Source organism: uncultured Tateyamaria sp. (assembly GCF_947504105.1).
Lineage (GTDB): Bacteria > Pseudomonadota > Alphaproteobacteria > Rhodobacterales > Rhodobacteraceae > Tateyamaria.
Map to the genome: position 1 here is coordinate 1 of NZ_CANNGP010000020.1, position 57671 is coordinate 57671.

48 protein-coding genes, 1 tRNA gene and 2 pseudogenes (1 of these 51 running past the window's edge) are annotated in these 57671 nt (G+C 60.7%); 28 read left to right on the forward strand and 23 right to left on the reverse strand.

Going from position 1 to position 57671, the window contains the following annotated elements:
- The 8 genes from Q1A75_RS13070 to Q1A75_RS13105 form a co-directional block, all read left to right on the forward strand.
- Positions 1–1066, forward strand: a 1066-nt coding sequence (locus Q1A75_RS13070) for an FAD binding domain-containing protein (RefSeq protein ID WP_299640110.1), incomplete at its 5' end; no start/stop codon positions are given.
- A 22-nt stretch (positions 1067–1088) separates the two neighbouring features.
- A complete protein-coding gene (gene xdhB / locus Q1A75_RS13075; RefSeq protein ID WP_299550319.1) occupies positions 1089–3389 on the forward strand; it encodes a xanthine dehydrogenase molybdopterin binding subunit in 2301 nt (766 codons plus the stop codon).
- The gene (gene xdhC, locus Q1A75_RS13080) at positions 3382–4305 is read left to right on the forward strand and encodes a xanthine dehydrogenase accessory protein XdhC (protein ID WP_299550317.1); all 924 of its coding nucleotides are present in this window, start codon (positions 3382–3384) and stop codon (positions 4303–4305) included. Before xdhB ends, xdhC begins: the two co-directional genes overlap by 8 nt.
- Entirely contained in the window at positions 4302–5816 is a 1515-nt protein-coding gene (locus Q1A75_RS13085) for an ABC transporter ATP-binding protein (RefSeq protein WP_299550315.1), read from the forward strand. The genes xdhC and Q1A75_RS13085 overlap by 4 nt, the downstream gene beginning before the upstream one ends.
- A gap of 138 nt (positions 5817–5954) precedes the next feature.
- Positions 5955–7037, forward strand: coding sequence for an ABC transporter permease (locus Q1A75_RS13090; protein WP_299550313.1), 1083 nt, complete (start codon positions 5955–5957; stop codon positions 7035–7037).
- Positions 7037–7342, forward strand: coding sequence for a hypothetical protein (locus Q1A75_RS13095; protein WP_299550311.1), 306 nt, complete (start codon positions 7037–7039; stop codon positions 7340–7342). Before Q1A75_RS13090 ends, Q1A75_RS13095 begins: the two co-directional genes overlap by 1 nt.
- Positions 7333–8253, forward strand: a complete 921-nt coding sequence (locus Q1A75_RS13100; protein WP_299550309.1) for an ABC transporter permease — start codon at positions 7333–7335, stop codon at positions 8251–8253. The genes Q1A75_RS13095 and Q1A75_RS13100 overlap by 10 nt, the downstream gene beginning before the upstream one ends.
- A gap of 30 nt (positions 8254–8283) precedes the next feature.
- A complete protein-coding gene (locus Q1A75_RS13105) occupies positions 8284–9360 on the forward strand; it encodes a BMP family ABC transporter substrate-binding protein (protein ID WP_299550307.1) in 1077 nt (358 codons plus the stop codon).
- 138 nt (positions 9361–9498) lie between these two features.
- Here the strand turns inward: Q1A75_RS13105 and Q1A75_RS13110 are convergent, their stop codons facing one another.
- From Q1A75_RS13110 to Q1A75_RS13125, 4 genes and pseudogenes are all read right to left on the reverse strand, one after another.
- A complete protein-coding gene (locus Q1A75_RS13110; RefSeq protein ID WP_299550305.1) occupies positions 9499–10218 on the reverse strand; it encodes a hypothetical protein in 720 nt (239 codons plus the stop codon).
- Positions 10219–10343: 125 nt separating this feature from the next.
- Positions 10344–10566 (reverse strand): annotated as a pseudogene (locus Q1A75_RS13115) (DUF465 domain-containing protein).
- Positions 10567–10582: 16 nt separating this feature from the next.
- On the reverse strand, positions 10583–11458 hold the full coding sequence (gene ppk2 / locus Q1A75_RS13120; protein WP_299550303.1) for a polyphosphate kinase 2: 876 nt from the start codon (positions 11456–11458) through the stop codon (positions 10583–10585).
- A gap of 72 nt (positions 11459–11530) precedes the next feature.
- A complete protein-coding gene (locus tag Q1A75_RS13125; protein WP_299550301.1) occupies positions 11531–12193 on the reverse strand; it encodes a DUF2461 domain-containing protein in 663 nt (220 codons plus the stop codon).
- Positions 12194–12462: 269 nt separating this feature from the next.
- On the opposite strand from Q1A75_RS13125, the gene Q1A75_RS13130 reads away from it, so the two are divergent.
- From Q1A75_RS13130 to Q1A75_RS13140, 3 genes are read left to right on the forward strand one after another with little or no spacing between them, the layout of a single operon-like run.
- The gene (locus Q1A75_RS13130) at positions 12463–13389 is read left to right on the forward strand and encodes an aldo/keto reductase (protein ID WP_299550299.1); all 927 of its coding nucleotides are present in this window, start codon (positions 12463–12465) and stop codon (positions 13387–13389) included.
- Complete coding sequence (locus Q1A75_RS13135; RefSeq protein ID WP_299550297.1) at positions 13386–14441, forward strand: FAD-binding oxidoreductase; 1056 nt, start codon at positions 13386–13388, stop codon at positions 14439–14441. The genes Q1A75_RS13130 and Q1A75_RS13135 overlap by 4 nt, the downstream gene beginning before the upstream one ends.
- 18 nt (positions 14442–14459) lie before the next feature.
- Positions 14460–15224 (forward strand): GH25 family lysozyme, encoded by a 765-nt coding sequence (locus Q1A75_RS13140; RefSeq protein WP_299550295.1) that lies wholly within the window; start codon positions 14460–14462, stop codon positions 15222–15224.
- Here the strand turns inward: Q1A75_RS13140 and Q1A75_RS13145 are convergent.
- The 7 genes from Q1A75_RS13145 to Q1A75_RS13175 form a co-directional block, all read right to left on the reverse strand.
- Complete coding sequence (locus Q1A75_RS13145) at positions 15221–18262, reverse strand: efflux RND transporter permease subunit (RefSeq protein WP_299550293.1); 3042 nt, start codon at positions 18260–18262, stop codon at positions 15221–15223. The two genes, Q1A75_RS13140 and Q1A75_RS13145, sit on opposite strands and share 4 nt — an antisense overlap.
- A gap of 3 nt (positions 18263–18265) precedes the next feature.
- Positions 18266–19510: an efflux RND transporter periplasmic adaptor subunit gene (locus tag Q1A75_RS13150; protein WP_299550291.1), complete on the reverse strand. Its 1245-nt coding sequence runs from the start codon at positions 19508–19510 to the stop codon at positions 18266–18268.
- Positions 19511–19609: 99 nt separating this feature from the next.
- Complete coding sequence (locus Q1A75_RS13155; protein ID WP_299550289.1) at positions 19610–22111, reverse strand: FAD-dependent oxidoreductase; 2502 nt, start codon at positions 22109–22111, stop codon at positions 19610–19612.
- A 190-nt stretch (positions 22112–22301) separates the two neighbouring features.
- A complete protein-coding gene (locus Q1A75_RS13160) occupies positions 22302–22937 on the reverse strand; it encodes a spondin domain-containing protein (protein WP_299550287.1) in 636 nt (211 codons plus the stop codon).
- A complete protein-coding gene (locus Q1A75_RS13165; RefSeq protein WP_299550285.1) occupies positions 22921–24330 on the reverse strand; it encodes an FAD-linked oxidase C-terminal domain-containing protein in 1410 nt (469 codons plus the stop codon). Before Q1A75_RS13165 ends, Q1A75_RS13160 begins: the two co-directional genes overlap by 17 nt.
- Before the next feature lie 26 nt (positions 24331–24356).
- Positions 24357–26135 carry a gamma-glutamyltransferase gene (gene ggt / locus Q1A75_RS13170; protein WP_299550283.1) on the reverse strand — a complete coding sequence of 593 codons (1779 nt, stop codon included), beginning with the start codon at positions 26133–26135 and terminating at the stop codon, positions 24357–24359.
- A gap of 74 nt (positions 26136–26209) precedes the next feature.
- Complete coding sequence (locus tag Q1A75_RS13175) at positions 26210–27196, reverse strand: D-glycerate dehydrogenase (protein WP_299550281.1); 987 nt, start codon at positions 27194–27196, stop codon at positions 26210–26212.
- A gap of 146 nt (positions 27197–27342) precedes the next feature.
- On the opposite strand from Q1A75_RS13175, the gene Q1A75_RS13180 reads away from it, so the two are divergent.
- Positions 27343–27813: an SH3 domain-containing protein gene (locus tag Q1A75_RS13180; protein WP_299550358.1), complete on the forward strand. Its 471-nt coding sequence runs from the start codon at positions 27343–27345 to the stop codon at positions 27811–27813.
- Here the strand turns inward: Q1A75_RS13180 and Q1A75_RS13185 are convergent.
- Complete coding sequence (locus Q1A75_RS13185; RefSeq protein WP_299550279.1) at positions 27810–28199, reverse strand: Rid family hydrolase; 390 nt, start codon at positions 28197–28199, stop codon at positions 27810–27812. The two genes, Q1A75_RS13180 and Q1A75_RS13185, sit on opposite strands and share 4 nt — an antisense overlap.
- An 80-nt stretch (positions 28200–28279) precedes the next feature.
- Here Q1A75_RS13185 and Q1A75_RS13190 point away from each other — a divergent pair.
- The 6 genes and pseudogenes from Q1A75_RS13190 (at position 28280) to Q1A75_RS13215 (ending at position 33793) form a co-directional block, all read left to right on the forward strand.
- A pseudogene (locus tag Q1A75_RS13190) lies at positions 28280–29272 on the forward strand (NADPH:quinone reductase).
- Complete coding sequence (locus Q1A75_RS13195) at positions 29269–30600, forward strand: mechanosensitive ion channel family protein (protein ID WP_366142203.1); 1332 nt, start codon at positions 29269–29271, stop codon at positions 30598–30600. Before Q1A75_RS13190 ends, Q1A75_RS13195 begins: the two are co-directional and overlap by 4 nt.
- A 63-nt stretch (positions 30601–30663) precedes the next feature.
- Positions 30664–30739, forward strand: a tRNA-Gln gene (locus Q1A75_RS13200).
- Positions 30740–30831: 92 nt separating this feature from the next.
- Positions 30832–31875 (forward strand): pyridoxal-phosphate dependent enzyme, encoded by a 1044-nt coding sequence (locus Q1A75_RS13205; RefSeq protein ID WP_299550277.1) that lies wholly within the window; start codon positions 30832–30834, stop codon positions 31873–31875.
- Positions 31872–33035 carry a Xaa-Pro peptidase family protein gene (locus Q1A75_RS13210; protein WP_299550275.1) on the forward strand — a complete coding sequence of 388 codons (1164 nt, stop codon included), beginning with the start codon at positions 31872–31874 and terminating at the stop codon, positions 33033–33035. Before Q1A75_RS13205 ends, Q1A75_RS13210 begins: the two co-directional genes overlap by 4 nt.
- Positions 33032–33793 carry an Asp/Glu racemase gene (locus Q1A75_RS13215; protein WP_299550273.1) on the forward strand — a complete coding sequence of 254 codons (762 nt, stop codon included), beginning with the start codon at positions 33032–33034 and terminating at the stop codon, positions 33791–33793. The genes Q1A75_RS13210 and Q1A75_RS13215 overlap by 4 nt, the downstream gene beginning before the upstream one ends.
- Here the strand turns inward: Q1A75_RS13215 and Q1A75_RS13220 are convergent.
- Positions 33756–35318: a peroxidase family protein gene (locus tag Q1A75_RS13220; RefSeq protein ID WP_299550271.1), complete on the reverse strand. Its 1563-nt coding sequence runs from the start codon at positions 35316–35318 to the stop codon at positions 33756–33758. The genes Q1A75_RS13215 and Q1A75_RS13220 overlap by 38 nt on opposite strands.
- A gap of 253 nt (positions 35319–35571) precedes the next feature.
- Between Q1A75_RS13220 and Q1A75_RS13225 the strand changes: the two genes are divergently transcribed.
- Entirely contained in the window at positions 35572–36696 is a 1125-nt protein-coding gene (locus Q1A75_RS13225) for an efflux RND transporter periplasmic adaptor subunit (protein WP_299550269.1), read from the forward strand.
- 1 nt (position 36697) lies between these two features.
- Positions 36698–39877: a multidrug efflux RND transporter permease subunit gene (locus Q1A75_RS13230; RefSeq protein ID WP_299550267.1), complete on the forward strand. Its 3180-nt coding sequence runs from the start codon at positions 36698–36700 to the stop codon at positions 39875–39877.
- On the opposite strand, the gene Q1A75_RS13235 is transcribed toward Q1A75_RS13230, so the two are convergent.
- A complete protein-coding gene (locus Q1A75_RS13235; RefSeq protein WP_299550265.1) occupies positions 39874–40815 on the reverse strand; it encodes a GlxA family transcriptional regulator in 942 nt (313 codons plus the stop codon). The genes Q1A75_RS13230 and Q1A75_RS13235 overlap by 4 nt on opposite strands.
- A 76-nt stretch (positions 40816–40891) precedes the next feature.
- On the opposite strand from Q1A75_RS13235, the gene Q1A75_RS13240 reads away from it, so the two are divergent.
- The 3 genes from Q1A75_RS13240 (at position 40892) to Q1A75_RS13250 (ending at position 44927) form a co-directional block, all read left to right on the forward strand.
- Positions 40892–42052 carry an acyl-CoA dehydrogenase family protein gene (locus Q1A75_RS13240; protein WP_299550262.1) on the forward strand — a complete coding sequence of 387 codons (1161 nt, stop codon included), beginning with the start codon at positions 40892–40894 and terminating at the stop codon, positions 42050–42052.
- Between the two features lie 100 nt (positions 42053–42152).
- The gene (locus Q1A75_RS13245) at positions 42153–44144 is read left to right on the forward strand and encodes an acetate--CoA ligase family protein (RefSeq protein WP_299550353.1); all 1992 of its coding nucleotides are present in this window, start codon (positions 42153–42155) and stop codon (positions 44142–44144) included.
- A 3-nt stretch (positions 44145–44147) separates the two neighbouring features.
- Complete coding sequence (locus Q1A75_RS13250; protein WP_299550260.1) at positions 44148–44927, forward strand: carnitinyl-CoA dehydratase; 780 nt, start codon at positions 44148–44150, stop codon at positions 44925–44927.
- Here Q1A75_RS13250 and Q1A75_RS13255 read toward each other — a convergent pair.
- Positions 44924–46234: a cytochrome c peroxidase gene (locus Q1A75_RS13255; RefSeq protein ID WP_299550258.1), complete on the reverse strand. Its 1311-nt coding sequence runs from the start codon at positions 46232–46234 to the stop codon at positions 44924–44926. The two genes, Q1A75_RS13250 and Q1A75_RS13255, sit on opposite strands and share 4 nt — an antisense overlap.
- On the opposite strand from Q1A75_RS13255, the gene Q1A75_RS13260 reads away from it, so the two are divergent.
- Positions 46235–46705 (forward strand): tetratricopeptide repeat protein, encoded by a 471-nt coding sequence (locus tag Q1A75_RS13260; RefSeq protein WP_299550256.1) that lies wholly within the window; start codon positions 46235–46237, stop codon positions 46703–46705.
- A gap of 297 nt (positions 46706–47002) precedes the next feature.
- Here Q1A75_RS13260 and Q1A75_RS13265 read toward each other — a convergent pair whose 3' ends face one another.
- The gene (locus Q1A75_RS13265) at positions 47003–47767 is read right to left on the reverse strand and encodes an isocitrate lyase/phosphoenolpyruvate mutase family protein (RefSeq protein WP_299550254.1); all 765 of its coding nucleotides are present in this window, start codon (positions 47765–47767) and stop codon (positions 47003–47005) included.
- 164 nt (positions 47768–47931) lie between these two features.
- Here Q1A75_RS13265 and Q1A75_RS13270 point away from each other — a divergent pair, with 164 nt between their 5' ends.
- Positions 47932–48576: a YdcF family protein gene (locus tag Q1A75_RS13270; protein ID WP_299550252.1), complete on the forward strand. Its 645-nt coding sequence runs from the start codon at positions 47932–47934 to the stop codon at positions 48574–48576.
- A 91-nt stretch (positions 48577–48667) separates the two neighbouring features.
- Here Q1A75_RS13270 and dctP read toward each other — a convergent pair whose 3' ends face one another.
- The 6 genes from dctP to Q1A75_RS13300 all read right to left on the reverse strand — a co-directional run bounded on the left by dctP (position 48668) and on the right by Q1A75_RS13300 (position 54459).
- Positions 48668–49726, reverse strand: a complete 1059-nt coding sequence (gene dctP, locus Q1A75_RS13275) for a TRAP transporter substrate-binding protein DctP (RefSeq protein WP_299205373.1) — start codon at positions 49724–49726, stop codon at positions 48668–48670.
- Positions 49727–49755: 29 nt separating this feature from the next.
- Entirely contained in the window at positions 49756–51228 is a 1473-nt protein-coding gene (locus Q1A75_RS13280; RefSeq protein ID WP_299550250.1) for a TRAP transporter large permease, read from the reverse strand.
- 1 nt (position 51229) lies between these two features.
- A complete protein-coding gene (locus Q1A75_RS13285) occupies positions 51230–51814 on the reverse strand; it encodes a TRAP transporter small permease subunit (protein ID WP_299550248.1) in 585 nt (194 codons plus the stop codon).
- An 88-nt stretch (positions 51815–51902) separates the two neighbouring features.
- Complete coding sequence (locus Q1A75_RS13290; RefSeq protein ID WP_366142204.1) at positions 51903–52415, reverse strand: flavin reductase family protein; 513 nt, start codon at positions 52413–52415, stop codon at positions 51903–51905.
- The gene (locus Q1A75_RS13295) at positions 52415–53305 is read right to left on the reverse strand and encodes an aldo/keto reductase (RefSeq protein ID WP_299550246.1); all 891 of its coding nucleotides are present in this window, start codon (positions 53303–53305) and stop codon (positions 52415–52417) included. Before Q1A75_RS13295 ends, Q1A75_RS13290 begins: the two co-directional genes overlap by 1 nt.
- Positions 53305–54459, reverse strand: coding sequence for an LLM class flavin-dependent oxidoreductase (locus Q1A75_RS13300; protein ID WP_299550243.1), 1155 nt, complete (start codon positions 54457–54459; stop codon positions 53305–53307). The genes Q1A75_RS13295 and Q1A75_RS13300 overlap by 1 nt, the downstream gene beginning before the upstream one ends.
- Positions 54460–54559: 100 nt before the next feature.
- Here Q1A75_RS13300 and Q1A75_RS13305 point away from each other — a divergent pair, with 100 nt between their 5' ends.
- The 3 genes from Q1A75_RS13305 to Q1A75_RS13315 all read left to right on the forward strand — a co-directional run bounded on the left by Q1A75_RS13305 (position 54560) and on the right by Q1A75_RS13315 (position 57327).
- Positions 54560–55270, forward strand: a complete 711-nt coding sequence (locus tag Q1A75_RS13305) for a GntR family transcriptional regulator (RefSeq protein WP_299550241.1) — start codon at positions 54560–54562, stop codon at positions 55268–55270.
- 11 nt (positions 55271–55281) lie between these two features.
- On the forward strand, positions 55282–56382 hold the full coding sequence (locus tag Q1A75_RS13310; RefSeq protein WP_299592251.1) for a Gfo/Idh/MocA family oxidoreductase: 1101 nt from the start codon (positions 55282–55284) through the stop codon (positions 56380–56382).
- Between the two features lie 87 nt (positions 56383–56469).
- On the forward strand, positions 56470–57327 hold the full coding sequence (locus tag Q1A75_RS13315; RefSeq protein WP_299550237.1) for an SDR family oxidoreductase: 858 nt from the start codon (positions 56470–56472) through the stop codon (positions 57325–57327).
- On the opposite strand, the gene Q1A75_RS13320 is transcribed toward Q1A75_RS13315, so the two are convergent.
- Positions 57320–57671, reverse strand: partial view of a GH1 family beta-glucosidase gene (locus tag Q1A75_RS13320; protein WP_299550235.1) — the 3' end only. Its footprint extends 974 nt past the window's final position; only the last 352 of its 1326 coding nucleotides appear in the window; the start codon falls outside the window, past its right edge; the stop codon is at positions 57320–57322. The two genes, Q1A75_RS13315 and Q1A75_RS13320, sit on opposite strands and share 8 nt — an antisense overlap.

The window sequence follows — 57671 nt, forward strand, 5'->3', positions numbered from 1 at the left end:
CCGCGCAGCAGAGGCGGCTGAAACAGCGTCCGTTCCTGACCATGTAAAGGACATTCCCCTTCTTCTGGCCCAAAATATCCGCGCAGCAGAGGCGGCTGAAACAGCGTCCGTTCCTGACCATGTAAAGGACATTCCCCTTCTTCTGGCCCAAAATACCTCGGGGGAGCCGAAGGCGGGGATCGCCATTGGAACGCCATTGGTCCGAGAGACAATGGCGATGCCCCCAACCACGCTCGAAACCCTCGCCACGTGGTTGGATCAGAACCCCGGCGGCACGCTGATTGCGGGCGCCACGGATGTGGGTCTGTGGGTCACCAAGCAGTTCAGGGATCTTGGACCGGTTGCCTTTCTGAACCGCATTCCGGATCTGTCTGGCGTGACTGTCACCGAGGATGACATACGCATCGGAGCGGCCACGACCCTGACCGATTTGCACAACGCCATTGCCCCCCGTCACCCGGGTTTTGCCGAGTTGATCCGCCGCTATGGGTCCGTGCAGGTGCGCAATGCAGCGACCATCGGCGGCAATGTCGCCAATGGCTCGCCCATCGGAGATGGCTCGCCCGCGCTGATCGCCTTGGACGCGACGCTGCATTTGCGGTCGGTGGACGGGGTGCGGACGCTGCCGATCGAGGATTTCTTCATCGACTATGGCAAGCAAGACCGGGCCGAGAACGAGTTTGTCGAGGCGATCACGATTCCACGGCAAGACGACGCCTTGCGCTGCTACAAGCTATCGAAACGGTTTGATCAGGACATTTCGGCCGTATGCGGCTGTTTCTGGATCGAAGTTGTCAATGACGTCGTAACCGAGGTGCGCCTTGCTTTTGGCGGCATGGCAGGCACGCCTAAGCGGGCCGCGCATGCCGAAACGGCGCTGCGCGGCCAGCCCTGGACCGATGCAATCATGGCCCGCGCCATGCAGGCCATGAGCCGCGATTTCCAACCGCTCAGCGACATGCGCGCCTCTGCCGATTACCGGATGCAGACGGCGCAGAACATGCTGCTGCGCGCGTGGCTGGAGGATCAAGGGCAGGCCACCAATGTGCTGGAGGTGACGTCATGAGCGTTTTGCCGGAGGCGAACATATGACAGTCGCAAAACCTCTGCCCCATGACGCCGCCCATCTGCATGTGACCGGGGCGGCCCGCTATGTGGACGACACGCCGACGCCCGTGGGCACGCTGCATCTGGCCTTTGGCGTGAGCGACGTCGCACACGGCCGGATTGCCGCGATGGACCTTGATGCCGTGCGGTCCGCGCCGGATGTGGTTGCTGTGCTTGTGGCCGAAGACCTGCCTTTTGCCAACGACGTCTCGCCCTCGGCCCATGATGAGCCGCTGCTGTCGGATGGGACGGTACACTACCTCGGCCAGCCATTATTTCTGGTGGTTGCCCGCTCGCATCTGGCCGCCCGTCACGCGGCGCGTCTGGGCAAGGTTGAGATCACCGAAGAAACGCCTGTTCTGTCCATCGACGACGCGCTGAAGGCTGGCACCCGGTTCGAGGATGGCCCGCGCATCTATACCCGTGGCGATGCGACAACCGAATTGGGCGGGGCACAGCACCGCCTTACGGGGTCGTTCGAGATTGGCGGGCAGGAGCACTTTTACCTCGAAGGGCAGGCCGCACTTGCCCTGCCGGGTGAGGACGGGGACATGCATGTTATCTCGTCCACCCAGCACCCAACCGAGATTCAGCACAAGGTGGCCGATGCCATTGGCCGCCCCATGCATGCCGTCCGGGTCGAGACCCGTCGCATGGGAGGCGGCTTTGGCGGTAAGGAGAGTCAGGGCAACGCCTTGGCCGTGGCCTGCGCCGTGGCGGCACGCGTAACCGGCAGCCCTTGCAAGATGCGCTATGACCGCGACGACGACATGATGATCACCGGCAAGCGCCATGATTTCCGCATTGATTACGATGTTGGATTTGATGATGCGGGCCGCATCACGGCCCTGGATGTGCGTCAGTATGTGCGCTGTGGCTGGGCCATGGACCTGTCCCTGCCGGTGGCCGACCGGGCCATGCTGCATGCCGACAATACCTATTTCCTGCCCCACGTGCGGATCGAGAGCCATCGTTTGCGCACCAACACCCAGAGCGCCACGGCCTTTCGCGGGTTTGGCGGGCCACAGGGCATGTTGGGGATGGAGCGGATTGTCGATCATGTGGCGGGCCATCTGGATATTGATCCGCTGGCGGTGCGGGTTGTGAACTTTTACGCCTCCGGCGGTGGTATTTCCGGTCAGAAGAAACAGGCGACGCCCTATGGTCAGGAGGTTGACGATTTCATTGGCGATGCGCTGGTGGCGCAGTTGCGAGAGACATCGGATTATGAGGCCCGCCGGGCGGCTGTGGCGGACTGGAACGCAGCCAACCCGGTGCTGAAGAAGGGTATCGCGCTGACGCCTGTGAAGTTCGGCATCAGCTTTACCCTCACCCATCTGAACCAGGCGGGTGCCTTGGTCCATGTCTATGCCGACGGGTCCATTCACCTGAACCATGGCGGGACCGAGATGGGTCAGGGCCTGTTTCAGAAGGTCGCGCAGGTGGCCGCAAGTCGCTTTAGCGTGCCTTTGGACATGGTCAAGATCACAGCTACCGATACGGCGAAGGTGCCGAACACGTCGGCCACCGCGGCCTCTTCCGGCAGTGATCTGAACGGGATGGCGGTCAAGGCCGCTTGCGACACCATTCGGGATCGGATGTGCGAGCATCTGGCGCAGCTGCATCAATGCCGCCCGGACGAGGTGATCTTTGGTGGGGGGCGGGTGCGGGCCGGGTCGGGAGATTATAGCTTTGCCGAGGTGGCAGTCCTGACCTACGAAGCGCGGATCAGCCTGTCCTCCACCGGGTACTACAAGACGCCCGAGATCAAGTGGGACCGGATCAAGGGGCAGGGCCGCCCGTTTTTCTACTTTGCCTATGGGGCGGCAGTGACCGAAGTGGTGATTGATACGCTGACCGGGGAAAACCGCATTCTGCGTACTGATATCCTGCATGATGCGGGTGCATCGCTGAACCCTGCGCTGGATATCGGGCAGGTCGAAGGGGGGTACGTGCAGGGTGCAGGCTGGCTGACGACAGAAGAGTTGGTCTGGGACGATCAGGGGCGTCTGCGGACCCATGCGCCGTCGACCTACAAAATCCCTGCCTGTTCGGACCGCCCCGATGTGTTCAATGTGGCCCTGTGGGAGGGCGAGAACCGGGCTGACACGATCTACAAGTCCAAGGCCGTGGGAGAGCCGCCCCTGATGCTGGGCATATCCGCCTTTCTGGCGTTGAGCGATGCGGCGGCGGCCTGTGGATCGCACTATCCTGACCTACAGGCCCCGGCCACGGCAGAGACGATTTTGAAGGCGGTGCACACCGCGCGTGGCGATGTTTGATCGGGCTGGGTTGATCGAAGCCTGCAAGGCGCATGACCGGGTTGTGCGGGTGGTGATTGCGTCCGTGCAGGGGTCTGCCCCGCGCGAGGTGGGCGCGGCGATGCTGGTGTGGGACACGGGCCAATCCGGCACGATTGGCGGCGGGGTTCTTGAGTTTGAGCTGGCCGCTGCCGCCCGCACGCTGGCCAAGGATACGCGCAGTCGCCATGCCTTGGGGCCTGATCTCGGTCAATGCTGCGGTGGGGCGGTCGAAGTGCTGAGCGAGGTCTATGATTTGGACCGTGCGCGTGCCCTGCCCGAGGATGCGGTCGCACGCGGGTCTGATCCAATGCCGCTGTCGGTCAAACGCATGTTGAAGGCGGCGCGGAATCAGGGCCAGTTGCCCCCTGCGCAGCTGAAGGACGGGTGGATGATCGAACCGGTGCGCGCGCCAGATCAGGATATCTGGATCTGGGGCGCGGGCCATGTCGGGCGCGCGCTGGTTGATATCCTGCAGCATATGCCCGGATACACCCTGACCTGGGCGGATACAGGGGCCGAGCGGTTTCCGGATGCCGTGCCCGAGTGCGTCACGACCGTGCCTGCCAACGACCTACCCGCCCTTGCCGCCCACGCGCCCCGCGACGCACATCACCTGATCCTGACCTATGCGCATGATATTGATCTGGGCCTGTGCCACGCGGTGCTGACGCGCGGCTTTGCCTCTTGCGGATTGATCGGGTCGGCCACCAAGTGGGCGCGGTTTCGCAAACGGCTTGCCGCATTGGGCCACGGGACGGATGAAATTGCGCGCATCACCTGCCCCATTGGTGATCCATCTTTGGGAAAGGACCCACATTTGATTGCGGTCGGGGTTGCCTATCGGCTAGCACAGTCCACGCAGACCATACCGCAACGACTGGAGACGCGTGCGTGACCCCACTTCTGTCCCTGACCGGCTTGACCAAGGCCTATCCCGGCGTTGTGGCAAATGATGACGTGTCGCTGTCCATCGCCCCCGGGGAAATTCACGCACTACTGGGCGAAAACGGGGCGGGCAAGTCAACGCTGGTCAAGATGATCTATGGGCTGGTCAAACCCGATGCGGGTCAGATGCAGATGACTGGTGGCGATTTTGCCCCCACCGATCCACGCATGGCGCGGGCGGCAGGCGTGGGCATGGTGTTCCAGCATTTTTCACTGTTTGACGCGCTGAGCGTGGCCGAGAACATCGCTCTTGGCATGGAGACACCGCCGCCCATGCGCACGCTGGCGGCCCGTATCCGGGAGGTGTCCGAAACCTACGGCCTGCCCCTCGCCCCGGACCGTGTGGTTGGCGATCTTTCGGCGGGCGAGAGGCAACGGGTCGAGATCATTCGGTGCCTACTGCAGGACCCCAAGCTGTTGATCATGGACGAACCTACGTCCGTCCTGACCCCGCAGGAGGTCGAGATCCTGTTTGAAACCCTGCGCAAGCTGAGCGCGGAGGGCACGGCGATCCTGTATATCTCGCACAAGCTGGAGGAAATCCGCGCCCTGTGTGACGCCGCTACGATCCTGCGCGGCGGCAAAGTGGTGGGCGACTGCGTGCCGCGCGACACGTCGGCCCGCGCGATGGCCGAAATGATGGTGGGCAGCACGCTTGCCACGCCCAAGGCTGCCGCCCATGACGCCGGTGAGGTTTTGTTGTCGGTGACGGGCCTTTCGGTTGCATCGCCGTCTGCCTTTGGCATGTCCCTGCGGGGCATTTCCTTTGATGTGCGGGCGGGAGAGGTGCTGGGCATTGGTGGGGTTGCGGGCAACGGGCAGGACGAACTGCTTGCGGTTCTGTCCGGGGAACTGCCCTGCGGCGTCGGCATGGTGCAGTTCAAGGGCAGCGATCTGGCGAAGAACGGACCGGAGGCGCGGCGCGGTCTGGGCGTGCTGGCCGCCCCTGAAGAACGGCTGGGGCATGCCGCGGCGCCCAACATGTCATTGACCGAGAACGCGATGCTGACCGGGGCCGCCCGCGAAGGGTTGGTGCGGCGCGGGATGCTGAATTGGACCAAGACCCGCGATTTCGCCGAACGTATCATTGCGGGTTTTGACGTGCGCACGCCGGGGCCGGACAATGCGGCGCGGTCGCTGTCGGGTGGGAACCTGCAGAAATTCGTGATCGGCCGCGAGGTATTGCAGCGCCCCGAGGTCCTGGTGGTGAACCAGCCGACATGGGGCGTGGATGCCGCGGCGGCGGCGGCGATCCGGCAGGCCCTGCTGGATTTGGCGGCTGACGGGTCGGCTGTGGTTGCGATTTCGCAGGATCTGGATGAGTTGATGGAAATCTCGGACCGGTTTGCGGCCTTGAACGAGGGGCGGTTGAGTGATCCGCGTCCGACCGCGGGGCTGGATGTGGAGCAGATCGGGTTGATGTTGGGTGGCGCCCACGGGATGGAGGTTGCACATGTGTGAGATCGGCCCTCCGGGGGGGATGTTTTTGAAACAGGGAATGAGGACCACTTTGGAAAGCCTCCAGGGGAGGGGTTCAGGCCCAAATGGGCGGAGCCCCGAGGTGTTTGACCTGCTGCCATATCCCGGAGGACTGCAGGGATGATCCGGATCGAGGCGCGTCCGCAGCCATCTGCTGTGATGGCTTATGCCACGCCGGTGCTCGCCGTGGTGCTGACCATGATCTTTGGTGGGATCTTGTTTGCCGTTTTGGGCAAGGATCCGTTGCAGGCCATTGCGACGATTTTCTGGGAGCCGATCTTTGGCGAGTTCGCGTTCTTTTACCGGCCGCAACTGCTGATCAAAGGCGCGCCCCTGGTTCTGATCGCCATTGGGTTGGCGTTGGGGTTCCGGGCGGGCATCTGGAACATCGGGGCTGAGGGGCAATACATCGCCGGGGCCATTTGCGGTGCGGGGGCCGGGTTGGCCTTTTTCCCGACAGAGAGTGTTTTGATCTTTCCTTTCATGGTGTTGGCCGGGGCCTTGGGCGGTTGGGCCTGGGCGATGATCCCTGCTGTTTTGAAGGTGAAGTTTGGCACCAATGAGATTTTGGTGTCGCTGATGCTGGTCTATGTGGCCGAGCAGTTGTTGGCATCTATGTCGTTGGGATTGCTGAAAAATCCGGAGGGCTTTGGCTTTCCCGGCTCGCGGAATTTGCAGCAGTATCCATCCGCGCATAACGCCGAGATCATTTCGGGCACGGGCATGCATTGGGGTGTGGTTGCCGCGTTGATTGCCGTCATCTTTGCCTATGTTTTGTTGACACGGCATCGGTTGGGATTTGCCATTCGGGTGACGGGTGAGGCACCTAGGGCAGCCAAGTTTGGCGGGGTCAATCCGGGACGGTTGGTGCTGTTCTGTCTGGGCATGTCCGGCCTTTTGGCGGGGCTTGCGGGGATGTTCGAAGTGGCGGGGCCGTCGGGTCAGATCAGCATTGATTTCAATGTGGGCTATGGGTTTACGGCGATCATCGTGGCCTTTCTGGGCCGTTTGAACCCGCTGGGGATTGTGGCCGCGGGATTGCTGATGGCGCTGACATATATTGGCGGCGACATTGCCCAGTCGCAGCTGGGTCTGCCCGCGGCGGCGATCCAGGTGTTTCAGGGGATGCTGTTGTTCTTCCTTTTGGCGCTGGACGTGTTGACGAATTACCGCGTCCGGTTTGGTGCGGCGGAGGTGCTGTGATGAAGGAGTTACTTCTTACGGCCTTTAAGTCTATCGCAGCAGCGTTTGCGGTCCTGGTTGGCCTCGCATTCACGCCGTTGGATTGGGTACCGATGATGCTGTCATTTGCGTTCCTCGGTTGGTCTAGCACGGTCATTCTGTTGCTTATCGCCGGCGCGCCATGTGCGGGCTTTCTCGCGATGCTTGCAACGTCCAAGAAAGGCGCTCGGCTCGAGGGCATCGCTGGCTGGGCCGGGATGTGGGTTGGGGCTTTGACTGGAAGCTGGGTTGGCCTCACGATGTCGGGAAAAGCGCCATGGATCTAAGCGCCATCAACCCCATTCTCCTGATCGCTGCCATGATCGCGGCGGCGACGCCCATTCTGCTGGCGGCCATCGGCGAGCTTGTCGTGGAACGCGCCGGTGTCCTGAACCTTGGGGTCGAGGGGATGATGATCACGGGCGCTGTCTGTGGCTTTATCATTGCCGTGAACACGGGCTCGCCCACCGTGGGCTTCATCGCTGCCGCTGTCGGGGGCGCGGTGCTGTCATTGCTCTTTGCCTTTCTCACGCAGGTGGCGCTGGCGAACCAAGTGGCGTCGGGCCTTGCGCTGACCCTTTTTGGCCTTGGGCTGTCATCGCTCATGGGGCAGAGCTATGTGGGGATCAAACCGCCCCGGGCCGAGGCGACGCCGCTGGGGCCGCTGGCTGACATTCCGGTTATCGGGCCGATCATCTTTGGCCATGACCTGATGGTCTATCTAGGCCTTGGGATCGTTGCCGTCACGTGGGCGGTACTGAAATTCACCCGCATGGGGCTGGTCCTGCGCGCGGTGGGGGAAAACCACGATGCGGCCCATGCGCTGGGGTACAAGGTCAAGCGCATCCGCACGCTGGCCATCCTGTTCGGCGGGGCCTGTGCCGGGCTGGGTGGTGCGTACATTTCGCTGATCCGCGTGCCACAGTGGACCGAGGGGATGACAGCCGGTGTGGGGTGGATTGCCCTCGCCCTGGTTGTGTTTGCCAGCTGGAAGCCGTGGCGCGTGTTGCTGGGTGCTTATCTTTTTGGCGGAATTACCCAGCTCCAGTTGAACCTGCAGGGCGCGGGCGTTGCCATTCCGGTCGAGTATTTGGCAATGTCCCCCTACGTCGTGACGATCATCGTTCTGGTGATTCTGAGCGCAGATAAATCACGCGCCCCCGGCTCACTGGGGCGTACATTCCACGCCTCGGGATAAGGGGCGCACCTAAATGGGGAGAAACCTGAAATGAAACTAACGACACTTCTGGCCAGTGCGGCCATGGTGCTAGGTCTTGCTGGCGGCGCGATTGCGCAGGACAAGACCAAGGTCGGCTTTGTCTATGTCGGGCCCGTGGGCGACGGCGGCTGGACATACGAGCATGATCAGGGCCGCAAGGCGGTCGAGGCCGAGTTTGGCGACCAAGTCGAAACCGTGTTTGTTGAAAACGTGGCCGAGGGCCCCGACAGCGAACGTGTGATGACGCAGATGGCGCTGGATGGCGCTGACCTGATCTTTACCACCTCGTTCGGCTACATGGACCCGACCAACAACGTCGCGGCCAAATTTCCGGACGTTAAGTTCGAACATGCGACAGGTTACAAGCGTCTGCACTCGAACGTGTCGACCTATTCGGCTCGGTTCTACGAAGGGCGCGCCATTCAGGGCCATATCGCGGGCAACATGACCGAGTCGAACATCATCGGCTATATCGGGTCGTTCCCCATCCCCGAAGTGATCCGCGGCATCAACTCGGCCTATATCCACGCCAAGAAAGTGAACCCGGATGTCGAGTTCAAGATCATCTGGGTCTACACGTGGTTTGACCCCGCGAAGGAAGCGGACGCGGCCAAGACCCTGATCGATCAGGGCGCGGACGTGGTTCTGCAGCACACGGACTCGACGGCTCCTCAGGCCGCAGCTCAGGAAGCGGGTGGTGTTGTGACCTTTGGCCAGGCGTCGGACATGGGTCAGTACGCCCCGTTCCCGCGCGTCTCGTCGATTATTGACGACTGGGCGCCCTATTACATCGCGCGCACTCGCGCCGTGATGGATGGCACTTGGGAATCGAAAGACACATGGGACGGTATCGGTGCCGGTATGGTTGGCATCGGCGAGATTTCTGACGCCGTACCAGCCAACGTGAAGGAAGAGGCATTGGCGCTCAAGGCGGCTCTGGCCGACGGATCGTACCACGCATTCACCGGCCCCTTGAACAAGCAGGACGGCTCGCCCTTCCTGGCTGACGGGGAAACGGCGGATGACGGCACCCTTGCCGGCATGAACTTCTATGTCGAAGGCATCGAGGGCGAAATTCCGCAATAAACGCGTGCAATCAGGCGGATCTGTCTGCCGCTTTTTCGCGATCCAAAGCCCCCGACCTGCGGTTGGGGGCTTTTTGTATTGTCAGGAGTGCATATGTCGTGCGCCGGGCAATATCAGTGCCACCTGAACAGGCAGACGCTATTGCGCAAAGATCCGGACCATTTGCGCGTCGAAATGCGCCCATGTCATCGTCGCCTTGTTGCCCGCATACCCGTGATAATGGGATTTGCCGGTGTCATTGGGCAGACCCGCCCAGATCTTGGCCAGGTTGTTCATGAAGGCCACGCGATCCATGTCACCCGCCAAAAAGGGCTGCAAACCGGCATCAGCCAGCAGGATGTCGGCCAACTGATCCTGTACTTCCGGCGTAAACTGCGTGTTCGGATCAATCCCCGCCTGCCGCACAAGACGGCGCAAGGTCGGCGGAATGAACTGGTACCGGCCGATAGCATGGGGCTGACCCGGTGTATCCTTGATCCAGTCATAGATCTGCTGGATCGTCAGCCGTGTCGGCGCAGCGGCGGGCTTGACGCTGGCCCCGTATTGCACGGCATCATACCCCTTTTGGCCGGCCTCAGCCTGCGCGATAAGATTTCGCAACCGCGCCACCCGTCCTTCGACGGGATAGTTCCGCAAGTTGTCGAGTTCCTTGGGATCCGGCGGCGCAAACAGACCAGTGACGGAACGGCCGGCAAAAAGGCTTGGCCCGCTATGACGGATCATCGGCTCTGCACCCATTAGCGGGGTAGCCTTGGTCATGAGACTGGCCCGGCTGACCATCGGCAATGCCTCTGCCCAGGCAAAGGCCGCCTGCCCCACCAATCCAATGACCGCCAAAAGGCCCCACATACGCCGCATCGCAACCTCGTTCTGAAATCATCGCGTGAGGCGTTTTGCAGGGTGATCCCTAAATACAGCGTTTCCGTTCCCCTATCTTCTGAATGAGTTTTAACTCAAATTCGATCTATCGGAGCGACGTACAGTCAGGCAGCCGTCAAGATACCGTACAGCGCGTCCTTGAGCGACATGCGCCGCTTGCGCATGAGACACGGGCGCGACATCCGTCTCGGCACGGTGCACAGCGCGATTGAGGTCATGGTATTCATCGACCAATCGGGCAAAATGCGCATCAGTCTGCCGCAACTCGGAAATGCGATTTGAATGTTCTGGAAAGTCGTCGACCAATTCATGAGGCGTATGTGACATGTGATCCTCCGGGTGCTCAGCTTTTGCGGGATTGCGGGTGCAACGATGCCGTCAGGATATGCTTGGATCCATTTACCGAAGCATCAGCGTGCTGCACAATCAACGGGTCGGGCATCGTGGCAACGGTCTGATCCTTGCCCGGATAATCCAATTTCGACAGGAAGTGCTTCATGCAATTGATGCGCGCACGTTTCTTGTCGTTGGATTTGACAACGGTCCACGGCGCATCGGCGGTGTCGGTGTAGAAAAACATCGCCTCTTTCGCTTCGGTGTAGTCATCCCATTTATCCAGGCTGGCCCGGTCGATCGGCGACAGTTTCCACTGTTTCAGCGGGTCCGTCTCACGCGCCTTGAAGCGGCGGCGCTGTTCGTCCTGCGTGACCGAGAACCAGTATTTGAAGAGCTGGATGCCCGACCGCGACAGCATCCGTTCGAATTCGGGCGTCTGGCGCATGAATTCAAGGTATTCGTTGGCGGCACAGAACGACATCACCCGTACCACCCCCGCACGGTTGTACCACGACCGATCATACAGGACGATCTCGCCCGCGGTGGGCAGATGCTTGACGTAGCGCTGAAAAAACCACTGTCCGCGTTCTTCGTCAGTGGGCTTGTTCAGGGCAACGACGCGGGCAGCACGGGGGTTCAGGTGCTCCATGAACCGTTTGATGGTGCCGCCCTTGCCTGCCGCATCACGCCCTTCGAACAGCAACACAAACTTCTGGCCCGTCTCCTGCACGCACAACTGAACCTTCAGCAACTCGACCTGCAAGGCAGCCTTTTCCGCCTCGTATTCGGCACGCGTCATCTTGTCGGCGTGGGGGCATTGGGTCTGGTCAAAGGCCTGAGCGTGAGAGGGCTTGCGATCAATGATCTCAACAGATTGTGCCAAAAGTCTTCTCCTCGTGCTATTCGGTGAAGACGTAGAAACCCGCACGTACGCGTTGTCATTGATGTGCGTCATTTACAGGTGCGAATCGAAGACCTTCCAGACAGGCATCAAGGTGTTGATCCGCGATACGGTTGCCTTGACCAGACCGGTGTCGCGCCAATCGGCGGGCATCGGCCCCGACATGGCAAGCGCCTTGCGCTTCAACAGATCCCCGTGCGGATGGTCCTGGTCATAGGGTTTCGGTACGCGCTTCAGCGGCTCTGGTCCCCAGTCACTGATCTCAGCACCAGTGTCGGCGGCCGCATCGAGCGCCTCTTGCAAGCTGTCCCCCCAACTGTCCACGAAGGCGCGGTAGCGGGTCAGATGTTCGCCCTGTAGGCCCATTACCCCCATACCAAGGATGAAATAGTCCTTCGACAACCCCCAGAACCACGAGGGGGCCAGCGGGTCCTTGTCCGCGGGGGACCACATGATGTGCAGATGCGTGTTGAGTGGTGTCTTGTCCTTCGAAAAACGGACATCACGGTAGATGCGAAAGACCTTGGGGCTGTGCGGCTTGCCGGTGATGCGGGCGATATCCTCGGCCATCAGGTCCGAAAAGAAACCGGCAGGGCCAGCGATGGCCTCCTTGTAGTGGACCTTGTGTGGCTCGAACCAATCCTTGGTGTTGTTCTTCTCCAGCTTGGCAAAGAAGCTGAGCGCCTCGTCCAGCATCTGTTCAAACCCGTCGGCCATATCCGCCCCCTGTATGTCGTTCCCTTCCGAACCTATCGCACAGCGGGGGCCAGTCCACCGCAAGCTGCTGCCAGGTTGCGTCAGTGGCGTGCATTTGCGCCGTCTTCACGCACCCGACCACACTTGGCCGAGACACACCCATGGCGCTTCGGGGATGTACGCCCGGTGCACTCTGTCTATGCAGTCCATGATGGCGCATCCGCATTCTTCGCACCAAAACACGCGTTAGCCGTTGCGCCCACGGTGCCCTGCATGGCACGACTTGGCACATGATTACCTCTGTCAACGGCACCCCGCTTTCACCCCTGACCTTCGGCACGATGCAATTCGGAGGCAAGGCCGACGCCAGCGAAAGCCGCGCCATGTTCGACGCCGCCCGCGCCGCTGGCATCACCCATTTCGACACTGCCTTTGTCTACACGAGCGGCGCGTCCGAAACGCTGTTGGGTGAGATGGTCCAGGCTGACCGCGATGACCTGATCATCGCGACCAAGGCGGCGTACGAGGGTGGGTCCGGGCGCGACAACATCCTGACCGGCTTTGCCACCTCGCAACAGCGATTGCAGATGGATATGGTCGATATTCTCTACCTGCACCGCTTTGACGATGACACGCCCCTGCAGGAAACCTTTGACGCGCTGGCCACGCTGAAGGCGCAGGGCAATATCCGCCATATCGGCGTGTCCAACTTTGCCGCATGGCAGGTGATGAAGGCGCAGGCGGTCGCCGCACAGTTCGAAGTTCGGATCGACATCATCCAACCCATGCACAGCCTCGTCAAACGCCAGTCCGAGGTCGAGATTTTCCCGATGGCCGTCGATCAGGGCATTGAAATCGCACCCTATTCGCCCCTTGGTGGCGGGCTGTTGACCGGCAAATACGTGGATGGTGGCACCGGGCGGTTGACCGAGGATGACCGTTATGCCGCGCGCTACAACGTGGATTGGATGCGCGAGGCGGCGGCCAATCTGTCTGCGCTGGCAGCTGACCTTGGCACCAATCCTGCAACGCTTGCCGTGGCGTGGGCCATGGCGCATCCGGCGCGGCCCCGGCCCATCATCTCTGCCCGATCGGCAGAGCAGCTGGCACCGTCGCTTGCCGCGCTCGACTTTGACATGACTGCCGACCTCTATGACCAGATCACTGGCTTCAGCGTCACGCCCCCCCCGGCCACGGACCGGATCGAGGAAGCGTGACAGACATCATCGTCATCGGCGGTGGTATCGCCGGGGTGTCTGCGGCGGCGCGTCTTTCGGACGGGGCGCAGGTCACGTTGATCGAGGGCGAAAGCGCCCTCGGCTACCACGCCTCGGGCCGATCTGCAGCACTGTTCGAAGAGAACTATGGGTCGCCTTCGGTGGTGGCACTGAACAAGGCCAGCGCCGCCTATCAGCAACCGTACCTCAGCCCACGTGGTTTCCTATTGCTTGGGCGCGATGGCGAAGATGATCCATTCGATGCAGATGCGCGGACCCTGAAGTGCCCCGAGATTTCGGTGGACGAAGCGCGGACATACATTCCGATCCTGAACGACGCCATCACCCGCGCCGCTTATCATGCCGATGCGTTTGATATCGATACGGACCGGATGATTCAGGATTTCGCGAAGACCGTGCGCGCAAATGGTGGGCGGGTTCTGACGGGTCAGGCGGTGACCGACATCAAGCACGACAGAACCTGGACCGTGCGTTGCGGTGACGAGGTGTTCACCGCTGATGTGCTCGTGAACGCTGCGGGTGCCTGGGCCGACCAGATTGCTGCGATGGCGGGGGTTGCGCCCATTGGCATCATGCCCCTGCGTCGTTCCATGGCACGCCTGCCCGCGCCGGGTGGCCACGACGTGAGCGATTGGCCCATCTTCTTTGGTGTGGGCGAGACGTGGTATGCCAAACCGGATGCGGGGAAGCTTCTGGTCTCTCCGGCAGACGAAGACCTTGTCGCACCGCAGGACGCATGGGCAGACGACATGGTGCTGGCCAAAGGGCTGGACCGGTACAGCCAGCACGTGAGCGAACCTGTCACCCGGGTCGAGACGTCATGGGCCGGTCTGCGCAGCTTTGCCCCCGACCGCACGCTGGTGCTGGGCCGGGACCGCCAAGTCCCTGATTTCATTTGGTGCGCGGGCCAGGGCGGTTATGGGTTTCAGACAGCGCCTGCGGCCAGCCAGCTTGTCGCTGAGCTGGTCCTTGGCCGTCCTCCGCACATTGACGTGGCCACCATCAAATCCTTGTCGCCAGCGCGGTTCTAAGCCGCTAGGTTCAGCCTTATGTTCACACGATTTTTGATTGCCGCCCTCGTCATTTTATCCGCCTGCGCCCCCGGCCCCACCCCCTTTACCGGCCCGATGATCATCGGGGACACCGACCCGGTGCGCTTTGCCGGTCGCCAGCCCAGCACCTTTCCGGTGCGCGGCATGGATGCGGCCCGTTTCCAGACCAGCGTGGATTGGGTCCGGGCCAAGGCCGTGGGGATCGAGTTTGCCTTCCTGAAGGCGACCGAAGGCGGAGACCTGGCCGATCCGATGTTCAAGGATCACTGGCGTGGCGCGGGCCAAGCCGGGATCAGGCGCGGGGCCTACCACTTCTACTATTTCTGCACGACGCCCGAGGTGCAGGCGCAGTTCTTTATCCGCACAGCCCCGCGCACGCGCGGCAGCTTGCCCCCTGTGCTGGACATGGAATGGAACCCGTTTTCGCCCACCTGCCAGCGACGTCCGGACGCGGCCACGGTGCGCAACGAAATGCAGCGTTGGCTGAACATTGTCGAAGCACATTACGGCCAGAAGCCCGTCATCTACACAACGCCGGGCTTCTACGAGGATGCGGAGCTGAACCGTTTGCGGGGCTACGAATTCTGGCTGCGCACCACCGCAAAAACCCCCGCGCAGGCCTTTCCCGGCCAACGCTGGCGGTTCTGGCAATACACCTCTACCGGCACCCTGCCCAATACGCCGGGTGCCATCGACATCAATGCTTTCAACGGCTCAGCCGCCGATTGGCAAAGCTGGCTTGAGCGGCGCACGATCCGCTAGGCGACCTCGTCGCCGCTCACCCGGAAGAAGATGGCATAGAGCGCCGGGACGACGATCAACGTGAGGACCGCTGCAAAGCTGAGCCCGCAGATGATCACGATTGCCAGCGAGGCAAAGAACGGGTCCCACACCAGTGGCACAACGCCCAGCACAGTCGTCAGCACCCCCAGCAAAACGGGTCGCACCCTGCTGACAGCAGAATCCACGATGGCATCCATGCGTGGTTTGCCCTCCGCAATCTGGGTGTCGGTTTCATCAATCAGCACGATGGCCGCCTTGATCAGCAGACCGGTCAAAGACAGGACACCAAGGATCGCCATGAACTCGAGCGGGGTTTGCGTGGCCGCCAGCCCCCAGATCACCCCGATCAGGGCCAGCGGCACCGTCAACCAGATGATCAACGGCTGCCGGATCGCGTTGAACAGTAAAACCACAACAAGGATCATCGCACCAAAGCCCAAAGGCATGGTTGAGGCAAGACCGGCATTCGCCTCTTGCGAGTTGCCGTATTCGCCTTTCCATTCAAGCGTATAGCCGGGCGGAAGCGTGATATCTTCAATTGGCCCCCGAACTTCGTTGAACAAGTCACCCGACAGAACACCCGGCGCGTTGTCGGACTGCGCCGTGACGGCCAATTGCCGGTCGATGCGGCGCAGGTTGCCCGCCTCGAACACCACGTCAAAGCGGTCCACGACCTGATTGATCGGAATGTACCCACCGGCCACCTGACTGAAGACCTGCACATCGCGCAACTCTGCCACATCATCGCGTTCCACGGCCGTCGGGCGCATGACGACATTCAAAAGTTCGTCCCGCTCACGATACACGCCTAAAGTTGCCCCTGTCAGATGGTTTGCAAGGGCCCCTGAAATCTCGCCCTGGGTCAACCCAAGGCGGCGCGCGTTTTCGGTGTTGATGACAGGGCGGATGACCTGCACCTGTTCGCGCCAATCATCCTTGACCGCAATGGCCCCGGCGTCAGACATGATCGCCTTCGCACTGGCGGCCAGTTCACGCAGCACCATAGGATCGGGCCCAAGGAACCGAGCTTCGACCTTGGATCCGCCACCCGGACCAAGGACAAATTTCCAGACTTTCGCATTGGACACAGGATAGTTTTCGTCGATCCAGGCCTGCAGCTCGATGCGCAGGTCCTCGATCTGATCAAAGCTTTCCACGTCCACCAGAATTTGCCCGTAGGCCGAGTTCTGCGTCTCGGCCTCATAAATCAGCATGAAACGTGTGTGACCACGACCAACGACAGTGTTTGTTCCGGTCACGCCCGGCAGTGTTCGCACATGCTCACTGATTTCCAGAATATCCGCCTCGGTCTCGGTGATGTCGGCACCTTGCGGCAGGAAGTAGTCAATCGCGAATTGCGCACGGGTGGAGGTCGGGAAGAAGCCGGGAGGCACCATGCTGAACATCGCAACTGCAGATGCAAAAAGTGCAACCGCAAGGCCGATGGTCAGATATCGAACCGCAAGTGCGCGCTTCAGAATACTCCGATAGCCACGCAGCAACATGTTTTCCCGATCTTCGACGGCCTCACCAGGCTTGAGCAGAAGGGTACAGAAGTAGGGCGTGAGCCAGATGGCAACCAGCCAGGAAAACAGCAACGAAATTGCAATGGTCCAGAACAGGCTGCCCGCATATTCGCCGGTGTTGTCCGGTGAAAATCCGACGGGCGAAAAGGCGAGGATGCCAACAAGTGTCCCCCCCAGCAGCGGCCACTTGGTCTGATTGACGACTGAAATGGAAGCCGAGGCGGCACTCTCGCCCTTTTGCACCCGCACCAGCGTGCCTTCGACCACAACAATGGCGTTATCGACCAGCATCCCCAGCGCGATAATCAGTGCGCCAAGAGAAATGCGCTGCATATCCAGATCATAAAGGTACATCCCGAACAGGGTCCCGGCCACGGTCACCATCAGGATACCACCCATCAGAATGCCCGACCGCAGCCCCATGAAAATCAGCAGCGTGCCCACAACAATGGCCAGCGCCAACACGACGTTCATGACGAAATCGTCGACCGACTCTTTCACCGTCACCGATTGATCGGAAATCGGCAGCACATCAATTCCAATGGGGCGCTGGTCAATCAAAGCATCCATCCGCTCTTTGACTGCCTCGCCCATGTTCACGACATTGCCACCCAGCGTGTTCGAAATCCCGATGCCAATGGCCGGTCGCCCATCACGGTAAAGCAGCATTGTGGCAGGGTCCTCGACCCCACGGCTGATGGTTGCGATGTCAGACAGGCGAAATGATGCCCCGGTCTGAGGGTTGGTGATCAGCAAACTGCCAATGGCCTCGGTTGACGACACCGCGCTTTCGGGTCGGACAATCAAACGGGTTTGTCCGGCCTGAATCGACCCCGCCGGCCGAACGAGGTTCTGCCCTTCGAGGATTTGTGCAATCTGATCCTGCGAAAGCCCAAGCTCGATCAATCGCGCGGAAGAGTATTCGACATAAATGACCTCGTCCTGCACACCGTTCAGAACCACCTTGGACACACCGTCGACCGTCACCAACTCGCGCTGCAGATCCTTGGCGTATTCGTGCAATTCACTGATGGAAAACCCGTCCCCAACCACCGCGAAATAAAGGGCATAGACGTCGCCAAAATCGTCAAAGACCTGACTGGCAAGCGCGTTGGGGGGAAGGTTCTGTTGCGCATCATCAATCTTGGCGCGCATCTGCGCAAACCTCTGGTACAGGACCGGGTAATCAGGCACCGAGGGAATTGTGAACTCAACAGTCACGATGCTGAGACCCGGCGATGATACCGATTTGACTTCGTCCACACCCTGTAACTGCTGCAAGGCGTTTTCGACAACCTCAGTCACTTCTTCCGCTACCTCTTCGGCACTGGCACCGGGATAAGGTGTGATGATCTGCGCCTGCCGGATAATGAATTCAGGATCCTCGAACCGCGGCAGGACGGTGTAGGCGAAGTAACCTGAGATGAGAATAAGCAGCGTCGAGATCGCTGAGATCAGGCGCTTTTCAATGGCAAACCGGGCCAAATCCATGACTTAATCTCCAACCCGAGTGATCGGACGTATGGTCATCCCGTCAAGGATTTGACTGACGCCTGCGGCGACGACACGGTCGCCCGCATTCACCCCATCCGTCACGGCGACATCAGCGCCGCTCGCTTCTCCCAACGTGACAGGTTGCTTGGACACTGCATTCTTGTCGTCCAGCAGCCATACAAACGGCGCCCCGCTTGGATCTGCACCCACGGCAGTTAGCGGAATACGTAGTTCTGGCGCCGACCCTGGTGCCGTTGCCAAAGCACGCCCGACCATCCCTGGAAGTATGACTGAACCATTTGGTTGCACGACGCTGACCCGTCCGCGATAGGTCTGGGTGGCGGCGTCGGCCTGTACAGAGAATTCCACAAGTTCAGCGTCAAAGACCTGGCCCGGTAACGCATCAAATTCAACCTGCGACGTAATCTGATCCTGACCATTTGCGGAAAGTGCGACCACGTCCGGGCCCGGAACATCAAAGGCCAGATGCACCGTATCAATGTTCTGCAACAGCGCAATGCTTTGTCCGGCCTGCACATTCGTGAAGTTATCGATGTCACGACGTGCGATGATACCGGCAAACGGGGCCGTCAGCGTTGCATCATCGAGGTTGTCGCGGGCCACTTGCAATTGGGCCTCGAGCCCGCGCAATGCGGCTTCTGAGGCTTCGATATCCTCGGCGCGCCCACCGGACTGGCCGATCACCAGTTGTTCGCGCTGCGCGCGCAGATCTGCTTCGGCAACGCGCAGGGCGGCCTCGTCCTGTTCAAGCCGAGCGGCAGCAACGACGCCGCGTTCTGCCAACTCTCGGGTACGTACTGCCTGATCAAGAGCCTGGTCGACTTGCGCCTGCGCTGCTTCAACTGCCGCTTCAAGGGCCACGATCTCTTCCGCCCGCGCGCCGGATCGCAAGGCGCTCAGCTGGGCGACCGACTGGTCACGCGTGCTTTCCAACTGCTCAATCTGGCGTTCGAAGTCGCGCGGGTCGATCTGGGCAATCAGGTCACCCAGCGCCACGTCCTGCGCGCCGCGAATGGGAAGCCCAATAACCCTGCCACTCACACGAAAGGACAGTTCCACCTCTTCGGAAGGCAAAACGATCGCCGGGTATCTACGCTGGATCGTGGCTTCCGTTTCCTGAACAGTGGCAACCTTGGCCGGCCGCAGAACGTCCTTTGCACTTAACGAGAAAGCCGATGCAAGTGCGGCACCGATGCCAAACACAAAAACTCTAAGCAGATTCATCGCCGTGCTACGCCTTTTTCCAATACTAAAATCGGACCATTATGCGGCGCAGCAGCCAAGTCAACGAGTCGGCGAGTGAACCTCCTTCAATCGGCGGGTTCACCCATCTTTGCGGATCACCTCGTTCTTGGGATCATAGGGGCTGTCACCGACAATTTCCGCCGACCACAGCGTGTCGAACATCTTAACTTGCAGCTTTGTCCCCGGCACGGCCAGATCCGGCCGGACATACCCCATGCCGATGGACTGGCCGAAGGCGACCGAATACCCGCCCGACGTCAGACGCCCGACACGTGTATCACCATCATAGAGCACCTCGCGCCCCCATGGGTCAGCGTCTTTCGGCCCGTCGATCAGAAGCGTCACGCATGTCGAACGGACACCGATCTTTTCCATCGCAGTCTTGCCGTGGAAATCCTTGGACAGGTCAACGAAGCGGGGCAAATCAGCCTCTATCGGGGTCGCATCGCGGCCCAGTTCGGTCCCGAACGCGCGATAGGATTTTTCCTGTCGCAACCAGTTCTGCGCGCGTGCGCCCACCAGTTTCATCCCGTGCTTCTCGCCCGCCTGGACAAGCTGATCCCACAGGTAGTTCTGCATCTCGATCGGGTGATGCAGTTCCCAGCCCAATTCACCGGTGTACGCCACGCGGATGGCCCGCACCGGACACATACCCAGTTCGATGTCGCGGTAGGACAGCCATGGGAAGCGTTTGTTCGACAGGACCGTCGATGGGTCCGCATCCTTGACCAGTTCGTTCAGCACATCACGCGATTTCGGCCCGGCAATGGCGAATACACCCCATTTCGTGGTCACATCCTCTTCGTTGATGCGTCCGAACTCGGCCTCTTTCTCCATGATCGCCTTGTAGAGGTAATCCTGATCATAGGCGTGCCATGCGCCTGCCGACACGAGGTAATAGTCATCCTCGGCCAGCCGCACGATGGTATATTCCGTGCGTGTCGTGCCCGCAGCGGTCAGGGCATAGGTCAGGTTGATGCGCCCGACCTTGGGCAGCTTGTTGGTGGTGAACCAATCCAGGAACGCGGTTGCGCCCGGCCCGCTGATCCGGTGCTTGGTAAAGGCCGTCGCGTCGACCAGACCAACGCCCTCACGGATCGCCTTGGCCTCGTCATGGGCGTATTGCCACCAACCGCCCCGGCGGAAGGACCGGGCATCGTGGTCAAAACTGTCCGGCGCATCCAGAGGGCCGTAATAGTTGGGCCGCTCGAACCCGTTCACGCAGCCGAACTGTGCCCCTGCCGCCTTTTGCCGGTCATAGGCCGGACCTGTCCGCAACGGGCGGCACGCTTCACGCTCTTCGTCCGGGTGGTGCAGGATATAGACGTGCTCGTAGCATTCCTCGTTCTTGCGGGCCGCATATTCGGTTGTCATCCAGTCGCCGTAGCGCTTGGGATCAAGCGAGGCCATGTCGATCTCGGCCTCACCCTCGACCATCATCTGGGCAAGGTAATACCCGGTGCCGCCAGCGGCGGTGATGCCAAAGGAGAACCCTTCGGCAAGCCACATGTTGTGCAGCCCGGGCGCGGGGCCGACCAGCGGGTTGCCATCCGGCGTGTAGCAAATGGGGCCATTGAAATCGTCCTTGAGGCCGCTTTCTTCGCAAGATGGTACGCGGTGGATCATCGCCATGTACTGGTCTTCGATCCGCTCAAGATCCAGCTGGAACAGGTCCGCCCGGAAACTGTCAGGGACGCCGTGTTCGAACCGCGCAGGCGCATTCTTTTCATACACCCCAAGGATCCAGCCGCCGCGTTCCTCGCGGACATAGGACTGCGCATCGGCATCGCGAATGACCGGGTGCTCTGGATTGCCCTCGGCCCGGTATTTCACCAGCTCGGGATCCTGCTCCATTACGATGAACTGGTGTTCAACAGGGATGGCGGGCATCTTGATGCCCAGCATTTGGGCGGTGCGCTGCGCGTGGTTGCCGCTGGCTGTCACCACATGTTCGGCAGTGATCACGACCTGCTCGTCAGAGGGGACAAGGTTGCCACCCTTCTCCACCATCTTGGTGGCGGTGACCTCCCACGCCTCACCATTCCAGTGAAAGACATCGGCCTGCCATTTGCGTTCGATCATCACGCCGCGCTGACGCGCGCCCTTGGCCATCGCCATGGTGACATCGGCGGGGTTAATGTAGCCGTCCGTCTGGTGATACAGGGCACCTTTCAAATCCTCGGTCCGGATCAGGGGCCACTTCGCCTTGATCTCATCGGGCGTCATGAACTGGTATGGCACCCCGCAGGTCTCGGCCGTTGAGGCATAGAGCATGTATTCATCCATGCGCTCTTGGGTCTGCGCCATACGCAGGTTGCCCACAACGGCGAAGCCCGCGTTCAGCCCCGTCTCTTCTTCAAGCGTCTTGTAGAACTTGATCGAGTAGTCGTGGATGTGGGTCGTGGCATAGGACATGTTGAAATAGGGCAGCAAGCCAGCGGCATGCCAGGTGGAGCCAGAGGTCAACTCGTCCCGCTCAAGCAGCATCACATCGTCCCAGCCCGCGCGCGCCAGATGGTAGGCAATCGAGGTTCCGACAGCGCCGCCGCCGACAACCAATGCTTTGACCTGCGTTTTCATGTCCCGATTCCTTCGCAATCCGTCCCCGTTGTTCTAGGAAAACAACACGCGCCCCGCGCCAACAAGCCGACCGAACGCTGCAGAAAAACGACGCCCACGACACGTCCCTTCTTCCCTGTTTCAAAAAATCCCGGGGGTTTGGGGGCTGGCCCCCAATAAATAGACAGCGTCGCCACAGGCGTCCGCAGGATCAAGGCAAACGGGTAAAGGAGGCCTGCCCGATGGGGGCAAGGCCATCTGCGGTCAGAAAATCGGGATGGGTCAGCAGGCGGACAGACTGGCGCGGCTGCGTTTCGACATTTGGGCCGGTGTAATCCGGTCCACTGTCTGCCCCCGCGTCCCACGGCCACAGCACAACGGTCACCTGATCCCGCCATCTGTCTTCGGCGCGCAACGGCACGCCACTGGCGCCGGAAAACCAATCCGGACTGGGCGCAAGCATCGTCGCAAAGGACACACCGCTCAACGTCTCATCCACCATCAACTCAAAGGAAAACGCCCCCGGGCTGGCGACCCCCGGCAACACCACATGCTCGCCGACGCGGCCACGCCTGCGCCCCTCGGCCAGTTCCGCTTCAAGCACGCTGACGCGCCCGTTTGTGGCGAGAAGGGCCAAACCGCTCGAGGCTGTTTCTCCGTCCCGGAAAAGGCTGTACCGCGATGAATGCGCAAAGGCGATCAACCTGCTCCAATGCGCGTCCAGGTCATCCGCTGCCGTCCAATTGAACGTCACATCGACACGGTAGCGTACCGTGTCTTGCGCCAGCGCGACACCTGCCATCACCACGCACAGAAACGTCGCGATTGCCTTAGCGACGCGGGCCAAAGATCTTACCCGGGTTCATGATGTTTTGTGGATCCAGCGCCGTCTTGATCGCGGCCATATATTCGACCGTGGGCCCCAGTTCCTTGACCAGATAGGGCATCTTGCCCTGACCGATGCCATGCTCACCGGTGCAGGTGCCGTCCATCCGGATTGCCTCGTCCGCGAGGAAGGCCGTGAACTCCTCGGCGCGACGCACCTCCTCGGCGTTTTCCATATCGATCAGCACCAGGCTATGAAAATTGCCATCACCCACATGCCCGACGATTGGGGCCAGAAGTCCAAGCTCCTCCGCCTTGGCCTGCGCGCCGGTCACGGCCTCGGCCAGCCGCGAGATGGGCACGCAAACATCGGTCGAGATCCCTTGTGCGCCGGGGCGCAATTGCAAGGTTGCCCAATACAGGTCGTGCCGCGCTTTCCACAGCTTGTTGCGTTCTTCTGCCGTGGCAGTCGTTGCAAAGTCCGTGCCTCCCGCATCCTCGGCGATGGAACCAAACATCTCTGCCTGCTCAACCACGCTGCTGTCCGAGCCGTGGAATTCCAGCAGAAGCAATGGTGTTTCTGGCAGGGTCAAACCTGCATAATCATTCGCCGCTTTCACGTTCAACGCGTCCATCAGCTCGATCCGCGCAACGGGAATGCCATACTGGATCGTCGTCATCACGGCCTGGCAGGCCGCATCGATGGAGGGAAAGGACATGCGCGCCGCAGAGATAGCCTCCGGGATACCCTGAAGTTTCAGCGTGATCTCGGTGATCAAACCCAGCGTGCCCTCGGACCCGATCAGCAAGCGTGTCATGTCATAGCCTGCTGATGTTTTCTTGGCCCGCTGCGCCGTGCGGATGACCCGCCCATCGGCCATCACAGCCTCAAGCGCCAGCACATTGTCCTTCATCGTGCCATAGCGCACCGCGTTGGTGCCCGACGCGCGGGTGGATGCCATCCCGCCAAGCGAGGCGTTGGCCCCGGGATCGATGGGAAAGAACAGACCCCTGTCCCGCAGATAGGTGTTCAGCTGCTCGCGCGTCACACCTGGCTGGACGACACAATCGAGGTCTTCGGCATTGACCGAAAGGATCTGATCCATCTGGGTCAGATCCACAGAGACGCCACCCGCCGGCGCATTCACGTGCCCTTCGAGCGACGTACCAGTGCCAAAGGGGATCACCGGCACCTGATGCGTCGCGCACACCTTTATGATGTCCGACACGTCCTTGGTCGAGGTGGGGAACACAACCGCATCCGGCGCCTGCGCCCGGATCCACGTCGTGGTGTGGGCGTGCTGGTCACGCATGGCCTGACCGGTATGGAAGCGGTCACCAAACTTCTGCTTGAGGATGCCAAGTGCCGTGGCAATCCCCTCTTCGTTGCGTGGCAGATCAATAGCCTGCGGCATGTGTATTCTCCCCTTGTCGCCGGGCGTCAGTCGCCCAGCGCAATCCCTTCACGGCGCGGGTCAGCCCCGCCCTGCAGCGTTTCCCCGATCTCAATGGCGTGCAGACCCGAGTTCAAGTCACGTACATTCACCTCAAAGCCAAGCGCCTCCATCGTCGGGGCAAGATCGGCCGCCGATGTGCCCTCTTCGAAATCATAGGTGCCGAAGCGGTTCACGGCATGCGGAAGGCTTACGGCTTGCTGCACATCCATGCCCCAATCCAGCCACGCGATGATGGATTTGGCTGTATATCCGATGATCCGGCTGCCGCCGGGTGAGCCGATGGCCAGCACCGGCGCGTCATCCTTCATCACGATAGTGGGCGACATGGACGACCGGGGGCGTTTGCCAGGTGCAAGCGCATTTGCGATTGGCACGCCGTTTGCATGGGTGCTGAAGCTGAAGTCGGTCAATTCATTGTTCAGCAGGAACCCGTTGGTCATCAGGCGCGAGCCAAAAGCATTTTCGATGGTCGTCGTCATCGACGCCATGTTACCAAAGCTGTCCACGATCGAGATGTGGGAGGTCGAGGGCAGTTCTAGGCTTTGATCGTCCGCCCAGTTGAGACTGTGATCAAAGGCCGGGGCGCCGGGAGCGACCTCTTCCAGCGCCACATCGCCGCCCAGCAGCGCACCGCGGTCAGCAAGATAGGCGGGGTCAACCAGACCGGCGGTGGGCATCGGGACAAAGTCGCTGTCCGCCATGTACCGCCCGCGATCTGCAAAGGCGAGGCGAGAGGCATCACCGATGAGCCGCCAGCTTTCCGGGTTGTTTGCCCCAAGGGCCGAAAGGTCATATCCATCCAGCATCCCAAGGATTTGTCCAACCGTCAGCGCGCCCGATGACGGGGGCCCCATCCCGCATACATCATGCGCACGGTATGTCGCACAAACAGGTGCGCGTTCCTTGACCTGGTAGATCGACAGATCCAGCTCGGACAGGACGCCGGGATTCCCCGCCGTTTGCACGGTTTCCACGATGTCGGCGGCAATGGCGCCGGTATAGATTGCGTCGGCACCTTCGGCCGCCATCGCCCGCAGGGTTGCGGCATAGTCCGGGTTCTCCAGAATGGTTCCAACGCTCAACGGTGTACCGCCGGGTAGGAAATAGTCGGCGGTCGCCGGAAATGTGCCGAGCCGGTCCGCATCATTCTCGACCAGTCCGGCAAGGCGCGGGGACACCTCGAACCCATCCTCGGCGAGCCTGATTGCCTCGTCAAAAAGGCGGGGCCAGGCCAAGTTGCCCCAACGCGTGTGGACCTCTTCCAAAAGTGCCGGTGTGCCGGGGGTCCCAACGGACCGCCCCCCCACAACGGCATCGAAAAACCCCATAGGTTCGCCATCATCGGTCTGGAACAGCTGCGGTGTTGCGGCCAACGGTGCTGTCTCGCGCCCATCCAGCGTGGTCAACTCTTTTGCCTTTGCATCATACCACACAAGGAACGCACCGCCCCCGATGCCGGATGACTGCGGCTCGACCAGACCAAGCACAACCTGAACGGCCACCAAGGCATCCGCAGCAGTGCCGCCCGCGGCCAGCACTTCGGTTCCAGCCTGCACGGCCAGCGGGTTGGCAGCGGCAACCATATAGCTTTGCGCCGTGACGGGCTGGCCTGCATCCTTGGATGCCTGTGCCGCGGCAATGGCTTCTGTGGTCGCAACCGCTGCGCCATCCGTCCCGCTTTCGGGCTGGACGGCGTCCGCCGTTTGCTGGGCCAACGCGGCCCCTGCGATCAGGGTAAAGGCAACGGTCAGGGAAAAGCGCATGGGATCCTCCTTTGGCGCGGCAGGCTCGTCAATTCGGCAGTCAAAAAAACCGGGCAACCGTGCCGCCCGGGGCATCACAGCATGGACGGCACGACCTGATCAGGTGGGCGGTGACCATCGTCAAAGGTCTTGATGTTGATGATGACCTTTTCGCCCATTTCGATCCGGCTTTCGCGGGTGGCCGAACCCATATGGGGCAACATTACAACGTTGTTCAGTTCGCGCAGGCGCGGGTTCACCTCGGTCCCGTTTTCATAGACATCAAGGCCCGCCCCCGCGATCTCGCCCGCCCGCAACATGCGTGTCAGGGCGTTTTCATCAATCACCTCGCCACGCGACGTGTTCACGATCACGGCATCCGGCTTCATCAGTTTCAAACGGCGCGCATTCATCAGGTGAAAGGTAGAGGGCGTGTGCGGGCAGTTAACGCTGATCACGTCCATCCGGGCCACCATCTGGTCGAGGCTTTCCCACCACGTCGCCTGCAGTTCCTCTTCGATCTCGACGCGCAAGCGACGGCGGTTGTGATAATGCACCTGCATGCCAAAAGCCGCCGCTCGGCGGGCAACCGCCTGTCCGATGCGGCCCATGCCAAGGATACCAAGCCTGCGCCCGGCCACCCGACCGCCAAGGAATGCGGTGGGCGCCCATCCGTCCCATGTGCCCGATTGCATCGCAGCCAGCCCTTCGGGCAGGCGGCGGGTCACGGCAAGGATCAGACCCATGGTCATGTCGGCCGTGTCATCGGTCAGCACACCGGGCGTGTTTGACACCAGGATGCCACGCTGCCGCGCCGTCGAGACATCAATATTATCAACACCTGCGCCATAGTTCGCGATCAGCTTCAAACGTTCGCCAGCCTGCCCGATCATGGCCCCATCCACGGTGTCGGTGATCGTGGGAACCAGAACGTCAGCCGCCTTCATCGCCTCGACCAACTCGGTGCGGGTCATGGGCGCATCGCTGTCGCGCAAGGTGACGTCGAACAGTTCGCTCAACCGGGTTTCCACCTCGGCGGGCAACCGTCGCGTAACGACAACACTCAGACGTTCCTTTGGCATTGCGCCCTCCCCGGTGCTTGGCCTTGCGTCCTATCTTTGGCATGGTGGCGGATGTGAGCACGAGGCACAAGAACCTCGGCCACATCAAAAGGCGAGTGACGAGCGGAAAGTTCCCGATGATTGCGGTTTGGCGGTTTGTGCTATCGATGCTTTTGGTGCTGGGCCTGACCCTGCCCGCTGTTGCACGAGACACCGGTCCCGTGACCAACCTGCCCTTGCCGCGCTTTGTGTCGATGAAAGCGGCAGAGGGTAACGTGCGCCGCGGCCCATCCCTGACCCACAGAATCGATTGGGTGTTCAAGCGGCGCGACATGCCGCTGCGCATCACGGCAGAGCATGGCCACTGGCGCCGGGTCGAAGACCGGGACGGACTGGGCGGCTGGGTGCACTATTCGCTGCTTTCGGGCACACGCACCGTCATTGTCGAACAGGACATGCTGACCCTGCGCACCAAACCTGACGCCAATGCGCCCGTCACCGCCGCATTGGAAGCGGGCGTTGTCGCCCGATTGGGCAAATGCGGACCCGAGTGGTGCCGCCTGAATTCCGGCGGCTATCGCGGTTGGGCACCCAAAGCGCGGCTTTGGGGCGTTGCGATAGACGAACTGCGCGACTAACCCAGTTCCGCCACGATACGGATTTCCACGACCGCCCCTTCGCGGCGCAACCCTGCCACTTCAACCGCTGCCCACGCCGGGTAAGGTTGTGACAGATGTGCGCGGCGCACGGCATCAAACGCATCGAAATGGGCGCGGAGCCCCACGTGGTAACTGGTCATTTCCACAACGGCGTTCAGGGTAAGATCGGCTTGGGCCAGCACCTCGCCAATCTTGGTAAAACAGGCGTTGAATTGCGCCTCCTCCGACACTGGCATCGTTCCGTCCGCCGCTGCTCCGGTGACGCCTGTCATGAACACATGATTGTGCGATATCACCCCCGGCGACATACCCGCCGCGTCACAGGCGGCCTCGAGCCCCGGTGGTATCAATACCCGTCGCGTCATCAGCAACTCTCCTTGCTCTTGCCCTTATCCTGTTTAGCATTCAAAGCATTGCATAACGCGTATCCAAGAAGAACATTCCAATGAAAGCCATTCACTACACCCGTTTCGGCCCGGCCGCAGATGTTCTGACCTTGGCAGAGATGCCAACGCCGGACCCCGCACCGGGCGAGGTGCTGGTCGAGTTGACCTTTTCCGGCGTGAACCCGTCAGATGTCAAAGCACGCTCTGGCACGCGGCCTGGTGTGACAAAGCCTCCGTTTGACCAGATCATCCCGCACAGCGATGGCGCGGGGCGGATCGTGGCCGTTGGCGATGATGTGCCAGAGACACGGATCGGGCAACGTGTCTGGATCTGGAACGGCCAGTGGCAGCGCCCCTTCGGCACGGCGGCGACACATATCTGTCTGCCCGCGGACCAAGCGGTACAACTGCCGGACCCGATCACCATGGACACAGGGGCCGTGTTGGGCATTCCCGGCCTGACCGCAGCACATGCTGTTTTCGGGGGAGGCGCCGTTGCAGGCCAAACGCTTCTTATCCAGGGCGGTGCAGGCACGGTCGGTCTGCTGGCCGTGCAACTGGCGAAATGGGGTGGTGCCAAGGTGATCGCAACAGCCCGGGGGGACGGATTGACCTCTGCAGAGGATGCGGGTGCAGATGTCGTTCTGAACTACTCCGACCCCGATCTTGCGCAACACATTCTGGCGGCCAACGACGGCGCGCCGATATCTCGCATCATCGAAGTGGAGTTTGGCCGAAATGTGGGGACCGATGCGGAGGTGATTGCCCCCAATGGCACCATCGCCGCCTATGGCTCGGCGCAGGACATGGCACCGACGCTGCCCTTTGGGCCGTTGCTGTTCAAGGCTGCGACAATCGACATCCTGTTAATCTATCTTCTGCCGCCGGATTAACGCGCCGTGGCGATCAAGCATCTGCATGATGCGCTGCTTGCAGGCGCGCTGACCTGCCCGATTGCCCAAACCCTTGCGCTGGCAGACACGGCGGCAGCACATGGCGCGGTCGAAGCAGGCGGGCGGGCCGGAGCCGTTCTGGTCGAGGTGCAGGCGTGATCCGTGCGCTATTGATCATACTGTGCCTGTGCGCGGCACCGCTTTCGGCACAGAACGCGAGCCAACCCCAAGGCACGATTGCCATCACGGACAGCGCCACGCAGGACGTGGCAATTGCGGTGCGTATCCGCGATATTCTGAACGAGCTTGATGGGTTCGACGGGGTGACCGTGTCCGTCACATCAGGCATCGTGACGCTGCGGGGCACGACCGTGGACACTGCAACCGCCGACCGGCTGAATGAGCTTGTTGGTCGTGTCGAAGGCGTCGTTGCCATCGAGAACGAAGTGACCGAAACGACGGATGTGGTCGCCCGGTTGAACCCAGCGGTCGAGCGCTTTCAAGCCCGCATGACACAGGCCGTTGCGATGCTGCCGCTGATTGCGGTTGCCCTTTTGGCCTTTGTTCTGGTTCTGACCCTTGGGATGTTGCTGGCTCGCGCGCGTTATCCTTGGGACCGGATCGCGCCAAATGCCTTTATCGCCAACATCTATCGCCAGGTGGTACGCATCCTGTTCTTTATCGCAGGTGTGGTCATCGCACTGGATATCCTTGGGGCAACGGCGCTGCTGGGCACGATACTGGGCGCGGCGGGGATCGTGGGCCTCGCCATCGGTTTTGCCGTGCGTGACACGGTCGAAAACTTTATCGCATCGATCATGTTGTCGATCCGCCAACCCTTTCGTCCCAATGATGTCGTCGAAATCGAAGGCGACACGGGCAAGGTCATTCGCCTGACCAGTCGGGCGACCATTCTGCTGAGCTTTGACGGCAACCACATTCGCATCCCCAATGCGACCGTCTTCAAAAGTCGCATCGTGAACTTCTCAACCAATCAAGAACGCCGCTTCAGCTTTGAGATTGGCGTGAGTTCCGACGCCGATCTGGCCGAGGTGCGGCGGATGGCAGAAGAAACCGTGGCGGATCTGCCCTTTATCCTTTCCGAACCGGCACCTATGTCGTGGATCGAACGGATCGGGGATGGCGCGATTTTCATGACAGTCACGGGCTGGATCGATCAAGAGGCGACATCGCTGGTCCGAGCCAAGGGCGAGGCCCTGCGACTGGTCAAGGCACGAATCGAAGGGGCCGGAATCGAGGTGCCCGACACCACCTATCGCATTCAGTTGCTGGGCGGTGCGACATTGGACACGGAATTGGACCAGCCCGGACCAAGCGAACAGGCACCCGCTTTGCCGCCAGCCCCAGAGGTCGAAGCCGCCGATGTTACAGACATGTCCGAGCCGGGACTGGACAAGCTGGTGGATGCGGAACGCAATGACCCCGACGCCCCCGATTTGCTGACAGATGCGGCCCCCAAGGAATAGTCGGATTTTTGATGTAAAGGGGCTTGCGCACATCGCTTTGCCGCTCTAATTAGCGCGGCACGTTGGGATGTAGATCAATTGGTAGATCAACTGTTTTTGGTACAGTAGGTTGTAGGTTCGAGTCCTACCATCCCAGCCATCCTCCACAATACCACTGCACTCGCCGCATCAGCACCGCGCGATGTCGCGATTCCATCTAGCGTGGGCTGCAGCACCTGATAGCGTTTGGGCATGAAACATCTTGCCCGTACAGACACCCACGCAGACGCAGCCATTGCCGCGCTGCCTGACGTTCCAAGCCCTAGCCTAAACGCAGATAATCCGGCGCGCCTGCTGCGCCGGTGCCCGGCGGCGGCGCCTACACCATTGGTGTCCTCGCCCGACCTGGCGGACAGTGCGAATGTGACCGAGGTGCAGATCAAGGACGAACGCGGGCGCATGGGATTGGGCAGCTTCAAGGCACTTGGTGCGGCTTATGTCATTGCATGTGACGCCGAGACCGGCGCAGCGTTTGGACGAACTTATGTGACGGCCAGCGCTGGCAATCACGGCTTGTCTGTCGCTGCGGGTGCGCAAGCCTTCGGTGCAAAGGCGGTTATCTATTTGGCAGACACCGTGCCGGAGGCGTTTGCCGACCGGCTGCGTAGCTTTGATGCGGATGTACGGCGTCATGGCTCGGTCTACGAAGATAGTATGGCCGAAGCAGCCCGTGCGGCGGAGGCCAATGGTTGGACGCTTCTCTCTGACAGCTCCTGGCCCGGCTACTTCGACATCCCGCACCGTTTGATGGAAGGGTATACTGTACTGATGCAGGAAACCGTGGCCGCTATGGATGCGCCCACCCACATCTTCCTGCAGGCAGGCGTTGGTGGGCTGGCCGCGGCCTGTGCCGCCTATGCACGCAACACTTGGGGACAGGCGCCCCGGATCATCGTGGTTGAACCCGAGGTTGCCCCCGCCCTTTTCGCGTCGGTTCAGGCGGGCGCCCCGCAAGTGACCGAAGGGCCAAGTTCGGACATGGGGCGGCTTGATTGCAAAGAACCATCGCTGATCGCACTCAAAGGGTTGGCACGAGACGCCAATGACTACATGCTGATTTCCGAGGAGGAAGGGGCGCACGGCAGCGCTGTTTCGACCAAAGTTGGCTTGGCATCCACACCCTCCGGGGCGGCGGGTCTGTCTGCCTTGCTGGCAAGCGCCCCCTATCGTGACGCATTGGGTCTGACGGACGCGTCACGCGTGCTGCTGATCCTGAGCGAAGAGGCGTCGGAATGACACCGCACGCGCGCGGCTTCCCCACGGCTGAATTTGCGGAGCGCACCCGCAAGGCCCAGTCCATGATGGAAGGTGCTGGCATGTCTGCGCTGCTGCTCACAACTGAGCCGGAGATCAGGTACTACACCGGCTTTCTCACCCGTTTTTGGGAAAGCCCGACGCGCCCTTGGTTCGTTGTCGTTCCAGCAAAAGGCACCCCGATTGCCGTTATTCCATCCATCGGCGCACATCTGATGGGCCAGACATGGATCACCGATATTCGGACCTGGCAGGCACCGGACTATGATGATGACGGCATCGCGTTGCTGGTCGACACATTGTCCGAGCACACTCCGCCCGGCGGCTCAATCGGCATTGCCGATGCGATGGAAAGCCACGTGCGCATGCCCTTGGGTGATCTGCGCAGCCTTGAGCAAAAGCTGGGATCGCGCAGGCTGGTGAGCGATATGCAGATCACGCGGCGTTTGCGATTGACCAAATCCGAGGCGGAGATTTCAAAGATACGAACCGCTGCAAACATCGCCAACCGAGCCTTTGATCGCGTGCCCGAGATCGCCCGAACAAGAACACCATTGTCCGAGGTGTTTCGCCGGTTTCAAGCGCTTTGCCTTGAAGAAGGGGCCGATTGGGTGCCCTATCTGGCGGGTGCATCGGATCAGGGCGGATATGGCGATGTGATCTCTCCGGCGACGGATGTGCCTTTGGCACAGGGGGATGTGCTGATGCTCGATACCGGCCTCATGCATGATGGGTACTTCTGCGATTTTGATCGCAACTTCAGCATCGGTGCACCGAGTACCGAGGTGCAGGATGCCCATGCACAATTGATTGATGCCACCCAGGCCGGGTTTGACGCGGCCCGCACCGGCGCGGCGATTTCCGACATTTTCCACGCCATGAGCACCATCGCCAACCCAGGGGGTGAGGCGATGGAGGCAGGACGCCTTGGTCACGGGTTGGGCATGCAGCTGACCGAGTGGCCATCCATTATTGTGGCGGACCACACCCCACTAAATCCAGGCATGGTGCTGACGCTGGAGCCATCAGTATCCTTGGGCGACGGGCGCATCATCGTCCATGAGGAAAACATCGTGGTCCGCGAGACCGGGGCAGAGTGGCTGTCCTCCCCCCAAGACCATACCATTCGGGTGCTGAAATGAGTGTCCCTTATGACATCGACAACGCCCGCCCCACGCAGCTTGGACTGATCGTCCTGCAGGCGGATGAAACGATCGAACAGGACATGCGCGTCCTGATGCACCCGGATGTTGAATACATGATCAGTCGCGTCCCATCCGGCACATCGGTGACCCCGGACACATTGCGCGAGATGGCAGGCAATCTGACCGGTGCGGCGGCCCTGTTGCCACGGGGCGCAGACATGGCCTGTGTGGCCTATGCCTGCACCTCAGGTACCGCCGAGATCGGTGCAAAAAACATCGCAGATCTGGTGCATGCAGGCGTGGATACACGGGCCGTCACGGACCCGGTCACGGCACTGATCGCCGCCTGCCAACATCTTGGCGTCACCCGGCTTGGCCTGCTGAGCCCCTATATCGAGAGCGTGTCGGACCGATTGCGTACCGTTCTGGGGGACGCCGGAATCGACGTCGTGGCCTTTGCCAGCTTCGATGAACCCTTGGAAGAACGTGTGGTCCGCATCAAGGCGCAGTCCGTCATCAACGCGGCCCAAGCCCTTGGCCGGGAAACAGACATGGATGCTCTGTTTCTATCGTGCACCAACTTGCGTACGCTGAACGCCATTCCGGACATCGAAGCCGCGCGCGACATGCCGGTCCTGTCCAGCAACCTTGTTCTGGCTTGGCACATGGCGCAACTGGCACAGACGCCGCTTGCCGCTGATCTACCCTTCCGCCTGACTACTCAGGCGTCCAAGCCGGTCGGGTCATCCCGATAAACGTGTCCCCCGCCCCACCGGTCACATTGCGATCAACCACATCCCGCAGTGTTTCCGTGCGGTTGATCGCACGCCACCCCGGTCCGGAGAAGGTCGAGCGCTTGAACACATGCCGCGACAAAAGCGGGTTAGTCAGGGCCTGACTGAATGCATCAAGCGCCACGAACTTGAGCACAAGGCTGGGCAGCGGGCTGTTGGGCACCCGATCTTCACAGAACAGTCCGACGTGGAAATCCACGTCGCGCGGGCCGTCATAGAATTGGCGGAGCAGGCCTGCGACCTCGGGATCAGACGAGATCGCCTCGAAATTCGCGGGCCTGCGCTGGCTCATGTAGTCGCAATAATCTGAAAAGCTGGCCAATGCACAGTCGCGGTCCTGTTTGATCGAGGCCACCTCGATATGCAGGAGCGGTTCAGCCGTGTTGCACGGTCCCAACTCGGCCGCTTGGGTGTCGCTGATCCCTGAAAATGCAGCAAGCAGGCCGTGATCGATCAGCAGCGCATTATTCATGAATGTGGTGTGTACCGGGCGTTTTTCGCCCCCCCATTTCAGGGCATCTGGAATTAATGCGTGCCAGCGATAGAGCAGGCTGAATTCGGTGGTGATCCAGTTTGGTTTGTTCCATGGCGCGTTCCACGCAACGGACGGATCGGCGCGCAGGCTGAAGGGTAGCGGAGATATGTGGTTGATGTAATCCTCGACCACGATCTTGATGAACATGACGATGACCGCGTTGCGCGCAGTCTCGAACACCCGGTCGTCATCCCAATCCAGGTGGTCGGCCTCAATCTCTGCCGCGAGGCGGTTGTGTTCGCGCAGAAACAGCGTGTTCAGCATGGCGACCTGCGGGACCGAGTTTGCACGGTCACCACCGAAGGCAAAGATCGTGGGGCGCCGCGTATCATCAAGGGTGCTTTGCCCGAGCGGTGGATCAAGGACATCGAACTGCGGATTGACCTTGCCATCTTTGTACAGAAACGGTGCGTATTCCTCTCCGTTGATCATCTGCGAAGCGAGCCGCCCCTTGCGGCCTTTTTCGTCAGACCGGAGACGCAGCGCCAGAGTTTGCGCGCGGGTGCGGCCGTAGAGGGGACAAAGGTCAATCTCGTGGTTCGACGTGTTGCGTTTCAAGCGGTGAGTGGGGTCTTCGCCCGCAGGCACCAAGTCTTCGGATTCCGTGCGGATAAAACCATCGGTCAGATATTGCGCAAAGGCCGGAAACAGACATGTCGACTTGGGGCACATGCGTTGTTTGCCGTCCTTGCGACGAAACAGCGTGGCGAGATCTTCGGGATCGGCGGGATTGGCACGGGGACGCGGTGGCAGATGTCGGCCACTCCAACGGCGGTCGGTCAACCCACCCCACCAGACATAATCGCGCTCCGTGCTCAGCGGATGCGGGCGCGGGCGGGCGCGATTGACAACGCGATTGATTGCCCACCGGTTGACGCGTTTGGCCAAGAACGGAATGGCTTCGACAATCGAAAAGACTGCCTTTTGGACGGAATACGGAAGAAATGACATAGCTGGCTCAATAATTGAAAGAATGAATGCCATCAGCATCCGCCAAAGTGACCCGCAATGCCAGCTTAAGTTGTGGCAAGTGGTGAATTTGGCGTCATCGCGCAGATCGCGCGCACACGAACTGTGTGAATTTGTGGACTTAAAGACAGCCACCTTGGCTTACTAGTCCTACGAGATCAGGTTGATCCATACCCATCACACCCTACGTGACATGTCGGCGCGCAGATCAAGCCACAATACCGGGACAGTTCTTATGAAGACTTTGGCGTCACTCTCCTTTGTTTTGCTTTTGGTTTTCGGGGCCGCAGCCACAGCGCAGCAGGGTCCACCAACCGTGACGGCGGCAAAGCCGGTCGTCAAAACAATCGTCGAAGATGACGAGTTTGTGGGCCGGTTCGAGGCAAGGTCCGAAGTGTCCTTGCGGTCGCGTGTCTCGGGCTACCTTGAGGAGGTTCATTTCAAGGAGGGCAGCCTGGTCGAGGCGGGCCAACTCCTGTTCACAATAGACCAACGCCAGTTCCGCACCGCGCTCAGGCAGGCGCAGGCCCAGATTGACGTCGCCAATGCGACATATGAGTTTGCGACCGAACAGCTGGAGCGGGCGCAGGCGCTGATCGGAAACGGCACCATCCCCCAGAGTGTTCTGGATGAACGGCGCGAGGCATATCTGGCCGCGCAAGGGGCCTTGGAACAGGCCCGTGCGGCATTGGAATTGGCCGAGCTGGACCTGGAGTTTTCAGAGATACGTGCACCGATGTCCGGACGGATTGATCGGTCACTGAGTGATCCCGGCAACTTGGTCTCAGCGGATCAAACCGTGCTGACGTCCATTGTGTCGAACGATCCCATCTACTTCGTCTTCGACATCGATGAACGGTATTTCCTCGCCTATGCGCGGGATGCGCGCGCGCGGGGAACCGCCCTGCAAGAAGGCGGTGGTGCATTGGAGGTCAAGGTGACGCTGTCGGATGCCAAGATCCCGCCCCAAACCGGTTACCTTGATTTCTCGGAAAACAGGATCGATGCAGAGACAGGTACGATGCGCGTCCGCGCCGTTCTGGAAAACCCGGATGAGTTGCTAACGCCCGGGCTGTTTGGTCGGGTGAATGTGCCTGGGTCGCTTCCATACGAAGGTATCCTGATCCCTGACAGGGCGATTGTCGCAGATCAAAACCGGCGGCTTGTAATGACCCTCGACGCCGATGGTGTGGTCACGCCTTTGCCCATCCGCCCTGGTCCGGGCATAGACGGGTACCGTGTTGTGCGCGAAGGTATGGATGGGACCGAAACAATCGTGATTGACGGTCTGGTGACCGCCCGCCCGGGTATGACAGTGAACCCCGATATGGTCGAACTGCCACTCATCGCGGAGAACTGATATGGGCCGCTTTTTCGTCAGCCGCCCGATCTTTGCCGTCGTCGTATCCGTGATCATGACGATTGTCGGCTTGATCTCGTACTATCAGTTGCCGATTGAACAATACCCCGAAATCGCACCGCCCTCGATCGTGGTGCGCGCCTCTTATCCGGGGGCGGATGCGACGACCATTGCAAACACCCTCGCAACTCCGCTTGAGCAGGAAATCAACGGGATCGAGGGCATGTTGTACATGTCCTCATACGCAACGGCCGACGGAGCGATGAGCCTGACCGTCACCTTTGAACTGGGCACCGATCTGGATACGGCGCAGGTGCTGGTTCAAAACCGGGTCGCCATTGCCGAACCGCGCCTGCCCGAAGAGGTACGCGCGCTGGGTGTGACCACCACGAAGTCTTCACCGGACCTGATGATGGTCGTGCATATGCTGTCGCCGGACGCCACGTTCGACCAGCTTTACGTGTCCAACTACGCGCGGGCACGGGTGCGCGACCGGCTGGTTCGACTGGATGGCGTGGGCGATCTTATCATCTTTGGTGAGCGGGAGTTTTCAGCGCGGGTCTGGCTGGATCCTGACAAGCTGGCCTCGCTTGGCCTTACTGCAGCTGATGTTGTTGATGCGCTGCGCGAACAAAACGTACAGGTCTCGGGGGGCTCGCTTGGTGCGCCGCCCAACACGGCAGCCAGTGCCTTTCAAGTGTCGATCACGACCCAGGGACGATTGGAGGATCGAAGAGAATTCGGGCGCGTCATCGTAAAGGCATCGGATGATGGGCGCGTCGTGCGGGTGCGCGATGTCGCGCGGGTCGAAATAGGGGCCCGGTCCTACGTCACAAACTCCTATCTCAACAACAAACCTGCCGTGGCGCTTGGGATCTTCCAGCGGCCCGGGTCGAACGCGTTGGCCACTGCAGACGAAGTGCGGGCAACGATGGACGAACTGGCCCAGGACTTCCCGGACGGTTTGGAATACCAGGTTGTCTACAATCCAACCGAATTCATCAGCGCCTCCATCGACGCCGTCTACAAAACGCTGTTCGAAGCTGTTTTGCTGGTCGTCATCGTCATCATCGTCTTCCTGCAAAGCTGGCGCACGGCGCTCATTCCGCTGCTTGCCATACCGGTGTCTCTAATCGGGACATTCGCGGTGATGCTGGCGCTTGGCTACACGCTGAACCTGCTGACGTTGTTCGGGTTGATCCTTGCCATCGGCATTGTGGTGGATGACGCCATCGTTGTTGTCGAAAACGTCGAACGAAACATCCGCAACGGCATGACACCGCGCCAGGCGTCGGCCAGATCCATGGACGAGGTGCAAAGTGCCATCATCGGCACAACACTTGTTCTGATCGCGGTCTTTGTCCCTGCCGCGCTGGTGCCCGGTATCACCGGACAGTTCTACAGGCAGTTCGCCGTCACCATCTCGGTAGCGACCGTGATCTCAAGCATCAACTCGCTCAGTCTGTCCCCCGCCCTCGCTGCCATTTTCCTGAAACCGAATAGCAACTCACTGTCACGCAACCCGCTGTCGCAGCTTGGTGCTTACTTTGCCAACGCCTTTAACGGCGGTCTTGATGTCGTCACGCGCGGCTATGCCGCCGTTGTGCGGGTGCTTGTTGGTACCTGGGGCATGATCGCGGTTGCTGTTATCGCCTTTGCAGGGCTTTTGGGCACGGCGTGGTGGATCAATGAACAGGTGCCGACGGGCTTCATCCCTGATGCGGACCAAGGCTATGCCATCGTCGTGGTGCAATTGCCCGAAGGCGCATCGCTGGACCGGACCGACGCGGTTATGAAACAAGCGACAGAGATTGCGCTTGAAACGCCTGGCGTCACCAATGCCGTTGCGTTCGCCGGGTTCTCGGGTGCCACCTTCACCAACGCCAGCAATCAGGGCGTGATCTTCACGACCTTCGCCCCGTTCGAGGAACGTCTGGAAAGCGGGTTGGATGCCAATGCAATTGTCGGGCAGCTCTTTGGCCGCATGCAGGTGATCCGAGAGGCATTCATCATTGCCATCGCGCCCCCTTCGGTACGGGGTGTGGGCACCGGTGGTGGTTTCAAGTTGCAGTTGCAGGACACTGACAGTGCGGACATGCGCCGCGTGTTGAACAGTGCCTACGCCATCATGGGTGCCGCACAACAATCGGACAAGGTGACGGGCGTCTTCACGACATTCTCAGCCAGTTCGCCTCAGGTGTACCTCGAGATTGACCGCGTGCGCGCGCAAATGCTGAACGTTCCGATTGGAGAGATCTTTGAGACATTGTCGATCAACCTTGGTTCAGCCTATGTGAACGACTTCAACGCCTTTGGCCGCCTGTTCCAGGTGCGCGCGCAGGCCGACCAGCAGTTCCGACTGGACGAAGAAGACATTCGATCCCTGCGTGTTCGGACCGCAACTGGTGCACTTGTTCCATTGGGAACCCTGGTATCCGTGGTCGACACGGCAGGCCCTGCGCTGGTGCAGCGCTATAACCAACTCGTGTCTGTGCCGATCCAGGGCAACGCCATCCCGGGTGTGTCCACGGGTGACGCCCTGATCGCGATGGAGGAATTGGCTGAACAACTGCTGCCGCCCGGCGTGGATTACGAATGGACCGAATTGGCGCTGCAGGAACGCAATCAGGGTGACACGGCAACCTACATCTTTGCCTTCTCGGTTCTGTTTGCTTTCCTCTTTCTTGCCGCTCTCTATGAAAGCTGGGTCTTGCCACTTGCCATCATTCTTGTGGTGCCACTTGCAGTCCTGTCTGCCTTGTCGGGTGTGATGCTGCGCGGCATGGACAACAACATTCTGACGCAGGTGGGACTTATCGTATTGGTGGGCCTGTCGGCCAAGAACGCCATCCTGATCGTGGAATTCGCAAAACAAGCGCAAGAGGAAAAGGGGTTGTCCGCAATTGACGCCGCCGTGGACGCGTGCCGCCTGCGTCTGCGACCGATCCTGATGACAGCCTTTGCCTTCATCCTGGGCGTGGTGCCCTTGATGATCGCCACTGGCCCCGGGTCCGAGATGCGGCAAGCCTTGGGCACCGCTGTCTTTTTCGGGATGTCCGGCGTGACCTTCCTCGGCCTGTTTTTCACCCCGGTGTTCTATGTCGCCCTGCGCCGCATCTTCCCCGGAAAAGCAAAGGATGTGGAAAGCACCGAAACGGCGTCAGAGCCAACGCCCAGCTAGGGGGTGTCTTGGCGCATGGCTTGCGGGCTTTGACCAAAGGCTGCCCTGAAGGCACGTGTCATGGCGCTGGCATTCTCATACCCGCATCTGCCCGCGATCTCTGACACGGGCAGATCGGTGTCCTGCACAAGGCGCAAAACGGCGTTGAGGCGCAGACGCCGATACACGGTCGCTGGCGTTGCCGCCATCGCAGTCTTCATACGATGCTCCAGCGTTTTCTGGGTGCACCCGACGCGACGCGCGATCTCGGGAATGGGAAGCGGATACTCGATATTGTCCTGCATCAACGCCACCGCCCGGCCAACCATCCGCCCAGACGCGCGGACTGGCAGCGCTTGCACCGTTTCGCGCGACATGAACAGTTGGGCAACCTCCATCGCAACCAGCGGCCCATGTGCGGACGCAATCAGGCCGTTTGCCAGATCAAAGGCCGCCATGGCACCGGAACACGTGATACGATCGCCATCAATGACATAGCGTTGCCGCACGGTCTCGACATCCGGGAACGCCTCGGAAAAGGCATCGAGCATGTCCCAATGAATGGTTGCGCGGTGGTCATCCAAAAAGCCAGCACGCGCCAAGAGCCAGCTTCCAGTGTCGAGGCCGCCCAGAACAGCGTATCGCCGTGCCGCACTGCGGACAGCACCCACGATACGATCCTGATCCAAGTCGCGAATGCCATAAGACGGCATAAGCATCAGCGCGGTGCCTTCGGCGTTTGCGAGGGCATCATGTGGTGCAATCTGCAACCCGCTTGAGCTGGAGACCGGCGCGCCATCCTGCGTGAAAAACCGCCATTGATAAGCGGTGCGCCGCAAGAACCCGTTTGCAGCCCGCAGCGGTTCAACGAAATTCGCGAGGCAGTGGTTCGAAAACCGATCGAACAGGACGATGTCCACATGCTGCATCGCGTCATGGATTTTCGACCATTCCTGCATGATAAATGCCTAGCACTGCACGTTGTATGTCGGCAAGCCGCGCTCTGATCCCGCAGTCACAACAGGGAACGCATCGATGCAGTTTGGTCTGACCGAAGAACAGGACATGATCGTCTCGACCGTCCGTAGTTTCGTCGAGAAAGAGATTTACCCCCACGAGGCCGAGGTCGAACGAACCGGGCAGGTACCCCATGAGCTGGGGGAGGAGATCAAGCGCAAGGTCATCGATATGGGCTTCTACGCCTGCAACTTCCCCGAAGAGGTGGGCGGTGCGGGCCTCAGCCATATGGACTTCACGCTGGTCGAGCGCGGGTTGGGGCGCGGATCGATGGCGCTGACCCATTTCTTCGGTCGTCCGCAAAACATCTTGATGGCCTGCAACGAAGAACAACGCGAACGGTACCTGCTGCCCGCCGTGCGGGGCGAGCGGATGGATGCGCTGGCCATGACCGAGCCCGACGCTGGGTCAGATGTGCGTGGTATGAAATGTACCGCCGTCCGCGACGGTGGCGATTGGGTCATCAACGGGTCCAAACACTTCATCTCGGGCGCGGAACACGCTGATTTCTTCATCGTGTTCATCGCGACCGGTGTTGATGACACGCCCAAGGGACCAAAGAAGCGGATCACCACATTCCTTGTGGATCGCGGCACGCCGGGGTTCGAAGTGCGCGACGGCTACAATTCGGTCAGCCATAAGGGGTACAAGAATTGTATCCTGTATTTCGATGAGTGCCGCCTGCCCGATGCGCAGGTTCTGGGTGAGGTCGATGGTGGTTTTGCCGTGATGAACGAGTGGCTTTATGCGACGCGCCTGACGGTCGCGGCCTTCAGCGTGGGCCGCGCACGCCGGTGCTTTGACTATGCGCTGAGCTATGCGGCGGAGCGCAAACAATTCGGCCAACCCATTGGCAAGTTCCAAGGCGTCAGCTTTCAAATCGCGGACATGATCACCGAGATTGATGCCGCCGACTGGTTGACCCTCGCGGCCGCGTGGCGGCTGGATCAGGGGCTGCCGTCGAACCGCGAGATCGCATCGGCCAAGCTTTACGCCTCCGAAGCGTTGGCGCGGGTCACCGACACCACGTTGCAGATCTATGGTGGCATGGGTCTGATGGATGACTTCCCGATTGAGCGGTTCTGGCGCGACGCGCGCGTCGAGCGCATCTGGGATGGCACCAGCGAAATCCAACGCCACATCATCAGCCGCGATCTTTTGCGGCCCTTGGGTGCCTGAGATGGTTTCGCCTGGGCAAAGCCCATCCGACCGGAGCGAGGGGCCAGCCCCTCGCGCTCCCCGGGATTTTTCGGAAACAGGGAAGCGCAAGCTTTCGCGGCTGTTGCGCCCCAAATCAATCGCCGTCGTCGGCGGTGGCGCGTGGTGCACATCCGTCATCGAACAGGCCGAGCTTTTCGGTTTTGACGGTGCAATCTGGCCGGTGCACCCAACCAAGCCGGTGCTTGCAAACCATGGCGCATTCCCATCAGTCGAGGATTTGCCTGCTGCCCCGGATGCCACGTTCATCGGTGTGAATCGTGCTGCAACTGTTGACGTTGTGTCCACCCTATCGTGCCTCGGCGCGGGCGGTGCTGTCTGTTTCGCCTCCGGCTTTGCGGAAGCCACGGCCGAAGATGAAAGCTCTGCTGACTTGCAGGCGCAGTTGATCCAAGCGGCCGGCGATATGCCCATTCTGGGTCCGAACTGTTACGGGTTCATCAACGCGTTAGACCAGGCGCTTTTGTGGCCGGATCGGCATGGGTGCACGCCCTTGGATAGAGGCGTCGCCATCCTTACCCAAAGCTCGAACATCGCGATCAACCTGACGATGCAGCAGCGGGCACTGCCCATCGCCTATGCGATCACCTCTGGGAATATGGCGCAGACGAGCCAAGCCGAGGTCGCGCTTTCGCTGCTTGAGGATCAGCGGGTTACGGCCATCGGACTGCACATCGAAGGCTTCGGTGATGTACGCCAATGGGAACTGTTGGCTGCAAAGACATATGAGAGTGGCGTTCCTTTGGTCGCTCTGAAGGTTGGTGCATCAGACCAAGCGCGTCAGGCCACCATATCCCACACCGCGTCACTGGCCGGGTCGGATGCAGGTGCGCAGGCTTTTCTGGACCGCCTGGGCATTGCCCGCGTCACCGCGCTGCCCGATTTTCTGGAAACATTGAAACTGCTGCATCTGCATGGCCCGATATCGGGAAACCGGATTGCCTCCATCAGCTGTTCGGGTGGAGAGGCTAGCTTGATAGCCGATATGGCGCTGGACACGGACCTGACGTTCCCTGCCCTGACTGACGCACAGCAAACCGATCTGCGCGCCTCTCTCGGCTCCATGGTCGCGCTTGCGAACCCATTGGATTACCATACCTATATCTGGCGGGATTCTGACACGATGGCAGATGCATGGTCGGCCATGACCGGCGAGCGGATCAACATGACCCTGTCGATCGTGGACTACCCGTTGACCGACAGCTCTGATTGGGCCTGTGCCACCGACGCCGCCCTGAAAGCACGCGCGAGCACCAAAGCCCCTTTTGGCGTCGTGGCCACCCTGCCGGAATTGATGCCTGAGCAGACCGCGCAGCAATTGGCCGAAGGCGGCGTCGTCCCTTTCTTTGGCCTGCGCGAAGCCCTTGCCGCCATTGAGGCTGCGCACCACATTCATGCCCCCCACCCGACCCCGATATGTGTGCCCGGCACGTCGGAGGCCACAATGCTTCTGACTGAGTCTGAGGCGAAAGCGGAGCTTGCACTGCAAGGGTTGAACGTGCCGCAGAACCGTCTTGTTTCAGCCGAACACGCTGAACAGGAAGCGACCGCCCTTGAAGGGCCTTTGGCTGTGAAAGGGGTCGGGCTCGCGCACAAGACGGAAGCGAATGCTGTTCACCTGAATGTAGCTGTATCGGACATTGGCGCGGTCGCCCACAGCATCGGGACACAGGCAATTCTCATCGAGGAAATGGTGACGGATGGCGTCGCAGAACTGCTGGTTGGTGTTGTTCGTGATCCGGCCCACGGGTTTGTTCTGACCCTTGGTGCGGGCGGGGTGTTGACCGAACTGATGCAAGACACGCAATCACTGCTTTTGCCTGTCACGGTGACAGATATCGACACGGTCTTGTGGCGCTTGCGCTGTGCTGCGCTGCTTCGCGGGTATCGGGGCAAGCCAGCCGCTGATCCTTCGGCCATCCGCGACGCCGTACTGGCCATCCAATCCTACGTGCTTGCACATGCCGACACCGTCAGCGAGGTTGAAGTGAACCCGCTGATCTGCACCCCCACCCGCGCTGTTGCCGTTGATGCGCTGATACGAAAGGCCTGATCAATGAGCCCCATAAAAACAAGGCGCGAAGGCGCGATCCTGGAAGTCACTTTGGACCGGCCAAAGGCCAATGCCATCGACCTCGCCACAAGCCGGATCATGGGAGAGACCTTTACGGCGTTCCGCGACGATCCCGAGCTGCGCGTGGCCATCATCACGGGCGCGGGCGAAAAGTTCTTCTGCCCCGGTTGGGACCTCAAGGCAGCAGCGGACGGGGACGCTGTGGACGGCGATTACGGCGTCGGGGGCTTTGGCGGATTGCAGGAGTTGCGTGGCCTCAACAAGCCGGTCATCGCGGCCGTGAACGGGATCGCCTGTGGTGGCGGGCTAGAATTGGCATTGAGTGCCGACATGATCCTGGCGGCCGAGCATGCGACATTTGCCCTACCCGAAATCCGGTCCGGCACTGTTGCCGATGCGGCCAGTATCAAGCTGCCCAAGCGCATCCCCTATCACATCGCGATGGAGCTTCTGCTGACCGGGCGCTGGTTCGATGCCGAGGAGGCACATCGTTGGGGATTGGTCAATGAAATCGTACCGGTCCAAGGGCTTATGGACCGCGCGTGGGACTTGGCCCGGCTGATCGCATCAGGCCCACCGTTGGTCTACGCGGCGATCAAGGAAGTGGTGCGGGACGCCGAGGACTCCAAGTTTCAAGACGCAATGAACCGCATTACCAACAGCCAGTTGCCCACGGTCGAGACCCTCTACCGATCCGAAGATCAACTGGAAGGGGCCCGCGCATTTGCCGAGAAACGCGACCCGGTTTGGAAGGGCCGCTAGGGCGTTATTCTCGGATCAACCGGCAGGCCGCTTGGCACTGCCTTTGGTACGCCGAGTTTGCCGTCATTTGCGGTTTCACCTTTCAGGGCATGTAGGAACGCGACGATCTGATCGACTTCGCTGTCTGTGAGTGGGGTTGCTACGATCTGCACCGCCGCGCGTTGACGCGCCATTTCGCGGCTGTCTTGCAAGACCATGAAATCGATCGCCTCGAGCCACGGAACGGATGGCAGAGCTGCTGTCTCTGGCGTCCAATGATCCAATGATTGCAAGGGGTTCATATGATGCCGCACGATCCCTTCGAGGGTCGGATACGCGCCATTGTGCCCATAGGGCGCAGTCAGTGCCACGTTTCGGAGCATCGGTGTTTTGAAGGCGTAGGCGTCTTCGAGCGCGTCGCTTTCACCCATGCGCCCGACATCCCGCACCATGGGGTCAAAGCGGCGAGTGCGACCCGGGCCAAAGGGCGGCAGGCCGAGGGCGTGGAATGCCTGATCCGTCATCAGTGGGCCACTGTGGCAACTGCTGCAATCTGCTTTGCCATAGAACAGCTCAAGCCCCTGCTTTTGTTGAGTATTCAAGGCATTTTCATCGCCCGACAGATAGGCGTCGAAGGGGCTGTCTGTGCTGGTCCATTCCCAGATCATGAAGGCACTGAGCGCATTCGCGATATCGGCAATGGTGATGTCCTTGACCGTCTTGATATGGTCGTACGCACCTGCGAACCCTTCGGCATATGCAGGGATGTGGCGCACACGGTCTGCAAGGATGGGCCACGCGTAATCCATACGCTGATGGATGGCCCCTGCAACCTCGTTTTCCTTGGGGTTTCCAGCCATCTCAAACTGAGCGACCAGCGGGAAAATTGCCTGTGCTGCCAATAGGTTATCCAAGCCTTCCGGCAGCCATTCCTCTGCCGGGGAGTTAAAGCCGTTCTCATAGGTGTCGGCGACGCTGAGGCGTCCGTCGTGGAAGATCGTGTGCAGGTCTTTGGCCCCGAGGTTCCACAGTCCCGCCGCGTTGCGGGGGATGCGTTTGCGGATGCGGTCATCGCCAATGCCTGCGGTGCGCTGTTGGCCCAAACCTTCGCCCCCTTCGCCGATGCCAAGGCTCAGACCGTCCCCGGTTCCAAGGTCGGGATGGTGACAGGTGGAACAGGCGATATTGCGGTTGCCGGACAGGATGCGATCATAGAACAGAAGCTGACCGAGTTTGGCTTGCGCCGGGTCCACAGCGATGAAATCATCTGCGGTCAAAGCACGTGGTACACCATCGGCAAAGGCGGGTGCACCACAAAGGAGAAGCATATGCGCAAACTTGCGATAGCCCTTGTTTTTATGGCCTTTCCGGCACTGGCCGAGATTGAGGAAGCGCGTGATCTGATGGAGGCCGGAGACTACAAGGCAGCCTATGACGCGCTGTGGCCCGCGGCCCGGTCGGGCAATGCGGATGCCGAGGAACTGATCGGTGTCATGTACGCCTTGGGCCTTGGCGTCGAGCGCGATGATGAACGGGCGTTCGAGTGGTATTTGCGGTCCTCGATGAAGGGGCATCCGGGCGCGCAATCCGGTGTCGGATGGTACTACGAGGTGGGGCGTGGGATGCCTGCGCCGGACCTTGTGCGCGCCTATATGTGGTACACCCTGTCCGCGATTGGCGGCGATCCCGACGCGGCGATTTCGTTGGAAGAGGTGGTCAAGAAAATGACCAAGGATCAAATTGATCGGGCGCATATTCTGGTCGCTGACTACAAGGTGTGGATGTATCCGTTCCGGTGAGTGTGGCAGCAGATTTTCGCCTTGGGAAGCCTTGTCACCGTACGGTGGCGTTAACGCTGCGTACGATGGTTAACTTCGGATAAAACGCGCATTTTGCGGGAAAAAGTGCACAGTTTGGTGCGGGTCATACCTGCCTGTTTCAGCCTCATATGCTGAAACTGCGCATTAGCAGTCCGAAACTGCACATTTTGCATCGCCGCCGCGCGTTAACGACCGGTTCAGATTTGGACGGCGTTAACGTTTGAACGCGGCGCTTTACCTTTTGTTAGGAAAGGCGGGGTGAACCCCGCCCTACCGTTAGCTGGCGGCGGCTGCGCTGTAACCTTCGGCCACCTGCGTCATGGATTGGGCGAAAGGACTCGGGCCATAGCTGGCCCGCGCAACGCCGAGGGCGGCGACTTCGGCAATCGAACTCAGGGCACCGCGCATCATCACGTTGACCGGCAAGGATGACGCATCGCAGATGTCACTGATCATGCCGTGGTCCGTCAAGCCGGGGATGAAGAAGCCGCTGGCCCCGGCCTCGGCATAGGCTGCGCCACGTTCTTTTGCCTCGACCAGATGGGTCGCGTGGGTGTCGGGCTTGGCTTTCAGGAACAGATCGGTGCGCGCGTTGATGAAGAGCGGCACGCCCGCTGCGTCAGCCGCAGCGCGGATCGCCTTGATCCGGGCAGCTTGTGTGTCGATGGGATAGAGGTCTGAGCTGCCGACCACCTGATCCTCGAAATTGATGCCGATGGCACCGGTCCCGATCAGGGCCGTGATGTTGGTGGCCAGTGGTTCGGGATCGGCGGTATAGCCCCCTTCGAAATCGATGCTGACCGGCAGGTCCGTGCTGTTCACAATGCGGGTGGCGATGGCGAGCAGATCGTCGAGCGGGATGTTTTCGCCGTCAGGGTAACCCTGCGCCTCGGCCACGGACCAACTGCCGGTGGCAAGGGCCTTGGCGCCCGCCTTGGTCACGGCCTTGGCCGTGCCCGCGTCCCAGATGTTGTAGATAACGACGGGTGTGCCGGGGATGTGCAAGGCGGCGAAGGCGTTGGCTTTGTCGATTTGGGACATGGGAGTGACCTTTGTTCGGGACAGGTAGCGGCAGCTTTGCCGTGACAGCACCGAAGCGCAAGAGGGGCTTGGCGTATTGCATCCGGACAAGTCTGAGGGACCGATCCGCCTTGCATGTCCATTCCCTTGCAGCGAGGGTCGACCGTGCAGACAAAGAGGGCCAGATGACCGCAAATGACGTTCCAGAGGCCGCCCGCACACTCTGGCACTTTCATCATGTCAACAGCACACCAAGCGCGGCGGACGTCATTATTGGATTGGGATCCTATGACATCCGGGTGGCCGCGCGTTGCGCGGAACTGTTCAAGGACGGTTTTGCGCCCCGGATCATATTCACCGGCGCATCAGGGAATTGGACAAGCGACCTTTTCCCGGCGAGCGAGGCAGATGCATTCCGTGATCACGCGCATCAGTTGGGCGTGCCGACAGAGGCGATCACACTGGAACCCCGCGCCACGAATATCGGTGAGAATGTGCGTTTCTGCGCGGATCTTGTCCCTGATGCAAAGCAGGTGATCTTCGTGACCAAACCGCAGACGCAATTGCGGTGTCTGGCGACGGCTGAACACCAGTGGCCGGGGGTGAAATCTTTGGTCACAGCGCCCGACACCGCATTTGAGGATCAACCCCTTCCCCATCACGATCAACGCGCATTGATTTGCGAAATGGTTGGGGATCTGGACCGGATGCGCACCTATGTCACGTTGGGTTTTCAACGGCACGTGGATGTACCGGAGCCTGTCACACAGGCCTTCGACGCACTTGTGGCAGCTGGCTATGTCGATCACTTGCCGCAACCGCGCCCTTAGTCCATCCGTTTCCTTGTCGTTCAGATGCACCAACGAGGAAAGGCCGCCCCGATATGGGACGGCCTTGGGGTAACGCGGATATTGGTCCGCTTTAGTTCAGGTCGGCGGCGCGCGACGCGTTCACGTCTTCTTCGGCGGCCGCAACGGCTGCGGTCAGAGCGTCAAAGATTTCAGGGCCACGGGCCACGTTGTCTTTGAACCAGTCGTAGACCGGTGTGGACGCTTCGGCGAACGCTGCCTTTTGCGCGGGTGTTGGCACGTAGAGGTCACCGCCGCCGGCGACAAACTCTTCGTAAGCCTGGATCGATTTACGCTTGGGCGAGGCGAATGTCGCCTGTTGCAGGGCGTAGAAGCCATCAACCACGACGCGGCGCATGTCTTCGGGCATTGCGAGGAAGTTTTCGTTCGACATCCACCACAGGGCACCCATGTAGGCGTGGCCGTCGAGGGTGACGTATTGCAGGCCCGCATCGGGGAATTTCATACCCATGATGTCGGTGATGCCGTTCTTGGACCCTTCAACAACGCCGGTCTGGAACGAGGTGAAAAGCTCGGGCCACGGGATCGGGGTTGGGGACGCGCCAAGGGCTTTGACCAGTTCCTGCGGCAGGTCGGCGACCACGGTACGGATTTTCAGACCTTCCATATCGCCCGGTTCGGCCACACGGCGTTGCGTGTTGGCAAAGTTGCGCCAGCCGCCGGTGTTCCCGATCGTCATCAGGCGGATCGCGCCTCCGGAATCCTCAAGCGCCATGTCACGCATGGTGCGGGTGAAGTCACCCGACAGCACGTGTTCCGCGATGCGGTCGTCAGCCATCAGGTATGGCAGGTCGAGCACCTGCACGTAAGGAAAGATGCCCGAAGCACCGCCGGAGGTGGAGATGTAGACATCGATCGAGCCGTCGGCCACGCCTTGCAGGCATTCTGCGCCGTTCGAGCAGAGCTGCGTGCCGATGAAGAGTTCCACGGCGATGGCGCCGTTGGAGGCTGCCTCGACATAGTTCTTGAAGACGACGAGGCCGTCATAGTCTTCGTCATTGGTGTTCGAGTTGGCGGTGGCGCGGATCGTGTAATCCTGCGCTGTCGCCATCATGGCCGAGCCTGCGACAAGCGCGGCAGCCGTGAGGGTTTTGAGGGTCGTTTTGAGCATTATGTTAGGTCCTCCCGTTAAGCTCTGGATTAGTTTGCAAACCCCGTCAGGCGGGGAATGGTCATGGATATTGCGGGCACGTAGGTGATCAGGAAGATCACCGCGATCTCGATGGCGAGGAAGGGCAGGATCGCCTTGGCGATGGTTTCCACCTTTTCCCGACTGACCGCCGCCGCGACGAACAGCACCAGCCCCATGGGGGGCGTTGCCAGCCCCACTGTCAGGTTCACCGACATGATGATCGCGAAGTGGATTGGGTCGACGCCGAGATCGACGAAGATGGGGCCAAGGATGGGCCCGAGGATGATGATTGCGGGCCCTGCATCAAGGAACATGCCGACGATGAACAGCAGGAGGTTGATCAGGAACAGCAGGACCAGCGGGTTTTCCGACAGGGTCAGGATGAAATCCGCGAGGATCTGCGGTGCGTAGCTGAGCGAGACCACCGTTTTGAACGCAAGTGCTGCCCCCACCAGCAACAAGACCACGGCGCTGGTCAGCCCCGCGCGGCTGAGGATGTCGGGCAGGTCCGACAGGCGCATGGTGCGCAGGACGAAGAAGGCGACGAAGACGGCGTAGGCCACGGCGACCGCTGCCGCCTCGGTCGGGGTGAAGACGCCGCCGAGGATGCCGCCGAGGATCAGGACCGGCGTTTGCAGGGGCACGATGGCGCGTTTGCAGATGGTACGGAATTCGCTGCTGACCTGGGTGCGGAGCGCAAGCATCAGCGCGTGGGCCACAACGACCGCACCTGCGAAAGTGCCCCAGAGGATCAGCGGGGATGTCTCGCCCAAGGGCAGGAAGGCCCAGAGCAGCAGGCCGATGTTCAGACGGACCAGCGCCCAGGACACCCAGCGTTCTGTCGGGCTGAGCGCGACGCCGTCAAATTTGACTTTGTGCGCCGCGGGCAGGTCGTAGCGGTCAGCGGTCAGGCGGATCATCACCATGAGGCCGACGCCCACGAGGATACCCGGCACGATGCCTGCGAGGAACAGGGCCGCAACGCTTTCGCCCATAACATAGGCGTAGATGATCATGATGCCCGAGGGCGGGATGATCGGACCGATGACGGATGAGGCGGCGGTGATCGCTGCGGCGTAGCGGCGGGTGTAGCCCTCTTTCTCCATCGCCGGGACCAGCATGGAACCAAGCGCGGAGGTGTCGGCCACGGCAGAGCCGGAGAGGCCTGCGAAGAGGATGGATGACAGCACGTTCACTTGGGCAAGGCCACCGCGCAGGTGGCCCATGAGCGCTTGGGAAAACTGGACAAGGCGGATCGTGATCCCGCCCTTGTTCATCAGCTCGCCCGCCAGCATGAAGAACGGGATCGCCATCAGCGGAAAGCTGTTCATGCCGTTATAGACATTGCGGTAGAGCAGCGTGATGTCACGCTCTTGCCCATTCAGATACAGCAAAATGCCAGGGGCAGCGAGCAGGCCGAAGAAGACCGGCAGGCCGATCATCAGGAACAGCAGGAAAAGCGGAAGGAACCAGATCAGCATATCATTCGCTCCCTGCGGCCATGTCGCCCAGATCGAGGTCAGGCAATTGATCGCCGCCGCCCATCAGCTCGACCAGTTTGCGCAGGATCAATTCGACATTGACCATGAGCAGAAGAACCACACCGATGAGCAAAGACAACATCATCCAACTGCGTGGCACGCGGAACCAGCCATCGAATGTGGGCAGGTAGAGCGATGCGGTGGTGAACTTGCCGCCAAAGCCCGTCACCTCGGAATAGCCGATGGGCAAGGCGACCAGCAGGATCGCGATGGAGATCAGGAGCAGGACCAGACCAAGGAGTGCTGCGACGGGTCGTGGCAGCACGCCCGAGATCATGTCGAGCGCCACGAAGCCCCCGCGCCGGAAGGCCGTGGGTGCTATCAGACCGGTCATCCAGAGCATGCAGAAGCGTGCCGCCTCGTCCGGCCAGGGCAATGCATTGTTGAAGAGGTAGCGGGCCACGACCTGAATCAGGATCGCAATCACCATGGCCGCAATGGCCACGATGCCTATGGCTCGCCCGATCTTGAGCAGCAGGCCATTCAACCAGCTGATCGGCGCGAGCACCGTCAGTAATAGACCCATGAAGGGCCCTCCCTTTGTCGGTCGCCCGGCGGTTAATCCACCGTGGCCCATTTTCCGCTTTCACCCCGCGGGCGGGTTGTTTTTCACGTCAGGACGTGACGGAGCCGAAGTTGCCCCCGAAGAATGTGAGCGGCTGTCCGTCGCGCATCTCGGTGCGCTGGACCTGGCCCACGATAATCACGTGGTCGCCGGCGTCATGTGCTGCCACCCTGCGACATTCGAACCGCGCAAGGCAATGATCAATCAAGGGAACACCATCGGCGTTCAGGTGATGCATATGGTCGTTCAACATGTGGGCGTCGCGCGCTGCCAGCTTGCAGACGTCGTGCTGTTCCGCGGCCAGAACGTGGATTGCGTAGTGGTCGGCCGCTTCGAAATAGGGAAAGCGCCTTGCGCCCCTGTCAACGGACCAAAGCACCAGTGCCGGATCGAGCGATACGGACGAAAAGCTGTTGGCGATGATGGCAACCGGGCCATCCGCGCTGGGGGCCGTGATCATCGTGACGCCGGTGGCAAATTTGCCGAACGCGTCGCGCAGTTGGCGGCTGGAATTGGCATCAGGTGAAAACACGGTAGGTTGGCTCAGCGTTTGCATTGTCATCAGGCCACCTCGTGTCCCAGGGCCGCCTCATAAAGGCGGAACCATGTGGGCCGGTCGAGCGACACCTTTGCAGCATCGCCGATCTTTTTGATCCGGTCGATGTTATTTGTACCCATCACTGGAATGATATGTACGGGGTGTGCCAGCAAAAACGCGGTCGCGACGGCAGCGCGATCTACGCCTTGTGCGCCAGCAATCTCATCCATGACGGCATGCAGTTTGTCATTGCCCGTCATCAGGCCGCCGCCACCAAGTGGTGACCACGCCATCACAGGCTGGCCGTGTCGCTGGTGGAATGACAGGTCCCCATTGGTGAACGGGTTGATTTCACTGAGGGAAATTTCGATCTGGTTGGTGACCAGTTGCGATTTCATGCCCGATTGCAGCAGCTTCCAATCCCAAGGGCGGAAGTTTGACACGCCAACAGCGCCGACCTTGCCGCTCGCGACCGCTTCGTCCAACGCGGCACCCGTTTCATGGTGATCCATGAACGGGTCAGGGCGGTGGATCAGCAGCAGGTCGATGTGGTCAATTGCCATATCGCGCAGCGAGTTTTCGATGCTTTGCATGATGTGGGCGCGGCTGGTGTCGTAGTATTTGACCGGCGCGTCAGCATAGCGGCCCATGGGCGCGACGATATCGCATTTCGTCACGATCTCCATCTTGGACCGCAGGCCGGTGTCGGCCTTGAGCGCTTCGCCTAGCACCGCTTCGGCCACGTAGCCGCCGTAGATGTCGGCCTGGTCAAAGGTGGTGATCCCCTGGTCGAGGCAGGCGTGGATCTTGGCCTGCACGTGGCCCACCGACGTGTCGCTGTCGTCGGCCAAGCGCCACATGCCATAGACGATGCGCGAGAAATTCAGGGTATCGGATAGTTGGACGCGGTCCATTAGCGGCGCTCTCCTGCGGCAAGGGGTGTTGCGGGTGCGGTCGATGGCACCCGGCCATAAGCATGGGGCAATGAGCAGGTTTTCAAGTGCGGCATGACACGCGCGCCAAAATGTTTTGCTTCTTCCAGGTGGGGGTAGCCCGAGAAGATGAAGGCGCGGATGCCCATCTTTTGGTATTCTTCGATTTTCGACATCACCTGATCGGTCGAGCCGACAAGCGCCGCGCCACAACCTGAGCGCGCCCGGCCTACACCGGTCCAGAGGTTGGGTTCGACATAGCCGAACTTGTCCGCCAGTTCGCGCGCCTTTGCCTGGTGCGCCACGCCAAGCGACGTGCTGTCCAAAGCGCGGTCACGGATCAACTGGCCGTATTCATCATCCAGTTTTGACACGATGTAGTCCGCGTATTCGCGGGCTTCCTGTTCCGTGTCCCGCACGATCATGTGCACCCGCAGGCCGTAATCGAGCGTGCGGTTGTATTTCTCGGCTACGGCGTTCACGTCGCGCATGCGCTGCGCGAGGTTTTCCTTTGGTTCGGGCCACATCAGGTAGACGTCACAATGCTGGCCGCACAGGTCGAGTGCGGATGGGCTGTAACCGCCGAAGTACAGCAGCGGGCCGCCTGTCTGATAGGGGCGCACGGGGTCCGTGGTGAGGCCTTCGAAGTTGTACACCTCACCCTTGTACGTGATTTCGTCCTGCGTCCACGCCTGTTTCAGGATTTCGACCACCTCGCGTGAGCGTTGGTAGCGGTATTCGCTATCGGCCTTTTCGCCCGGAAAATCGGACGAAATGATGTTCACCGTGAGCCGCCCCTCAAGCATGTGGTCAAGTGTGGCGATGGTGCGGGCCAGCATGATTGGCTGCACCTCACCGCAACGGACGGCGGCAAGCAGGTTGATCTTGGACGTGATCGGCGCGCAGCCCGCCACGAAGGACAGCGTGTCCTGCCCCACCTGGTAGGAGGAGGGGCAGAGGATGTTGCGGAAGCCTTGCGCCTCGGCCTCTTTCACGATGTCGGAACAGTGCGCCCAGCTGGACCGCAAATCGCCGTCAGGCAAGCCAAGAAACTGATAGTCGTCCGAGCAAAGAGCCGAGAACCACGACACTTCGGCCGCATCAAGGTCTGGGGATGTGATGGGGACGATCGTCATCTACGGTCTTTCAATGGCTTCAACTTGGCACTTGCGTAACACTGTCATTGATGTAGATCAATGGTGTATCAATTTTACGCACTCCAGCCTGTAACCTCACGTGACCACGCAAAAACAATCCCCTCAGTCGCTGCCCATCTACGTGCAGATCGCCGAGCTTCTGACCCGGGATATCATTTCTGGCCGCTTGATCGATGGCGAGCGTTTGCCGCCCGAACGCGACATGGCCGCCGAGCTGGGTGTGAGCGTCGGCACGTTGCGCAAAGCCCTGCGAGACATGGGCGAAAAGGGGTTGGTGCAGAGCGTTCAAGGCTCCGGCAACTATATTCGGGCAGGGGGCGACACGGGCACCGTCTATGCCATGTTCCGGCTGGAACTGCTTGAAGGTGGTGGGCTGCCGCGGGCGCAGGTTCTGTCTGTTGATCTGATGGGCAAGCCCGCTGACCTGCCAGATTTCGGAAGTGCGGTCCGGGGCACGCGCATCCGGCGGCTGCGGTCCCTGAATGACACAATCATCGCTGTCGAAGAGATTTGGCTGGATGCGGATGCGGGAATCGTGTCGGAAGCCACGATGTCCGAATCCCTTTATGCCACCTACCGCAAAGAGCTGGGCCTGTGGATCCAGCGGGCCGAGGACCGGGTGTCGCTTGGCCCCGTGCCGGACTGGGCGCCAGACGCCTATGGCCCCCGTCCCGGCGACACCGTCGGATATGTGGAACGCCTCAGCTGGGCAGACGCAGCGGCACCTATTGAATTTTCCCGCACATGGTACGACCCCGCGCGGGCCGTCTATGTGCAACGACTGAAGTGAAGGAACGCAGGTTGGACCAGGTACGCTATGGCATCATCGGATGCGGGATGATGGGGCAGGAACATATGCGCAATATCGCGCTGCTGCCCAAGGCAAGTGTCGCCGCGTTCTATGAACCGGATGCGGGCATGGCTGCAAAGGCGTCGGCCATCGCGCCCGAGGCACAGGTGGTGGGTTCTGTTCAGGAGTTACTGGCCGTTGAAGACTTGGATTGCCTGCTGATCGTCAGCCCGAACTTCTGCCACGTGGCGCAGATGGAAGAGATCGCGGCAACGCGCCCCCTGCCCTTGCTGGTCGAAAAGCCCTTGTTCACGGACCCCGACGACGCCGCGAAGCTGGCGGCGTACCGCGACAGCTACCCTGCACCGATCTGGGTGGCGATGGAGTACCGCTATATGCCCGTCATCGCGGAATTCCTTGAAAAGGCTGCGGAGGCGACCGGGGGCATCAGGCAGTTGTCGGTGCGCGAACACCGCTTTCCGTTTCTGGAAAAGGTCGGCGACTGGAACCGTTTCAACCGCTACACGGGTGGAACCTTTGTCGAAAAGTGCTGCCATTTCTTTGACCTGATGCGTCTGGCGATGGGCGCGGAGCCGGTGCGTGTCATGGCCTCGGCCAGCCAAGCCGTAAATCATCTGGACGAGGATTACGGCGGCGAGGTGCCAGACATCATCGACAGCGGCTATGCGCTGGTCGAATTCGACAATGGCACGCGAGCGATGCTGGAATTGTGCATGTTCGCCGAAGGCTCCGCCTATCAGGAAGAGCTGTCTGCCGTTGGACCGATCGGTAAGATCGAGGCGTTTGTGCCCGGGCCGGGCCGGTTCTGGCCCGCGCATCTGGGCCCTGCCCCGATCGCCAAGCTGGTGACATCGCCGCGTCAACCGCAAGGGCCTGTGGCCCATGACATTCCCGTCGATCCGACACTGTTGGAGGCGGGCGATCACAACGGATCGACCTTTTATCAACATCAACGCTTTGCTGCGCTGGTGCGTGGTGAGGGTGCGCCAGAGGTCACGCTGCGCGATGGCTGGGCCGCCGTGGCGATGGGGATCGCAGCCCAGGAAAGCGCGCGCACCGGGCAGGCGGTTGATCCACGACGGTGGATGTAGGCGGGGCTTTGCCGCTAGGTGGATTTGACTATCCTTTGGGGCAGGCCCATTGCTGGTTGTATCGCAATCATCAAAAGGAGCTGACCCATGTCCAAAGTCATTTTGATCACCGGATGCTCCTCGGGTCTGGGCATTTCCCTGGCCGCGCAAGCAGCACAGGCGGGCCACACGGTCTATGCCACCATGCGCAATCTGGACAAGCGGACCGCGCTGGATGAGGCGGCCGAGGCGGCAGGCGTCACCCTGAATGTCGCGCAGCTGGACGTGCAGGACAGCGCATCGATTGCCGCCTGCGTTGAGGATGTGCTGGGTGCCCAAGGGCATGTTGATGTGCTGATCAACAATGCGGGCGCCGGGTTTGTACGGTCGACCGAGCAGGCCAGCGAAGATGACATCAACTGGGTCATGGACGTCAATTTCATGGGTGTCGTGCGCTGCACCAAGGCACTGATCGCCCATTTCCGCGAGCGTCGCGCCGGGCATGTGATCACCATATCCTCGGTCGGTGGGCTGGTCGGTCAGCCGTTCAACGAGATCTACTGCGCCGCCAAGTTCGCCGTCGAGGGGTATATGGAGGCGATGGCGTCCTACATCTCACCCAGTTTCGGGATCAACTTCACGGTGGTTGAGCCGGGCGGGATCGCGTCGGAATTTGCCGCCAACGTGATGAAGCAGGTCGAAGAGACCGGCGGGATGCTGGACGACGAATATCTGCCCATTCTGCAGAAATATGTGGGCGGGTCGCAGACGCGGCAGGCGGGCAGTGACATCTACCAGACTGCCGATGAAGTGGCGGCCGTCGTCATGGAGTGCGTGGCATCCGATGCCCCGCCCATCCGCACCCGGACGTCAAAATGGGGCGAGGCGTTCTGCGCGCTGAAGACCGACCTTGATCCGGACGGCAAGAAGCTGCAACAGCAGGTGGTGGATACGTTCCTCAGCTAGCGGTCAGCATGTCTTTGAACGCATGCCATGACGCTTTGGGCGTGCGTTCGAGGCTGTCGAAATCCACGTGGACCATGCCGAACCGCTTTTCATAACCCAGCGCCCATTCGTAATTGTCCATGAGCGACCACGCCATGTAGCCCTGCACCGGCACGCCCTTGGCGATGGCGTCGCGGACCGCTTGCAGGTGACTTTGGAAGTAGGCGATGCGAGCGTCGTCCTGCACCACGCCGTCGACGATCACATCGGCATTGGCCATGCCATTTTCGGTGACGAAAAGGGGCAGATCGCCAGTGTATTCGGCTGCCGTGCGCACGAGGAAATCGTGCAGGCCCTGCGGGTAG

Excerpts from the sequence above, each read along its gene's own strand:
- Q1A75_RS13105 (WP_299550307.1), top strand. The coding sequence starts at position 8,284 with ATGAAACTAACGACACTTCTGGCCAGTGCGGCCATGGTGCTAGGTCTT.
- Q1A75_RS13250 (WP_299550260.1), top strand. The coding sequence starts at position 44,148 with ATGAGCCCCATAAAAACAAGGCGCGAAGGCGCGATCCTGGAAGTCACT.
- Q1A75_RS13265 (WP_299550254.1), bottom strand. The coding sequence starts at position 47,767 with ATGTCCCAAATCGACAAAGCCAACGCCTTCGCCGCCTTGCACATCCCC.
- Q1A75_RS13165 (WP_299550285.1), bottom strand. The coding sequence starts at position 24,330 with ATGCCGCAGGCTATTGATCTGCCACGCAACGAAGAGGGGATTGCCACG.
- Q1A75_RS13125 (WP_299550301.1), bottom strand. The coding sequence starts at position 12,193 with ATGGCCGACGGGTTTGAACAGATGCTGGACGAGGCGCTCAGCTTCTTT.
- Q1A75_RS13295 (WP_299550246.1), bottom strand. The coding sequence starts at position 53,305 with ATGGACCGCGTCCAACTATCCGATACCCTGAATTTCTCGCGCATCGTC.
- Q1A75_RS13130 (WP_299550299.1), top strand. The coding sequence starts at position 12,463 with ATGATTACCTCTGTCAACGGCACCCCGCTTTCACCCCTGACCTTCGGC.
- Q1A75_RS13280 (WP_299550250.1), bottom strand. The coding sequence starts at position 51,228 with ATGCTGATCTGGTTCCTTCCGCTTTTCCTGCTGTTCCTGATGATCGGC.
- Q1A75_RS13100 (WP_299550309.1), top strand. The coding sequence starts at position 7,333 with ATGGATCTAAGCGCCATCAACCCCATTCTCCTGATCGCTGCCATGATC.
- Q1A75_RS13260 (WP_299550256.1), top strand. The coding sequence starts at position 46,235 with ATGCGCAAACTTGCGATAGCCCTTGTTTTTATGGCCTTTCCGGCACTG.
- xdhC (WP_299550317.1), top strand. The coding sequence starts at position 3,382 with ATGTTTGATCGGGCTGGGTTGATCGAAGCCTGCAAGGCGCATGACCGG.
- Q1A75_RS13255 (WP_299550258.1), bottom strand. The coding sequence starts at position 46,234 with ATGCTTCTCCTTTGTGGTGCACCCGCCTTTGCCGATGGTGTACCACGT.
- Q1A75_RS13235 (WP_299550265.1), bottom strand. The coding sequence starts at position 40,815 with ATGCAGGAATGGTCGAAAATCCATGACGCGATGCAGCATGTGGACATC.
- Q1A75_RS13155 (WP_299550289.1), bottom strand. The coding sequence starts at position 22,111 with ATGAAAACGCAGGTCAAAGCATTGGTTGTCGGCGGCGGCGCTGTCGGA.
- Q1A75_RS13090 (WP_299550313.1), top strand. The coding sequence starts at position 5,955 with ATGATCCGGATCGAGGCGCGTCCGCAGCCATCTGCTGTGATGGCTTAT.
- Q1A75_RS13215 (WP_299550273.1), top strand. The coding sequence starts at position 33,032 with ATGAGTGTCCCTTATGACATCGACAACGCCCGCCCCACGCAGCTTGGA.
- Q1A75_RS13290 (WP_366142204.1), bottom strand. The coding sequence starts at position 52,415 with ATGACAATGCAAACGCTGAGCCAACCTACCGTGTTTTCACCTGATGCC.
- dctP (WP_299205373.1), bottom strand. The coding sequence starts at position 49,726 with ATGCTCAAAACGACCCTCAAAACCCTCACGGCTGCCGCGCTTGTCGCA.
- Q1A75_RS13185 (WP_299550279.1), bottom strand. The coding sequence starts at position 28,199 with ATGACGCGACGGGTATTGATACCACCGGGGCTCGAGGCCGCCTGTGAC.
- Q1A75_RS13220 (WP_299550271.1), bottom strand. The coding sequence starts at position 35,318 with ATGTCATTTCTTCCGTATTCCGTCCAAAAGGCAGTCTTTTCGATTGTC.
- Q1A75_RS13140 (WP_299550295.1), top strand. The coding sequence starts at position 14,460 with ATGTTCACACGATTTTTGATTGCCGCCCTCGTCATTTTATCCGCCTGC.
- Q1A75_RS13230 (WP_299550267.1), top strand. The coding sequence starts at position 36,698 with ATGGGCCGCTTTTTCGTCAGCCGCCCGATCTTTGCCGTCGTCGTATCC.
- Q1A75_RS13240 (WP_299550262.1), top strand. The coding sequence starts at position 40,892 with ATGCAGTTTGGTCTGACCGAAGAACAGGACATGATCGTCTCGACCGTC.
- Q1A75_RS13315 (WP_299550237.1), top strand. The coding sequence starts at position 56,470 with ATGTCCAAAGTCATTTTGATCACCGGATGCTCCTCGGGTCTGGGCATT.
- Q1A75_RS13205 (WP_299550277.1), top strand. The coding sequence starts at position 30,832 with ATGAAACATCTTGCCCGTACAGACACCCACGCAGACGCAGCCATTGCC.
- Q1A75_RS13270 (WP_299550252.1), top strand. The coding sequence starts at position 47,932 with ATGACCGCAAATGACGTTCCAGAGGCCGCCCGCACACTCTGGCACTTT.
- Q1A75_RS13175 (WP_299550281.1), bottom strand. The coding sequence starts at position 27,196 with ATGCCAAAGGAACGTCTGAGTGTTGTCGTTACGCGACGGTTGCCCGCC.
- Q1A75_RS13285 (WP_299550248.1), bottom strand. The coding sequence starts at position 51,814 with ATGGGTCTATTACTGACGGTGCTCGCGCCGATCAGCTGGTTGAATGGC.
- Q1A75_RS13145 (WP_299550293.1), bottom strand. The coding sequence starts at position 18,262 with ATGGATTTGGCCCGGTTTGCCATTGAAAAGCGCCTGATCTCAGCGATC.
- Q1A75_RS13180 (WP_299550358.1), top strand. The coding sequence starts at position 27,343 with ATGCTTTTGGTGCTGGGCCTGACCCTGCCCGCTGTTGCACGAGACACC.
- Q1A75_RS13110 (WP_299550305.1), bottom strand. The coding sequence starts at position 10,218 with ATGCGGCGTATGTGGGGCCTTTTGGCGGTCATTGGATTGGTGGGGCAG.
- ggt (WP_299550283.1), bottom strand. The coding sequence starts at position 26,135 with ATGCGCTTTTCCCTGACCGTTGCCTTTACCCTGATCGCAGGGGCCGCG.
- xdhB (WP_299550319.1), top strand. The coding sequence starts at position 1,089 with ATGACAGTCGCAAAACCTCTGCCCCATGACGCCGCCCATCTGCATGTG.
- Q1A75_RS13225 (WP_299550269.1), top strand. The coding sequence starts at position 35,572 with ATGAAGACTTTGGCGTCACTCTCCTTTGTTTTGCTTTTGGTTTTCGGG.
- Q1A75_RS13210 (WP_299550275.1), top strand. The coding sequence starts at position 31,872 with ATGACACCGCACGCGCGCGGCTTCCCCACGGCTGAATTTGCGGAGCGC.
- Q1A75_RS13300 (WP_299550243.1), bottom strand. The coding sequence starts at position 54,459 with ATGACGATCGTCCCCATCACATCCCCAGACCTTGATGCGGCCGAAGTG.
- Q1A75_RS13095 (WP_299550311.1), top strand. The coding sequence starts at position 7,037 with ATGAAGGAGTTACTTCTTACGGCCTTTAAGTCTATCGCAGCAGCGTTT.
- Q1A75_RS13150 (WP_299550291.1), bottom strand. The coding sequence starts at position 19,510 with ATGAATCTGCTTAGAGTTTTTGTGTTTGGCATCGGTGCCGCACTTGCA.